The organism is Pseudomonas rustica, from assembly GCF_018336155.1.
Taxonomy (GTDB): Bacteria; Pseudomonadota; Gammaproteobacteria; order Pseudomonadales; family Pseudomonadaceae; genus Aquipseudomonas; species Aquipseudomonas rustica.
Window position 1 is genome coordinate 57672 of the sequence record NZ_JAGYHF010000006.1, and the last position, 57671, is coordinate 115342.

At 59.9% G+C, this 57671-nt stretch carries 53 protein-coding genes, 1 tRNA gene and 1 pseudogene (2 of these 55 cut by a window edge); 28 read left to right on the forward strand and 27 right to left on the reverse strand.

Annotation, left to right across the window (positions count from 1 at the left end; translation table 11 throughout):
• From KFS80_RS12765 to KFS80_RS12830, 14 genes are all read left to right on the forward strand, one after another.
• Positions 1–2735: the 3' portion of a bifunctional diguanylate cyclase/phosphodiesterase gene (locus KFS80_RS12765; RefSeq protein ID WP_053124422.1), read on the forward strand. 1012 nt of this gene lie to the left of the window's left edge; the window shows 2735 of its 3747 coding nt (coding positions 1013–3747); its start codon lies off the left edge, out of view; it ends in the stop codon at positions 2733–2735.
• A 15-nt stretch (positions 2736–2750) separates the two neighbouring features.
• Positions 2751–2827: transfer RNA gene (locus KFS80_RS12770), tRNA-Ile, on the forward strand.
• Between the two features lie 402 nt (positions 2828–3229).
• Positions 3230–3532, forward strand: coding sequence for a DUF3077 domain-containing protein (locus KFS80_RS12775; protein ID WP_212544995.1), 303 nt, complete (start codon positions 3230–3232; stop codon positions 3530–3532).
• Positions 3533–3678: 146 nt separating this feature from the next.
• Positions 3679–4119 (forward strand): hypothetical protein, encoded by a 441-nt coding sequence (locus KFS80_RS12780; protein ID WP_212545141.1) that lies wholly within the window; start codon positions 3679–3681, stop codon positions 4117–4119.
• A gap of 299 nt (positions 4120–4418) precedes the next feature.
• Complete coding sequence (locus tag KFS80_RS12785; RefSeq protein WP_150749676.1) at positions 4419–4880, forward strand: Lrp/AsnC family transcriptional regulator; 462 nt, start codon at positions 4419–4421, stop codon at positions 4878–4880.
• A gap of 222 nt (positions 4881–5102) precedes the next feature.
• The gene (locus tag KFS80_RS12790) at positions 5103–6785 is read left to right on the forward strand and encodes a flavin monoamine oxidase family protein (RefSeq protein ID WP_008085177.1); all 1683 of its coding nucleotides are present in this window, start codon (positions 5103–5105) and stop codon (positions 6783–6785) included.
• Between the two features lie 12 nt (positions 6786–6797).
• Entirely contained in the window at positions 6798–7592 is a 795-nt protein-coding gene (locus tag KFS80_RS12795) for a carbon-nitrogen hydrolase family protein (protein WP_008085176.1), read from the forward strand.
• Between the two features lie 38 nt (positions 7593–7630).
• Positions 7631–10033, forward strand: a complete 2403-nt coding sequence (pqqF, locus tag KFS80_RS12800) for a pyrroloquinoline quinone biosynthesis protein PqqF (RefSeq protein ID WP_212544996.1) — start codon at positions 7631–7633, stop codon at positions 10031–10033.
• A gap of 156 nt (positions 10034–10189) precedes the next feature.
• Entirely contained in the window at positions 10190–10264 is a 75-nt protein-coding gene (gene pqqA, locus KFS80_RS12805; protein WP_003422658.1) for a pyrroloquinoline quinone precursor peptide PqqA, read from the forward strand.
• A gap of 81 nt (positions 10265–10345) precedes the next feature.
• Entirely contained in the window at positions 10346–11257 is a 912-nt protein-coding gene (gene pqqB / locus KFS80_RS12810) for a pyrroloquinoline quinone biosynthesis protein PqqB (RefSeq protein ID WP_093429954.1), read from the forward strand.
• A gap of 138 nt (positions 11258–11395) precedes the next feature.
• Entirely contained in the window at positions 11396–12148 is a 753-nt protein-coding gene (gene pqqC / locus KFS80_RS12815; RefSeq protein WP_003228879.1) for a pyrroloquinoline-quinone synthase PqqC, read from the forward strand.
• A complete protein-coding gene (pqqD, locus tag KFS80_RS12820) occupies positions 12145–12420 on the forward strand; it encodes a pyrroloquinoline quinone biosynthesis peptide chaperone PqqD (RefSeq protein WP_212544997.1) in 276 nt (91 codons plus the stop codon). Before pqqC ends, pqqD begins: the two co-directional genes overlap by 4 nt.
• On the forward strand, positions 12392–13552 hold the full coding sequence (gene pqqE, locus KFS80_RS12825; RefSeq protein WP_212544998.1) for a pyrroloquinoline quinone biosynthesis protein PqqE: 1161 nt from the start codon (positions 12392–12394) through the stop codon (positions 13550–13552). Before pqqD ends, pqqE begins: the two co-directional genes overlap by 29 nt.
• Positions 13518–15329 (forward strand): S9 family peptidase, encoded by a 1812-nt coding sequence (locus KFS80_RS12830; protein WP_212544999.1) that lies wholly within the window; start codon positions 13518–13520, stop codon positions 15327–15329. The genes pqqE and KFS80_RS12830 overlap by 35 nt, the downstream gene beginning before the upstream one ends.
• Positions 15330–15477: 148 nt before the next feature.
• Here the strand turns inward: KFS80_RS12830 and KFS80_RS12835 are convergent, their stop codons facing one another.
• The 3 genes from KFS80_RS12835 to KFS80_RS12845 form a co-directional block, all read right to left on the reverse strand.
• Positions 15478–15636, reverse strand: a complete 159-nt coding sequence (locus tag KFS80_RS12835; protein ID WP_003228885.1) for a YqaE/Pmp3 family membrane protein — start codon at positions 15634–15636, stop codon at positions 15478–15480.
• A 65-nt stretch (positions 15637–15701) separates the two neighbouring features.
• Positions 15702–15884 carry a DNA-binding protein gene (locus KFS80_RS26955; protein ID WP_246541830.1) on the reverse strand — a complete coding sequence of 61 codons (183 nt, stop codon included), beginning with the start codon at positions 15882–15884 and terminating at the stop codon, positions 15702–15704.
• Between the two features lie 210 nt (positions 15885–16094).
• Positions 16095–17378: an aspartate aminotransferase family protein gene (locus tag KFS80_RS12845; RefSeq protein ID WP_212545000.1), complete on the reverse strand. Its 1284-nt coding sequence runs from the start codon at positions 17376–17378 to the stop codon at positions 16095–16097.
• A gap of 169 nt (positions 17379–17547) precedes the next feature.
• Here KFS80_RS12845 and KFS80_RS12850 point away from each other — a divergent pair, with 169 nt between their 5' ends.
• A complete protein-coding gene (locus KFS80_RS12850; protein ID WP_212545001.1) occupies positions 17548–18462 on the forward strand; it encodes a LysR family transcriptional regulator in 915 nt (304 codons plus the stop codon).
• A gap of 227 nt (positions 18463–18689) precedes the next feature.
• On the opposite strand, the gene KFS80_RS12855 is transcribed toward KFS80_RS12850, so the two are convergent.
• The 11 genes and pseudogenes from KFS80_RS12855 to bioB form a co-directional block, all read right to left on the reverse strand.
• On the reverse strand, positions 18690–20468 hold the full coding sequence (locus tag KFS80_RS12855; protein WP_159815433.1) for an acyl-CoA dehydrogenase C-terminal domain-containing protein: 1779 nt from the start codon (positions 20466–20468) through the stop codon (positions 18690–18692).
• Positions 20469–20666: 198 nt separating this feature from the next.
• A complete protein-coding gene (locus KFS80_RS12860; RefSeq protein WP_212545002.1) occupies positions 20667–22463 on the reverse strand; it encodes an acyl-CoA dehydrogenase C-terminal domain-containing protein in 1797 nt (598 codons plus the stop codon).
• A gap of 90 nt (positions 22464–22553) precedes the next feature.
• The gene (locus KFS80_RS12865; RefSeq protein WP_212545003.1) at positions 22554–23843 is read right to left on the reverse strand and encodes a GGDEF domain-containing protein; all 1290 of its coding nucleotides are present in this window, start codon (positions 23841–23843) and stop codon (positions 22554–22556) included.
• Positions 23844–24039: 196 nt separating this feature from the next.
• Positions 24040–26142 (reverse strand): annotated as a pseudogene (locus KFS80_RS12870) (cytochrome-c peroxidase).
• Between the two features lie 273 nt (positions 26143–26415).
• Positions 26416–28221, reverse strand: coding sequence for an acyl-CoA dehydrogenase C-terminal domain-containing protein (locus KFS80_RS12875; RefSeq protein ID WP_212545004.1), 1806 nt, complete (start codon positions 28219–28221; stop codon positions 26416–26418).
• Between the two features lie 275 nt (positions 28222–28496).
• Entirely contained in the window at positions 28497–28793 is a 297-nt protein-coding gene (locus tag KFS80_RS12880; RefSeq protein ID WP_053124459.1) for a hypothetical protein, read from the reverse strand.
• Between the two features lie 108 nt (positions 28794–28901).
• Positions 28902–29582: a dethiobiotin synthase gene (gene bioD, locus KFS80_RS12885; RefSeq protein WP_064388198.1), complete on the reverse strand. Its 681-nt coding sequence runs from the start codon at positions 29580–29582 to the stop codon at positions 28902–28904.
• On the reverse strand, positions 29579–30388 hold the full coding sequence (gene bioC / locus KFS80_RS12890) for a malonyl-ACP O-methyltransferase BioC (protein ID WP_212545005.1): 810 nt from the start codon (positions 30386–30388) through the stop codon (positions 29579–29581). The genes bioD and bioC overlap by 4 nt, the downstream gene beginning before the upstream one ends.
• Positions 30381–31112, reverse strand: a complete 732-nt coding sequence (locus KFS80_RS12895; protein ID WP_212545006.1) for an alpha/beta fold hydrolase — start codon at positions 31110–31112, stop codon at positions 30381–30383. Before KFS80_RS12895 ends, bioC begins: the two co-directional genes overlap by 8 nt.
• Positions 31105–32283: an 8-amino-7-oxononanoate synthase gene (gene bioF, locus KFS80_RS12900; RefSeq protein ID WP_212545007.1), complete on the reverse strand. Its 1179-nt coding sequence runs from the start codon at positions 32281–32283 to the stop codon at positions 31105–31107. Before bioF ends, KFS80_RS12895 begins: the two co-directional genes overlap by 8 nt.
• A gap of 130 nt (positions 32284–32413) precedes the next feature.
• Positions 32414–33469: a biotin synthase BioB gene (gene bioB, locus KFS80_RS12905; protein WP_008084274.1), complete on the reverse strand. Its 1056-nt coding sequence runs from the start codon at positions 33467–33469 to the stop codon at positions 32414–32416.
• A 91-nt stretch (positions 33470–33560) separates the two neighbouring features.
• On the opposite strand from bioB, the gene KFS80_RS12910 reads away from it, so the two are divergent.
• The 4 genes from KFS80_RS12910 (at position 33561) to KFS80_RS12925 (ending at position 38361) form a co-directional block, all read left to right on the forward strand.
• The gene (locus KFS80_RS12910; RefSeq protein WP_212545008.1) at positions 33561–34301 is read left to right on the forward strand and encodes a ComF family protein; all 741 of its coding nucleotides are present in this window, start codon (positions 33561–33563) and stop codon (positions 34299–34301) included.
• A gap of 182 nt (positions 34302–34483) precedes the next feature.
• Positions 34484–35248 carry a TOBE domain-containing protein gene (locus KFS80_RS12915; protein ID WP_159815399.1) on the forward strand — a complete coding sequence of 255 codons (765 nt, stop codon included), beginning with the start codon at positions 34484–34486 and terminating at the stop codon, positions 35246–35248.
• Between the two features lie 69 nt (positions 35249–35317).
• Positions 35318–37219 carry a PhoX family protein gene (locus KFS80_RS12920; protein ID WP_212545009.1) on the forward strand — a complete coding sequence of 634 codons (1902 nt, stop codon included), beginning with the start codon at positions 35318–35320 and terminating at the stop codon, positions 37217–37219.
• 167 nt (positions 37220–37386) lie between these two features.
• Complete coding sequence (locus tag KFS80_RS12925) at positions 37387–38361, forward strand: serine/threonine protein kinase (protein WP_053124475.1); 975 nt, start codon at positions 37387–37389, stop codon at positions 38359–38361.
• A 12-nt stretch (positions 38362–38373) separates the two neighbouring features.
• Here the strand turns inward: KFS80_RS12925 and mtgA are convergent, their stop codons facing one another.
• Complete coding sequence (gene mtgA, locus KFS80_RS12930) at positions 38374–39096, reverse strand: monofunctional biosynthetic peptidoglycan transglycosylase (protein WP_212545010.1); 723 nt, start codon at positions 39094–39096, stop codon at positions 38374–38376.
• A gap of 74 nt (positions 39097–39170) precedes the next feature.
• Here mtgA and KFS80_RS12935 point away from each other — a divergent pair, with 74 nt between their 5' ends.
• The 4 genes from KFS80_RS12935 (at position 39171) to trmB (ending at position 41413) form a co-directional block, all read left to right on the forward strand.
• The gene (locus KFS80_RS12935) at positions 39171–39551 is read left to right on the forward strand and encodes a DUF423 domain-containing protein (RefSeq protein ID WP_053124477.1); all 381 of its coding nucleotides are present in this window, start codon (positions 39171–39173) and stop codon (positions 39549–39551) included.
• Between the two features lie 71 nt (positions 39552–39622).
• Positions 39623–39823, forward strand: a complete 201-nt coding sequence (thiS, locus tag KFS80_RS12940) for a sulfur carrier protein ThiS (RefSeq protein WP_122604433.1) — start codon at positions 39623–39625, stop codon at positions 39821–39823.
• Between the two features lie 60 nt (positions 39824–39883).
• Positions 39884–40678, forward strand: a complete 795-nt coding sequence (locus KFS80_RS12945) for a thiazole synthase (protein ID WP_007913621.1) — start codon at positions 39884–39886, stop codon at positions 40676–40678.
• 9 nt (positions 40679–40687) lie between these two features.
• Positions 40688–41413 carry a tRNA (guanosine(46)-N7)-methyltransferase TrmB gene (trmB, locus tag KFS80_RS12950; RefSeq protein ID WP_212545011.1) on the forward strand — a complete coding sequence of 242 codons (726 nt, stop codon included), beginning with the start codon at positions 40688–40690 and terminating at the stop codon, positions 41411–41413.
• A 134-nt stretch (positions 41414–41547) separates the two neighbouring features.
• Here trmB and KFS80_RS12955 read toward each other — a convergent pair whose 3' ends face one another.
• From KFS80_RS12955 to KFS80_RS13000, 10 genes are all read right to left on the reverse strand, one after another.
• On the reverse strand, positions 41548–41871 hold the full coding sequence (locus tag KFS80_RS12955) for a DUF3392 domain-containing protein (protein ID WP_007913629.1): 324 nt from the start codon (positions 41869–41871) through the stop codon (positions 41548–41550).
• A 34-nt stretch (positions 41872–41905) separates the two neighbouring features.
• Complete coding sequence (hemW, locus tag KFS80_RS12960) at positions 41906–43111, reverse strand: radical SAM family heme chaperone HemW (RefSeq protein WP_246541833.1); 1206 nt, start codon at positions 43109–43111, stop codon at positions 41906–41908.
• On the reverse strand, positions 43108–43701 hold the full coding sequence (gene rdgB, locus KFS80_RS12965; RefSeq protein WP_218959280.1) for an RdgB/HAM1 family non-canonical purine NTP pyrophosphatase: 594 nt from the start codon (positions 43699–43701) through the stop codon (positions 43108–43110). The genes hemW and rdgB overlap by 4 nt, the downstream gene beginning before the upstream one ends.
• Complete coding sequence (locus tag KFS80_RS12970) at positions 43701–44135, reverse strand: DUF4426 domain-containing protein (RefSeq protein ID WP_212545012.1); 435 nt, start codon at positions 44133–44135, stop codon at positions 43701–43703. The genes rdgB and KFS80_RS12970 overlap by 1 nt, the downstream gene beginning before the upstream one ends.
• Positions 44136–44161: 26 nt before the next feature.
• Positions 44162–44782, reverse strand: coding sequence for a methionine biosynthesis protein MetW (gene metW / locus KFS80_RS12975; protein ID WP_053124483.1), 621 nt, complete (start codon positions 44780–44782; stop codon positions 44162–44164).
• Between the two features lie 7 nt (positions 44783–44789).
• The gene (metX, locus tag KFS80_RS12980; protein WP_053124485.1) at positions 44790–45929 is read right to left on the reverse strand and encodes a homoserine O-succinyltransferase MetX; all 1140 of its coding nucleotides are present in this window, start codon (positions 45927–45929) and stop codon (positions 44790–44792) included.
• A 179-nt stretch (positions 45930–46108) separates the two neighbouring features.
• The gene (locus KFS80_RS12985) at positions 46109–46396 is read right to left on the reverse strand and encodes a DUF167 domain-containing protein (protein ID WP_095121519.1); all 288 of its coding nucleotides are present in this window, start codon (positions 46394–46396) and stop codon (positions 46109–46111) included.
• Positions 46393–46983, reverse strand: a complete 591-nt coding sequence (locus KFS80_RS12990) for a YggT family protein (protein ID WP_064116268.1) — start codon at positions 46981–46983, stop codon at positions 46393–46395. The genes KFS80_RS12985 and KFS80_RS12990 overlap by 4 nt, the downstream gene beginning before the upstream one ends.
• A gap of 10 nt (positions 46984–46993) precedes the next feature.
• A complete protein-coding gene (gene proC, locus KFS80_RS12995; protein ID WP_212545013.1) occupies positions 46994–47812 on the reverse strand; it encodes a pyrroline-5-carboxylate reductase in 819 nt (272 codons plus the stop codon).
• 23 nt (positions 47813–47835) lie between these two features.
• Positions 47836–48522: a YggS family pyridoxal phosphate-dependent enzyme gene (locus KFS80_RS13000; RefSeq protein ID WP_212545014.1), complete on the reverse strand. Its 687-nt coding sequence runs from the start codon at positions 48520–48522 to the stop codon at positions 47836–47838.
• 56 nt (positions 48523–48578) lie between these two features.
• Here KFS80_RS13000 and KFS80_RS13005 point away from each other — a divergent pair, with 56 nt between their 5' ends.
• Together KFS80_RS13005 and rarD are read left to right on the forward strand one after the other, a co-directional pair.
• The gene (locus tag KFS80_RS13005) at positions 48579–49613 is read left to right on the forward strand and encodes a type IV pilus twitching motility protein PilT (protein ID WP_212545015.1); all 1035 of its coding nucleotides are present in this window, start codon (positions 48579–48581) and stop codon (positions 49611–49613) included.
• A 131-nt stretch (positions 49614–49744) separates the two neighbouring features.
• Positions 49745–50632, forward strand: a complete 888-nt coding sequence (gene rarD, locus KFS80_RS13010; RefSeq protein WP_053124495.1) for an EamA family transporter RarD — start codon at positions 49745–49747, stop codon at positions 50630–50632.
• A gap of 223 nt (positions 50633–50855) precedes the next feature.
• On the opposite strand, the gene KFS80_RS13015 is transcribed toward rarD, so the two are convergent.
• On the reverse strand, positions 50856–51374 hold the full coding sequence (locus tag KFS80_RS13015; RefSeq protein WP_212545016.1) for a glycine cleavage system transcriptional repressor: 519 nt from the start codon (positions 51372–51374) through the stop codon (positions 50856–50858).
• Positions 51375–52030: 656 nt separating this feature from the next.
• Here KFS80_RS13015 and KFS80_RS13020 point away from each other — a divergent pair.
• Complete coding sequence (locus tag KFS80_RS13020) at positions 52031–54208, forward strand: malate synthase G (RefSeq protein WP_159815406.1); 2178 nt, start codon at positions 52031–52033, stop codon at positions 54206–54208.
• A 258-nt stretch (positions 54209–54466) separates the two neighbouring features.
• Here the strand turns inward: KFS80_RS13020 and KFS80_RS13025 are convergent, their stop codons facing one another.
• The gene (locus KFS80_RS13025) at positions 54467–54913 is read right to left on the reverse strand and encodes a response regulator (protein WP_053124502.1); all 447 of its coding nucleotides are present in this window, start codon (positions 54911–54913) and stop codon (positions 54467–54469) included.
• Between the two features lie 258 nt (positions 54914–55171).
• Here KFS80_RS13025 and KFS80_RS13030 point away from each other — a divergent pair, with 258 nt between their 5' ends.
• Together KFS80_RS13030 and KFS80_RS13035 are read left to right on the forward strand one after the other, a co-directional pair.
• Positions 55172–57106 (forward strand): DUF294 nucleotidyltransferase-like domain-containing protein, encoded by a 1935-nt coding sequence (locus KFS80_RS13030; protein ID WP_338109600.1) that lies wholly within the window; start codon positions 55172–55174, stop codon positions 57104–57106.
• Positions 57103–57671, forward strand: partial view of a 3'-5' exonuclease gene (locus KFS80_RS13035; RefSeq protein ID WP_212545018.1) — the 5' portion only. 139 nt of this gene lie beyond the right edge of the window; the window shows 569 of its 708 coding nt (coding positions 1–569); it begins with the start codon at positions 57103–57105; its stop codon lies off the right edge, out of view. Before KFS80_RS13030 ends, KFS80_RS13035 begins: the two co-directional genes overlap by 4 nt.

Consider the following 57671-nt stretch of genomic DNA (forward strand, 5'->3'; position numbering starts at 1 on the left):
TGTCACCGCACGCCGAAGACTTGCTCGGTTATCCACTGTCGCATTGGCTGATTCCGGGGTTCTGGCGCAACATCATTCATCCGGCCGACCTCACTCGCGCACAGAGTTTTTGTGATCACGAAGTACTGGCCGGGCGCGATCACAGCCTCGATTACCGGGTGATCACCGCCGACGGCCGCTGCCTGTGGGTGCGCGACATCGTCAGCCTGATCGAACACGGCCATGAGCCGGTGATGCGCGGTTTGATGATCGACATCAGCGAAACCAAGCGCACCGAAGAAGCGCTGCGTTTGTCGGAGCAAAAATTCGCCTCGGTCTTCCAGCAATGCCCGGACATTCTGGTGATTGCACGGCTGTCCGACGGCTGTTTGCTGGAGGTCAACGAAGCCTTCGAGGAACAGATTGGACTCAAGGCCGAAGAAGTCATCGGCCAGACCGCCACCGACCTGAATATCTGGGGCATTCCCGGCGTCGGCCCGGGTTTGCTCCAGCGCTTGCAGGCCGGCAGCATCCGCAATCTGGAAATGCCCTTCCGCCGCAATAACGGCCAAGTGTTCACCGGCCTGATTTCCGCCGAGCCGTTCGACCTCGACACCACGCCGGCGCTGGTGGTCGTGGTGCGCGACATTACCCAGCTCAAAGAAACCCAGCAGCAACTGCAAACTTCCGAAGAGAAATTCGCCAAGGCTTTTCACGCCTCGCCGGACGGTTTGCTGCTGTCGCGGCAGAGTGATGGCCTGCTACTGGAGGTCAACGAAGGGTTCAGCCGCATCACCGGGTTCAACAGCGCGATGTCGGTGGATCGCTCGGCGCTGGATCTGGGGATCTGGGTCAATCTCAACGAGCGCAAACAAATGCTCGACCTGCTGCACCGCGACGGCTTTGTGCGTGATTTCACCTGCCATATCCGCCGTAGCGATGGTCAGATTCGTCTGTGCGAAGTGTCCAGCCGACCACTGCCGATCGGTGACGAAGATTGCATGCTGACCATCGCCCGCGACATTACTGAACGTCATCTGATGCAGGAAAAACTGCAACAGGCTGCGACCGTGTTCGAGAGCACCGCCGAAGGCGTATTGATCACCGATACCCAGCAGCACATCAGCGCAGTCAACCGCGCCTTCACGGAAATCACCGGTTACAGCGAAAGCGAAGCCCTCGGCCACACCCCACGCCTGCTCGCCTCCGGCCTGCACGACAGCGCGTTTTATGCGGCGATGTGGCACCAGTTGACCGACGAAGGTCATTGGCAAGGCGAGATTTCCAACCGACGTAAAAACGGTGAGCTGTACCCGAGCTGGCTGACCATCAGCGCCGTGCGCAACCGCGACAAATTCATCACGCACTTTGTCGCTGTGTTTGCCGACATCTCCAGTCTCAAACACGCGCAGGCGAAACTCGATTATCAGGCGCACCACGACCCGCTCACCGGCCTGCCAAACCGCACGCTGTTCGAAAGTCGTCTGCTCTCGGCGCTGACCACACAACAGGAAAACGGTGGTCAGGGCGCCGTGCTGTTCCTCGATCTTGACCGTTTCAAACACATCAACGACAGCCTCGGCCACCCGGTCGGCGACCTGCTGCTCAAGGGCATCGCCGTGCGCCTCAAAGAGCAACTGCGCGACATCGACACCGTGGCACGGTTGGGCGGTGATGAATTCATCATCCTGCTGCCCGGCCTGCAACAGGCCAGCGACGCGGACAACATCGCCACCAAACTGCTCAACTGCTTCGGCGCGCCGTTTCAGGCTGGCGAACACGAGTTTTTCATCAGCGCCAGCATCGGCACCAGCCTCTATCCGCGCGACGGCTGCGACGTCGCCACGCTGGTAAAAAACGCCGACGCGGCGATGTACCGCTCCAAAGCCAAGGGCCGCAACCGCGTCGAAAGCTACACCCGCGACCTCACCGCGCAGGCCAGCGAGCGTATCGCGCTGGAACACGAACTGCGCCGGGCCATCGAGCGCAATGAATTGCACCTCTACTACCAGCCGAAAATCAGCCTCGACGACCATCGTCTGGTCGGTGCCGAAGCGTTGATTCGCTGGCGCCACCCGACCTTTGGCGATGTGCCGCCGGAGCACTTCATTCCGTTGGCCGAAGAGAACGGCATGATTCTGCAGATCGGCGACTGGGTGCTGGAGACCGCGTGCCGGCAGATGTTCGAGTGGAATCAGGTCTACGACAGCCTCGGCCCGTTGTCGGTGAACCTCGCCGGCGCACAACTGCGCCAGCCGAACCTGCTCGGGCGCATCGAACAACTGCTCAACGAAAATGGCCTGATGCCGGATTTACTGCAACTGGAAATTACCGAGAATTTCATCATGAGTCAGGCCGAAGAGGCGCTGGCCGTGCTGCACCAACTTAAACACCTCGGCGTGCAACTGGCGATCGACGACTTCGGCACCGGCTATTCCTCGCTCAGCTACCTCAAACGCCTGCCACTGGACATCCTCAAAATCGACCAGTCCTTTGTCCGCGGACTGCCCGACGACCCCCACGACGCGGCGATTGTGCGCGCCATCATCGCACTGGGCCGCAGCATGCAATTCACCGTCATCGCCGAGGGCGTGGAAACCCAGGCACAGCAACAATTCCTCGCCGCCGAGGGCTGCGAACAGATCCAGGGCTACATCGTCAGCCTGCCGCTGCCGCCGGAAGAATTCGCCGCAACGTTTCTGCGTGTGACCGTATCGGATTTTTCGGATAGCACAGCCGAGAAACCGTCGCTATAATCCGCGGCCTACTGAGGGCCTATAGCTCAGTTGGTTAGAGCAGAGGACTCATAATCCTTTGGTCCACGGTTCAAGTCCGTGTGGGCCCACCAAATTGAAAGCCGCGCTAAATGCGCGGCTTTTTCTTGGGCGAGTGGTTGGGGGACAGTATTGGCGAGCGCAATGTTCGGAAGACCTCCCCGAAGGCTGTAGGCAAGTTCCGAAGCTGTGGTTTTGAGCGGTGTTGCGCCTGTTGGGCGTTGGTTTGACGGGATACTCTCGAGACGTCGCTGCTTATCAGCGGTCGGGCTTGGAAACCCGGTTAAATTAATGGCAACAGTGCTCGGCCTCATGACCGCAAAGATTCAGAGCTGCGATCAAAAGTTATGACGGCTGTGCGCGGGACGTCTTCGGACGTGCCGGTTTCCTAATTTTCCGGTTTCCAACCTGCGCACAGCTGTCACCCATTCGCATGGAAACGAGTGTGGTGTCCCTTGAAAATTAGGAGCCTCACCATGACTGAAACAGACTCGACCTCAGGTTTAAAAACCATCGGCCTCACCCCTTTCATCTACTGCGCCAACCAACCCCTCTTCCATGTCAGCGCCGGCGTACCAATCGGCGATGCTCTGACACAAGCCTCCGACATGCTGTTTCTAGTCAAAGCCTTCGCCGAGGAGGCTGCTTACGACAAAGCGACCGATCGCCATGCCTGGGCTGCGCATTACTTGGCTGCAATGAGTAAAGCGGTGATTGATGATGTGGTGAAGGTTCTAAGTCATCAGCCTTCTGTGGATAGAAACTACGGGCACGGTTAAACGCCTGCGCAGCCGTTCATGCGACTCCAATTTTCGGGGCGTTCAAATTTCAATCGGGAGTGCATCAACGTTTCTCCCTCTGCGTGCGTCCGGCGACAATCACCATGGAATGGAAAGATCTGATAGTTGGCGGACGCAAATACTGCATGGCGCATTTACAGCCTTTCGAACTGAGCTATGAAGTGGCTGAGCAGCAGCTAAGCGTCAAATTCGAGTTTGGATTCCATTGTTTCACTGACGACAAAGGTCATGGTCAACCCCTCCGACACAGAGGAGAAACCCGATATTTCTGTGCAGATCGTCACCATTGCAGCAGCCAGATCGCGGATTACCTTCACAAGCGTTTTTTCAAAGGCCTCGCCGTGCCTTTCTACGTAGAAAACAGTCAGCGCTATTACTGCCTTGATTTACATGACTACGCGGTCTTTTTTTCGATCAGCAAACCGCAGAACACAACGAACCTACTCAAGCTTCGAGTCATTTCCGCCTACGAGGTCGCTGAATGGGGACGAGCGAAGTTGCCGAAAGGAAAACCACATAACGTCCGCTACATACTGGAAATGCGTAATGCGGGGAAATCCGTTTGAGAGAAAGCAAAAAAGCCCCGATGCTCGCGCATCGGGGCTTTCTGTAAATCTCAATATCGGCCTTTCCTTTCACGGTTTCCCGCTTATCCCGCTCACTGGCTAGGAGTAGCTTGCGCCACCGAAATCAACACCCTCTGCTTGCAAAGTTCCGGTCTGTGCTGACGCGCCGATGATAGCGCTTGAACCACACCAGGGCAACCGCCAAAACCAGTGCCGGCGCTAGTGTTGCCCGTGTGCCCAATCTGATTGAGCATGTACCATGCGCAACTCACCGCCCCCCACACCATGGAACCGCCCCCTTGCCCGACACCCGCCCGCCCGTCCTCGATGAAATCGACCGTCAACTAATCGCCGCCCTGCAAATCAACGCCCGCGAAAGCGTTGCCATGCTTGCCCGGCAGTTGGGCATTGCGCGCACCACCGTGACTTCGCGACTGGCGCGGCTGGAAAAGGCCAAAGTGATCACCGGTTACGGCGTGCGCCTGGGTCAGCGGGTGGTCGATGGCGGCTTGCAGGCTTACGTCGGGATCAAAGTGCAACCGCGTTCCGGCAAAGAGGTGGTGCGTCGGTTGAGTGCGATGGCACAGGTGCAGCAGCTGTGTGCGGTGAGTGGCGAGTTTGATTATGTGGCGTGGTTGCGCACTGATTCGCCGGAGCAGCTCGATCAGTTGCTCGATCAGATTGGCGGCGTGGATGGGGTCGAGAAGACGACGACTTCGATTATTTTGAGTAGCAAGGTTGATCGGGGGCAGCCGGTTTGAGTGTTGGTCATGATTTTTCGGTTGATGGATAGGATCTATTCGCGGGCAAGCATTGCTCCTACAAGGGACAGTGTGTAGCGGATTATCGTCAGATTGATCAGGTTATTGGCAAAACGACGACACTTTGCGTCTTATTAACGTGTTCCACGCTCCCTAGAATGGCTGGCATCTTTTCCTATACTCAGACGCGCATCCCGCGTCGGGTCGCCAGCAAGGTCAGCCATGAACAAGAACAATCGCCATCCTGCAGACGGTAAGAAACCAGTCACCATTTTCGGCCCGGACTTTCCGTTCGCGTTTGACGACTGGATCGAACACCCGGCCGGTCTCGGCACTATTCCCGAGCACAATCACGGCGCAGAAGTGGCGATTGTCGGCGCGGGCATCGCTGGTCTGGTGGCGGCTTACGAGTTGATGAAACTCGGCCTGAAGCCTGTGGTTTACGAAGCGTCGAAGCTTGGCGGTCGTTTACGCTCGCAAGCCTTCAACGGCACTGACGGCATCGTCGCTGAACTCGGGGGCATGCGTTTTCCGGTGTCGTCCACCGCGTTCTATCACTACGTCGACAAGCTCGGCCTCGAAACCAAACCTTTCCCGAACCCGTTGACGCCGGCCTCCGGCAGCACCGTGATCGATCTCGAAGGCAAAACCCATTACGCACAGAAACTGGCGGATCTTCCTGCACTGTTTCAGGAAGTGGCTGACGCCTGGGCGGATGCACTGGAGGCCGGCTCGCAGTTCGCCGATATCCAGCAAGCCATTCGCGACCGCGATGTGCCACGCCTGAAAGAGCTGTGGAATACCTTGGTGCCGCTGTGGGACGACCGCACGTTCTATGACTTCGTCGCCACCTCGGAAGCCTTCGCCAAACTGTCGTTCCATCACCGCGAAGTGTTCGGTCAGGTCGGTTTCGGTACCGGCGGCTGGGACTCGGACTTCCCGAATTCGATGCTGGAAATCTTCCGCGTGGTGATGACCAACTGCGACGATCACCAACACTTGGTGGTCGGCGGCGTCGAGCAAGTGCCGCAAGGCATCTGGCGCCATGTGCCGGAGCGCTGCGTGCATTGGCCTGAAGGCACTAGCCTGAAATCCCTGCACCGTGGCGCGCCGCGTTCCGGCGTGAAGAAAATCGCTCATGCGCCGGATGGCCGTTTCGCGGTCACCGACAACAACGGCGATACCCGCGAATACGCCGCCGTGCTGACCACGTGCCAGAGCTGGCTGCTGACCACGCAGATCGAATGCGACGAAACCCTGTTCTCGCAAAAGATGTGGATGGCCCTCGACCGCACCCGCTACATGCAGTCGTCGAAGACTTTTGTGATGGTCGACCGGCCATTCTGGAAGGACAAGGATCCGGAAACCGGCCGCGACTTGATGAGCATGACCCTCACCGATCGCCTGACCCGTGGCACTTATCTGTTCGACAACGGCGACGACAAACCGGGCGTGATTTGCCTGTCGTACTCGTGGATGAGCGACGCACTGAAGATGCTCCCGCACCCGGTGGAAAAACGCGTAGAACTGGCGTTGAACGCACTGAAAAAGATCTACCCAAAAGTCGATATCGCCGCGCGAATCATTGGCGATCCGATCACCGTGTCGTGGGAAGCCGACCCGTACTTCCTCGGCGCCTTCAAAGGCGCCCTGCCCGGCCACTATCGCTATAACCAGCGCATGTACGCGCACTTCATGCAGGACGAAATGCCGGCCGAGCAACGCGGGATTTTCATTGCTGGCGACGACGTTTCCTGGACGCCGGCCTGGGTTGAAGGCGCGGTGCAAACCTCGCTCAACGCGGTGTGGGGGATCATGAAACATTTTGGCGGGTCGACACATAAAGCGAACCCGGGCCCCGGTGATGTGTTCAAAGACATCGGCCCTATCGCCCTGCCCGAGTAAGAGGAATCCCTGATGCGTGTAGCCCTTTACCAATGTCCACCGCTGCCACTGGAACCCGCCGCCAACCTGCAACGCCTGCATCAAGTGGCGATGGAGGCCAAGGGCGCCGACCTGCTGGTGCTGCCGGAGATGTTCATGACCGGCTATAACATTGGCGCCGAAGCGGTGAGTACCTTGGCCGAGGTCTACAACGGTGAATGGGCGCAGCAGATCGGCCGGATCGCCAAGGCTGCAGGTCTGGCGATTGTTTATGGCTATCCGGAACGCACCGCCGACGGGCAGATTTACAACGCCGTGCAGTTGATCGATTCGCACGGCGAGCGTCTGTGCAATTACCGCAAGACGCACCTGTTCGGTGATCTGGATCGCTCGATGTTCAGCCCCGGCGACGATGATTTTCCGATCGTCGAACTCAACGGCTGGAAGCTCGGTTTCCTGATCTGCTACGACCTGGAGTTTCCGGAGAACACCCGCCGCCTGGCACTCGCTGGCGCCGAGCTGATTGTGGTGCCGACGGCGAACATGATTCCGTTCGATTTCGTCGCGGATGTCACCGTGCGTTCGCGCGCCTTCGAAAACCAGTGTTACGTGGCCTACGCCAACTATTGCGGCAGCGAAGGCGAGATCCACTATTGCGGGCAAAGCAGCCTCGCTGCACCGGATGGCAGCCGCATCGCCCAAGCCGGACTCGACGAAGCGCTGATCATCGGCGAACTCGATCGGCAGTTGATGCTCGACTCCCGCGCCGCCAATCGCTACCTCAGCGACCGCCGCCCCGAGCTTTACGGCGCGCTCAACCGGCGCTAATCCGCTAGCATTGGCACTTCACTGTTCTGGAAGTGCCCATGCCTGCGCCGACCCACCCCCGCCCCCACACTGAAACCCTGGCCAACGGCTTGCGTGTGACCCTGCGTCATGTGCCCGGCCTGAAGCGCAGCGCCGCCGCGTTGCGCGTGGCTGCCGGTAGCCATGACGTGCCGCTGGAGTGGCCGGGGCTGGCGCATTTTCTCGAGCATTTGTTGTTTCTCGGCACCGAGCGTTTTCCTACGGGCGAAGGGCTGATGGCTTACGTGCAAGGTCACGGTGGCCAGGTCAATGCCAGCACGCGCGAACGCACCACTGACTTTTTCTTTGAGTTGCCGACACAAGCGTTCAGCGCAGGGCTGGAGCGTCTGTCAGACATGCTCGCCACGCCGCGTATGAATCTGGACGATCAGTTGCGGGAACGGGAAGTGTTGCAGGCGGAATTTGTCGCCTGGTCGCAGGATCCTACAGCGCAGCAGCAGTTTTCCTTGTTTGAAGGGTTACCGGCTGAGCATCCGTTGCGCGGGTTTCATGCGGGGAATCGCGACAGCCTGCAAGTCGAGCAGGCTGCGTTTCAACAAGCGCTCAAAGATTTCCATCAGCAGTTTTATCAGACGGGGCAGATGACACTGAGCTTGGTCGGGCCGCAGAGCCTCGAAGAGTTGAAAGCGCTCGCTGAGCAATTCGCGGCGGCTATACCGGTTGGGGATAAAGTTGCGCAGGCGGCAATCGTGCCGCTGACGGTGAAAAGTTATCAACAACGCAGCAATTTGCTGTTTGCGTTTGATGCCTTGCCTGAGTCATCCGTCGAGGCTTTGGTGTTTCTCTGCCATTGGCTGAACAGCGCCAAACCCGGCGGGCTGCTCGCGCATTTGCAGGAGCAAAAACTGGCAGATGGCTTGAAAGCCACGCCGGTTTATCACTTCAACGGGCAAGCGTTGTTGCAGCTGGAATTCACCGCTCGAGCGGAATCGTTAAACGCCATTCGCGAGCAGATGCTGGATTGGCTGAGTTTCTTCGCTCAGCAGGATTGGTCGCCACTGCGCAAAGAATACGCGGCCCTGCTTGAACGTCAGCAGCAAGTCAGCGGCGCGCTGCAACGGGCGCGGCTCGACAGTGAACAATTGGAAATCGGCCTGTCCGATAAAGGCGTTGAAGCCCTCACACAGATCCTCGGCGAAATCGGCACTGTGGATAACTTCAGCGGTCATTGGCATCTGCCCGCAGCCAATCCTTTCCTGCGCGCCAATGAACCGTTGGCCAATGCCGGACTGATTCGCGGCCAGACCAGCGCCCACCGTGGCTTGCGCACGTTTGCTCAGGATCGCTCGCGCGGTCGTCGTGAGCGTTCGCCGATGCAATTCAGCCAAGCGTTGCCGGACAACAATGATGAGGGCGCGATTTATCTACGCTGGCAGGTTGAGGCCGCCGCCAGCGCTGATCTGCATTCGCGCTTGCAGCGCAGTCTTCAGCAAACTCAGCAGGACGCGCGCGAGGCCGGCGTCGAGCTGACTTTCAGCGCCACTGGCAATCAATGGCTGCTGAAGCTCACCGGTTTGCAGGAGCCGATGCCCAATGTCCTCGAGCACGCGCTGAAATCTCTGACAGAGGTTGATGCCAATTCCCCACGCAGCGCGCCAGAAACGCCGTTGATGCCCATCCGCCAACTGATAAATGCCTTACCGGAGTTTTGTCTGGAGCCTGTACCAACGGCTGACGATGCAAAACACCTGTGGACAACTTCTCGGTGGGACGGCCTCGCCTTGGGCCTCAATCAGCAAACCCAATCAGCCATGGGCCTCGCTCTGAGCCGCATTCCCGGTACACCGGACAATCAATTGCCTGCTCCGTCAGCGCTCGACAGCCGACAGTTGTGGCACCAGATCGACAGCGCATCCAGCGAACACGCCGCGCTGTTGTGCTGCCCGACTGCCAGTCGCAGCATTACCGACGAAGCGGCATGGCGACTGCTCGCGCTGATTGTACAGACCTCGTTCTACCAGCGCCTGCGCGTTGAGTTAAAACTGGGTTACGCGGTATTCAGCGCCTTGCGCCAGATACACGGCCAGACTGCAATCGTGTTCGGCGTGCAATCGCCCACCGCCTCAGCGCTGGAAATACTTGGCCACGCTCAAGCATTCATCGAAGGCCTTCCTGCGTTGATCGAATCCCACGATGACACCAGTCTCAGCCAGCACCGGCAAAACCTCAGTGATCAATTCAACGACGCCAACCTGTCCGGCAAGGACGCCGCCGAATTGCTGTGGCAGGCGAAACTCGCTGGCCACTCGTCGGATTATCTTGAGCAACTGAGCGCTGCCATCAGCCAACTCGATCGCCAGACTTTGCTCACTGCTGCACAGCATTTGATCAACGCCGAGGGCGGCTACCGCTGTCTCGCCACCGATTCCGCGCCCGGCGCGCCATGGCAAGCAGCAAATTGATCGTTACCGAGGCTGCAAGGAGCTTTCTCAAAGATTCACGGGCAAACCCGGTGACATTTTGAGTAACATAGCAGCCTAACTATTTGGAACATCTTTGCGCTGCCGTGGACTATACCTATGGACAGCGCTATCCCACCCAACCCGAGGAGACACCCTATGTCCTGGACAAAACCTGCTTACACCGACCTGCGTATCGGCTTCGAAGTCACCATGTACTTCGCCAGCCGCTGAGTTCTGCTTACATAGAACTGCAGTGCAACGCCTCGGCTCGCCGGGGCGTTTTATTTTCCGCGTTGAAATGATGGAGTGTTCATGTTCGTCCAGATTCTGGGTTCGGCCGCTGGCGGCGGTTTTCCGCAGTGGAACTGCAACTGCGTCAACTGCGCAGGTTTTCGCGACGGCAGCCTGAATGCCAAGGCCCGCACCCAATCGTCCATCGCGATTTCCGATGACGGCGTGAACTGGGTGCTGTGCAACGCCTCGCCAGACATCCGCGCGCAGCTGCAAAGCTTCGCCCCGATGCAACCGGGCCGTGCGCTGCGCGACACCGGCATCAGCGCAATCATCCTGATGGACAGCCAGATCGACCACACCACCGGCCTGCTCAGCCTGCGCGAAGGCTGCCCGCATCAGGTCTGGTGCACGGACATGGTTCACGAAGACCTCAGCACCGGTTTCCCGCTGTTCAAGATGCTCACCCATTGGAACGGCGGGCTGGACTGGAACCGCATCGAACTCGACCAGAGCTTCACCGTGGCCGCATGCCCGAACCTGCGTTTCACCCCGCTGCCGTTGCGCAGCGCCGCGCCGCCGTACTCGCCGCACCGCTTCGATCCGCATCCGGGCGACAACATCGGCTTGATCGTGGAAGACCTGAACACCGGCGGCAAATTGTTCTACGCGCCGGGTCTGGGCAAGGTCGATGCGCCGTTGCTGGAGATCATGGCAAGCAGCGATTGCCTGTTGGTCGACGGCACGATGTGGGATGACGATGAAATGCAGCGCCGTGGCGTCGGCACGCGTACCGGTCGTGAGATGGGGCATCTGGCGCAGAACGGGCCTGGCGGCATGCTCGAAGTGCTGGAGCAGTTGCCTGAACAGCGCAAAGTACTTATCCACATCAACAACACCAACCCGATTCTCGACGAGGATTCGCCGGAGCGTGCTGAACTGGCTCGGCGTAATGTTGAAGTGGCGTTCGATGGCATGAGTATTGTGTTGTAGCGACCGGCCTCTTCGCGAGCAAGCCCGCTCCCACAGGGGCTTTGTGGACGCCACAGATCCAATGTGGGAGCGGGCTTGCTCGCGAAGGCGTCCGAACAGACACCCAGGATTCCAACGGTTGTTCCCCGGAGAACCGCAATGACTGACACCCCGCTGTCCCCCACCGAATTCGAAGCAGCCCTGCGCGCCAAAGGCGCCTACTACCACATCTACCACCCGTATCACGTGGCGATGTATGAAGGCCGCGCCACCCGCGAGCAGATTCAGGGCTGGGTCGCCAACCGCTTCTACTATCAGGTGAACATCCCCCTGAAAGACGCGGCGATCCTCGCCAATTGCCCCGACCGGGAAATCCGCCGCGAATGGATTCAACGTCTACTCGATCACGACGGCGCCCCCGGTGAAGACGGCGGCATCGAAGCCTGGCTGCGACTCGGTCAAGCGGTCGGTCTCGATCCGGATCAACTGCGCTCCCAGGAATTGGTATTGCCCGGCGTGCGTTTCGCCGTCGACGCCTACGTCAACTTCGCCCGTCGCGCCAGTTGGCAGGAAGCCGCCAGCAGCTCGCTGACCGAACTGTTCGCGCCGCAGATCCACCAATCGCGCCTCGACAGCTGGCCGCAGCATTACCCGTGGATCGACCCGGCCGGTTACGAATACTTCCGCACCCGCCTCGGTCAGGCACGGCGTGATGTCGAGCATGGTCTGGCGATCACGCTCGAGCACTACAAGACGCGCGAAGGCCAGGAGCGCATGCTGGAAATTCTCCAGTTCAAACTGGACATTCTTTGGAGCATGCTCGATGCCATGAGCATGGCCTACGAACTGAACCGCCCGCCGTATCACAGCGTGACCGAACAACGCGTCTGGCATAAAGGAATCACCTTATGAGTTTCGACCGCAGCAAAGTACCGAGCTGGCGTCCCGGCTACCGCTTCCAGTACGAACCGGCGCAAAAAGGTCACGTGCTGCTTTACCCCGAAGGCATGATCAAACTCAACGACAGCGCCGCGCTGATCGGCGGTTTGATCGACGGCGAACGCGACGTTGCGGCGATCATTGCCGAACTCGATGAGCAGTTCCCCGGCGTGCCTGAGCTCGGTGATGACATCGAGCAATTCATGGAGGTTGCCCGTGCACAGCACTGGATCGAACTTGCCTGATCTGCCGGCCAAGCCTGAAATCGGCCTGCCGCTGTGGCTGCTCGCCGAGCTGACCTACCGCTGCCCGCTGCAATGCCCGTACTGCTCCAATCCGCTGGATTTTGCCGAGCAGGGCAAAGAGCTGAGCACAGAACAATGGATCAAGGTCTTCCGCGAGGCGCGGGAGATGGGCGCGGCGCAACTGGGCTTTTCCGGTGGCGAGCCGCTGGTGCGCCAGGATCTCGCCGAGTTGATTCATGAAGCACGGCAGTTGGGTTTCTACACCAACCTGATTACCTCCGGCATCGGCCTGACCGAGCAAAAAATCAGCGACTTCAAGAAGGCTGGTCTCGATCACATCCAGATCAGTTTCCAGGCCAGCGACGAGCAAGTGAACAACCTGCTCGCCGGTTCGAAAAAAGCCTTCGCGCAGAAACTGGAAATGGCCCGCGCGGTGAAGGCCCACGGCTATCCGATGGTGCTGAACTTCGTCACCCATCGGCACAACATCGACAAGATCGACCGCATCATCGAGCTGTGCATCGCGCTCGAAGCGGACTTCGTCGAGCTCGCCACTTGCCAGTTCTATGGTTGGGCGCAGCTCAATCGTGTCGGCCTGTTGCCGACCAAAGAGCAACTGGTGCGTGCCGAGCGCATCACCAACGAATACCGCGCCAAGCTGGAAGCCGAAGGGCATCCGTGCAAGCTGATTTTCGTCACCCCGGATTACTACGAAGAGCGCCCGAAAGCCTGCATGAACGGTTGGGGCAGTATCTTTCTGACGGTCACGCCGGACGGCACCGCCCTGCCCTGCCACGGCGCCCGGCAGATGCCGGTGCAATTTCCCAATGTGCGCGATCACAGCATGCAACACATCTGGTACGACTCGTTCGGCTTCAACCGCTTTCGCGGTTACGACTGGATGCCCGAGCCGTGCCGCTCCTGCGACGAGAAAGAAAAAGACTTCGGCGGCTGCCGCTGCCAGGCATTCATGCTCACCGGTGATGCGAGCAATGCCGACCCTGTGTGCAGCAAATCCGAACACCACGGCGTGATCCTCAAGGCCCGCGAAGAAGCCGAGACCGCCACCCAAACCATCGAACAACTGGCCTTCCGCAATGAACGAAACTCACGCCTCATCGCCAAGGGCTGAGCCATTCAGCGCCTCGCAAGCCGTCGCTGCCGGCATGGACTTCGCCGAGTTGCAACTCGGCGCCAATGGGCTGTTCTGGAATGAATATCGTCCGGAAGATGCCGCGTGCCGGATCTGGCATTGGCGCGATGGCGTGGCGAAATGTCTGACGCCGGCTGGCTTCAGCGTACGCAGTCGCGTGTACGAATATGGCGGTGGTGCGTTTTGTCTGACGCCGGACGGGGTGGTTTTCGTCGCTGAGGCGGATCAGCAGTTGTATCGGCAGACGCTGGATGGAGCGCCTGAGGCGCTGACCTCGGGTGATTGTCGTTACGGCGATCTGCATTTTGCCGATGGCCAGGTGCTGGCGGTGGAAGAACTGCGCGATCAGCATCGGTTGGTGGCAATTGATCTGGCTGACGGCGCGCGGCGTTTATTGGTTGAGGGCGCGGATTTTTATGCTGCGCCCACTATCAGCCCGGATGGCCAGCGTTTAGCGTGGGTCGAGTGGAGCCGGCCGCATCAGCCGTGGACGTCGACGCGGTTGATGGTGGCTGAACGCTTGGCTGACGGCGCCTTTGGTTCGCCGCGCTGCGTTGCTGGCGATGAGGTTGAAGAGTCCATTCAACAGCCACGATTTGATGCTGAAGGTCGGCTGTATTGCCTGACCGATCGCGGTGGATTCTGGCAGCCGTGGGCTGAGACTTCTGACGGTTTGGCGCCACTGCCTGCCGCGCCGACCGATCATGCTCCGGCGCCTTGGCAGTTGGGCGGCTGCACCTGGTTGCCTGTAGAAGACTCGGTTTTAGCCAGTTGGAGTGAAGGTGGTTTTGGTCGCCTGACTTTGGGCGATGAAGATTACACCGGCGACTACAGCCGCTTCCGTCACCTGGCTTTGGACATGCAGTTTATTTACTGCATCGCCGCCTCGCCGATCAGCCCTGCGGCGGTCATCACCATTGATCGTGCAACGCGTGAAGTGCAAGTGCTGGCCGGTGGCGTCGCGCCTTTGCCTGCCGAACGCATCAGCCGTCCGCAAACGTTGCGTTACCCGAGTGGAATGGGTGAGGCGCACGGGTTCTTTTATCCAGCCATGAGCGGAGAGACGAAACCACCGCTGGTGGTGTTCATCCACGGCGGCCCGACATCGGCCTGCTATCCGATGCTCGACCCGCGCATCCAATACTGGACGCAACGCGGCTTCGCCGTCGCCGATCTCAACTATCGCGGCAGCAGCGGTTATGGCCGGGAATATCGTCAGGCGTTGCATCTGAGCTGGGGTGAGGTGGATGTCGAGGATGCTTGCGCGGTCGTCGCGTATCTTGCCGAACAAGGCTTGATTGACGGCGAACGGGCGTTCATTCGTGGTGGCAGCGCAGGCGGTTACACCACGTTGTGTGCGCTGGCGTTTAAGCAGGTGTTCCGCGCTGGCGCCAGCCTCTACGGCGTCAGCGACCCGGTGGCGTTGGCTCGGGCGACGCATAAGTTCGAAGGCGATTATCTGGACTGGCTCATTGGCGATCCCGAAAAAGACGCCGAACGCTACGCCGCCCGTACACCGTTGTTGCACGCAAACAACATCCGCGTGCCGGTGATTTTCTTTCAGGGTGAACTGGACGCGGTGGTTGTCCCGCAACAGACCCGCGACATGGTCACGGCACTGGAGCAGAACGGTATCCCGGTCGAAGCCCACTACTACCCCGACGAACGCCACGGCTTCCGCCGCGCCACCAATCAGGCGCATGCGCTGGAGCAGGAGTGGAAGTTCTATCGGCAGGTGATGGGATTGGCGGACTGATCACCGCGTCCCATTCAAAACCGCGTGGCCCTATTCGCGAGCAAGCCCGCTCCCACAGGTTCTTTGGTGTACACAAAATTTGTGACCGACCGAAAGCACTGTGGGAGCGGGCTTGCTCGCGAAGGCTATTTATCGAGCGCCGCAGAACTCAGCGCTTGGCGATGATATACACCGCATGCACGATCCCCGGAATATACCCGCACAACGTCAGCAGAATGTTCAACCAGAACGCCCCGCCAAACCCGACCTGCAGAAACACACCCAGTGGCGGCAACAAAATAGCGATGATGATCCGAATAAAATCCATGGGGCAGCTCCTGAATGGGGGTTGGCTCACCTGAGCCATACAAGCTAATCGACCCGCGCCGTTCGTCAGGGTTCACTAGCATTTTCCGCGTCTGCATCAGATTGACGCCGAGCTGCCTCAGAAATTGCAACGAGGCACGACTCATCAAACTCCCGCATCAATGCCTTGCTGATGGCACCGACATCAAGCAGTGCAAGGGCTGACTCGTGTATCGATTCAGAAATTTCACTTTTGAATTTTTCACCCATGAGCTGGCTCCTCAATTTCCTTGGTCGACAGGTTCTCGATTTGTCGTAGCAACGGCTGAGCTTAAAAAACATGAGCGGCTCCATCGCTCAAGCATTAATTGCCACCTGCAAAACCCGGCCACAAAAAAAACGCCCCACGCCAAAAGAATCAGGCGTGGGGCGTGCGTTATACCGCGAGACGGTTCTGGAAATTGAGTAGGAAGCTTCAGCTCAAACGGCAATCCCTTTGCGGCATTGCAGTTGTGCGGTGCGCACGCGCGCGAATGCGCGGGTGAGGCGCAGGAGCATTTCGTCGATGTTGGTTTTGCTCACGGTGAGCGCCGGGGTGAAGCGCAGGCAGTTGGCTTGCGGGGCGTTGAGCAGCAGGCCTTCGTGCAGGGCGGCGTGGACGACGGCTTCGGCGGAATCGTCCGACAGTGTCAGTCCGTAGAACAGGCCTTGGCCACGCAGTTCGCCGTGGTCGTAGCGGTGCGCCAATCGGGCCAGGCCTTCGCGCAGATGTTGGCCGTTGTCGTTGATCTGTTCGAGAAAGCTGCGGTCTTGCACGCTGTCGAGCACCACCAGACCGGCCGCTGTCATCAGTGCGTTGCCGTGATGGGTGCCGCCGAGTTCGCCTGCTTCGAAACAACAGGCCTTGCCCCGCGCCAATAGCGCCGCTAACGGCACACCGCCGCCAAGCCCTTTGCCGAGCACAACGATATCGGCGCGTACGCCGTAGGACTGTTCGGCGAGCAACGTGCCGCAGCGGCTGATGCCGGTTTGCACTTCGTCGAGGATCAGCAGAATGCCCAGTTCACGGCACAGACGCTCGACACCCTTGAGGTAATGCTCGGTGGCCGGGATAACGCCAGCATCGCTCTGAATCGGCTCCAGCATGATCGCCACGGTTTGCGCATCGACCGCCGCGTGCAGCGCCGGCAAGTCGTTGAACGGCACCAGATCAAAACCCGGCAGCAGCGGCGCGAAACGGTTGTGCAGGTTGCAACTGTCCGAGGCGGAAATCGTTGCCAGACTTCGACCATGACAACCCTGCTTCGCAACGATGATCCGCGACGCGCCGCCGCGATGCAGTTGACCCCATTTGCGCGCCAGTTTGATCGCCGCTTCACAGGCTTCGCTACCGCTGTTGAGCAGGTAAGCCTGATCGCTGGAGGTCGCGGCGCACAGGCGTTCGGCGAGGCTGAGCATGCCGCGATTGTGCAGATTAAAACCGGGATTGATCAGCGCCTGCGCCTGACTGCTGATGGCTTTCACCAGCGCCGAAGGGCTGTGGCCGAGGCTGTTGGCGCCACCGGCTTGGGAAAAATCCAGGTAAGCGCGGTCGTTACTGTCCCATAGCCACGAACCCTGACCACGGACAAACACCTGCTGTGGCCGTTCGACGCTGGGCATCAGGCGCTCGGCGCTGAGATTTTCATTAGGGTCAGATGGATTGGCCTCGAAAGCGAGGTCATCAAGACTCGGCGTCTGGCGCCGCAAACTAAACAGATTCATTGCAAAAAACCTCGTTTGAGGTGTTTTGAACTGCCTATGTAAACACTGTCGAAGCGAACGCTATTCATCGCGCTTTCTGGCCCTGTAAGCCTTGTGAATGCGGTTAGACTAGGCGCACTGACGGCTTCGGGCCATTTCGTTTTTCCAGCATTTTCGATAAGCATTACTTATGGATTTCAAACAACTGCGTTATTTCGTCGCGGTCTACGAAGAGGGCCATGTCGGCCGGGCGGCGGAGCGCCTGTCGATCTCGCAACCGGCGCTGTCACAGCAGATCCGCCAGCTCGAACAGAACCTCGACGTCACCCTGTTCGAACGCAGCAGCAAACGCCTGCTGCCCACCCTCGCCGCGCACACTTTGTATAACCACGCCTTGCCGCTACTCGACGGTTTGCAACGGGCGCGCGAGGCGTTGGGCAACTTCAAGGGCCAGGCGCTGCGAACGCTGGCGATCGGCGTGTTGCAAACGGTTCACACCAGTCTGGTGCCGCAAATGCTTGAGCGCGTGCGCAAGGCACAGCCGCATCTGGTGGTGCAGATTTATGAATTGACCGGGCTGGAGATCGAGCGACGTTTGCTCAATGGCTCGCTGGATATTGGCATCAGTTATCTACCGCCGCGCCAACCGGGTTTGCATGGCGTGATGCTTTACGAAGATGAACTGACGCTGGTGATCCCGGCGGATCATCCGTTGCGCGAATTCAAGAAAGTCTCGATGCGCCAGGCCGCCGAGCTGCCGATGTTGCTGTTGGGTGAAGAATTCCAGATCCGCCAGATCTGGCAGGCGCAATTGACCGCCCTCGGACGTCGCCCGCAGGTGCAAGCCGAGCTGAACAATATGGTGGGGATTCTCGACAGTCTGCCGCACACCAAACTGGCGACGGTGCTGCCCGGGCGGTCGCAGAAGGAATACGACGATCAGAATCTGCTGTGGAAACCGCTGAGCGAACCACGGGTGCCACTGAAAGTTGGGCTGGTCTGTCGCGATGTGCAGCGCCAGCAGGCGCCGTTGGCGCTGTTGCAGACATTGCTGGAAGAAGTGATGGAGCGCGAAGTCAGGCCGCCGCTCGATCCTTTGGTCTGAGCACTTTTCTGCAGGCAAAAGAAAACCCCGCCGAAGCGGGGCTTTGCAGACTGTTTCCCTGACATCCATTTCACTCCGCCACCCTGGCAGAATCCTACGTGTCCGTGTTGTTGCTTTGCGCTTCCTGCGCGACGTCCATGAAATGTAGATTAGCCGTGGATCCAATCCACGCATATGGGAGAACAGCAGCACGTCATGTAAGCAAATGCTTACATGACGTTACATCGTCAGAATTGCGCCGCATCCAAAAGGAACAACGACTCGCTACCGGCCTTCACCGACGCGCTCAACGAATGAATCCGCGGCAGCAGACGGGCGAAGTAGAAGCGTGCAGTGCCGAGCTTGCTCGCGTAGAAATCGTCCTGCGCTTCTTTGCCCAGCGAGGCCTTGGCCATCAGTGCCCACATGTACGCGTAGGAAACGTAGCCGAACGCTTGCAGATATTCGACCGAGGCCGCGCCGATTTCGTTCGGGTTGTTTTTCGCCCGATCCAGCACCCACGAGGTCAACTCGTCGAGGGTGTTGACGGCATCGTTCAGTGGCTTGGTGAATTCGCCCAGATCGGCGCTCGCGGTGGCAGTGAAGTGGCGGATTTCGTCAGCGAACAGCTTGTAGAACGCGCCGCCGCTGCCGACGATCTTGCGACCGACCAGATCCAGTGCCTGAATGCCGTTGGTGCCTTCGTAGATCTGGGTGATGCGCACGTCGCGCACCAATTGCTCTTGGCCCCATTCGCGGATATAGCCGTGGCCGCCGAAAATCTGCTGGCCGTGCACGGTGGTTTCCAGACCCAGATCGGTGAGGAACGCCTTGGCTACCGGCGTCAGCAGTGCAACCAGATCTTCCGCACGCTTACGGGTGGTGGCGTCTTCGCTGAACTTGGCGGTGTCGAGTTGCATCGCCACGTAGGTGGAGAACGCACGGCCGCCTTCGTTGGAGGCTTTCATGGTCAGCAACATGCGCCGCACGTCCGGGTGGACGATGATCGGGTCTGCAACTTTGTCTTTGTTCTGCGCGCCGGTTGGCGAACGGCTTTGCAGACGGTCGCGCGCATATTCAACGGCGTTCTGATACGAACGCTCGCCGGTCGCCAGGCCTTGGATGCCGACGCCCAGACGCTCGTAGTTCATCATGGTGAACATCGCGTTGAGGCCTTTGTTCGGCTCGCCGACCAGATAACCCACGGCTTCGTCGAAGTTCATCACGCAGGTCGCGGACGCCTGGATGCCCATTTTGTGTTCGATCGAACCGCAGTTCGCCGGGTTGCGCGCGCCGAGGCTGCCGTCGGCGTTGACCATGAACTTCGGCACGAGGAACAGCGAGATACCTTTCGGGCCCGCCGGTGCGTCCGGCAGTTTCGCCAGCACCAGGTGAATGATGTTTTCGGTGAGGTCGTGTTCGCCACCGGTGATAAAGATCTTGGTGCCGCTGACCTTGTAGGAACCGTCGGCCTGAGGCTCGGCTTTTGTACGAATAATCCCCAGGTCGGTGCCGGCGTGCGGTTCGGTCAGGCACATCGAACCGGCCCAGACACCGGCGTACATGTTCGGCAGGTACGCGGCTTTCAGCTCTTCGCTGGCGTGGGCGTTGATCGACAGGCAGGCGCCGGCGGTCAACATCGGGTACAGACCGAATGACAGGCTGGCGGAGTTGACCATTTCTTCGACTTGCGCCGACACGGCTTTGGGCATGCCCATGCCGCCGTATTCGGGATCACCACCAACGCCGACCCAACCGCCTTCAGCGTAAGTCTGATAAGCCTGTGGGAAACCGGCCGGGGTGGTGACGGCGCCGTCGGCCCAGTGGCAACCTTCTTCGTCAGCGGCACGGCTCAGTGGCGCGATGCTTTTGCTGGTGACCTTGCCGGCCTCTTCGAGAATGGCTTCAACGGTTTCGGCGTCGACGGTCTCGGCCAGTGCCGGCAGTTCGGCCCAGAGTTTGGCGACCTCGAACACTTCATTGAGGACGAAGCGCATATCGCGCAGCGGCGCTTTGTAGTCAGCCATGGCAAACCTCGCAAGATCTAAACAGGTTATTCGTGAAGGGTGTTTTCGTTGAGCCCGAGTGTACCTCAACAACTTTTGCGACATATAGGGTCAACCAGTGACTGATTTGTTATTTTTAGTCACCGAAAAAAGATCGCAGCCCCGCCAATCCCAAATTCCCTGTAGGAGCTGCCGAAGGCTGCGATCTTTTGCTTTTTCCTACAGAGAAAACAGTTCAGCAGGCAACTTCATCAAACAATCACTCCCCGCCTCAATCGCCGCCCGATGCGCCGCCGTACGTGGCAACAGTCGCTTAAAGTAAAACTCGCTCGTCGCCAATTTCCCGCGCAGGTAATCCGCCTCACCCTCGCCCGCCTCCAGTTGCGCCTGCGCCACCAGCGCCATGCGCAACCACAGATACCCAAGGATGATGTAACCGCTGTACATCAAATAATCCACCGACGCCGCGCCCACTTCATCCGGGTTCTTCATCGCCGCCATGCCGACCTTCATGGTCAAATCGCCCCACTGCTGATTGAGCTCGTTGAGTTGCGCAACGAAGCTGCCCAACTGCGGATGGTCAACATTGGCCGCGCAGAACTTGTGGACGATCTTGGTAAACCCACGCAGCAACTTGCCCTGACTGCCGAGCACCTTGCGCCCGAGCAGATCGAGCGCCTGAATGCCGTTGGTGCCCTCATAGATCGGCGCAATCCGGCAATCGCGCACCAATTGCTCCATGCCCCACTCGCGAATAAAACCGTGGCCGCCAAATATCTGCATGCCGAGGTTAGTCACTTCCAGCCCGCTGTCGGTCATGAATGCTTTGCAGATCGGCGTGAGGAACGCCAACAAGTCTTCAGCCTCCTGACGCGCCTCGGCATCGCTGTTCAGGTGCGCGGTATCGAGCAGTTGCGCGGTGAAATAGGTCAGCGCGCGGTTACCTTCGTTAAAGGCTTTCATGGTCAGCAACATGCGCCGCACATCGGGGTGGACGATGATCGGATCGGCCGCTTTGTCCGGGGCTTTGGCGCCGGTCAACGAGCGCATCTGCAAGCGGTCGTTGGCGTATTTGATCGCGCCCTGGAAACTCGCCTCGCCCAGACACAGACCCTGCATGCCGGTGCCGAGCCGTGCGTGGTTCATCATGGTGAACATGCAGTTGAGGCCCTTGTTCGGCTCGCCGATCAAGAAGCCCTTGGCGCCGTCGAAGTTGAGCACGCAAGTGGCCGAGGCCTTGATGCCCATTTTGTGTTCGATCGAACCGCAGGACACGCCGTTGCGCTCGCCCGCCTCACCCGCGGTATCGGCGAGGAATTTCGGCACGATAAACAACGAAATACCTTTGGTGCCGGCCGGCGCGTCCGGCAGCTTGGCCAACACCAGATGGATGATGTTGTCGCTCATGTCGTGCTCGCCGGCGGAGATGAAAATCTTACTGCCGGTGACCGCGTAACTGCCGTCAGCCTGCGGCACGGCGCGGGTTTTGATGATGCCCAGGTCAGTGCCGCAATGCGCTTCGGTCAAGCACATGGTGCCCGTCCATTGGCCGGCGGTGAGTTTGCTCAGGTAGGTTTCTTTTTGCTCGGCGGTGCCGTGAGCATGGATTGCCGACATTGCGCCGTGGGTCAGGCCCGGGTACATGCCCCACGAAGTGTTGCTGGAGCCGACCATCTCGCTGATCACCAGCCCCAGCGAACTCGGCAGGCCTTGACCGCCATACACCGGATCCGCCGCCAGACCGTGCCAGCCGCCGTCGACGTATTGTGCGAAAGCTTCCTTGAAGCCTGTAGGCGTTGTCACCACGCCATTGTCGAAATGGCAGCCCTCTTCGTCACCGCTGCGATTGAGCGGTGCCAGAACGTTCTCACAGAACTTCGCGCCCTCTTCAAGGATCGCGTTGATCATGTCCGGGCTCGCGTCATCCGCGCCGAGGACGGCGTAGTTGGCGTGGAAGTCGAAGACGTGATCGATCAGAAAGCGCATGTCGCGCAGCGGGGCTTTGTACTCAGGCATGGTGGCTTCTCCGTCAGCAGATTGCTTCAACCTACTGCCGACCACCACGCCCGACAATCATTGTGCAGACGCTGAATGCGCCGTCATCACTCAACCCGCAGCGGTGTCCATGCGCACCGCGCCACGGCGGTTCTGGCCGAATGCAACGACGCAGTTTCGCCCTGCACCTTTGGCGCTGTAGAGCGCTTCGTCGGCGGATTTCAGGACTTGCTCCGGCGTGCGTTGTTCCAGACGTTCGGCGACGCCGATGCTCACCGTCACCGACACACTCGACGCGCCGGAACCGGCACGACGCTGACGACCTTGCTGATCATCCTGCGGACGGTTTTCCTGATTGCGCAGTTGAATGTTGTAGGACGCAATCGATTCGCGGATCACTTCCAGGTGCGGCATGCACTCCTCAAGGGTTTTGCCTGCGAACACCAGGGCAAATTCCTCACCGCCATAGCGATACGCCCTACCGCCACCGCTGATTTTCGACAGCTTGCTGGCAACCAGACGCAACACTTGGTCGCCGACATCGTGGCCGTGGGTGTCGTTGAATTTCTTGAAGTGGTCGACGTCGCTCATCGCCAGCACATAGTTGCGTCCGAGGCGCTGCATGCGTTCGTTGAGCGCGCGGCGTCCCGGCAAACCAGTCAACTCGTCGCGGAAGGCCATTTGATAAGCCTCGTGCGCAACGGCAGCGGCGATCATCAACATCACCTGGCTGCACATGATGTTCAGGGTGAACGGCAGGATGAAAGTTTTCGGCAGCATCCAGAACACACCGAGCAAACCGACCAATTGCGCCGCGTGCAACGGACGCGGGTTGCGCCAGTATTGCCAGGCCAGCAGCAGGAATGCCGAGATGAACACTGGATACGAGAGCTGGATCAGGCTCATCCATGCACCGTGCAGTGCCGGCCAGCGGATCTCCGACAGCCAGATCAGTAACGCCTGGGGATAACTTTGTTCCAGGCCCAACGCCACGCTGCCGAATATCAGCAAAACAGCGAAGCGCGCGATCATGTCCTGAAACAGGTGCGTGCGCTCCTGCCACGCCGCGAACAGACCGAACAACAACGGCAGCAGCAAGCAGACCAGATGAAACACAACGGCAGCGTCGTCGCGCACCTTGCCGTTGTCGCGGTAATAGTCGGTCTGGGTGTCGAGCAGAAAGTAGGCGATGTACACCGTGAGCATCAGAAACAGTTCGCGCTGGCGGCGGTAAACCGCGCAATAAGCCCCGCCCAGCAACAGCACCAATGTCGGCAACACGTTGAACAGCGAAGTGAAGAATACGTTGAGGTCTTTGACGTACGCAGCCGCCAACCCCGCAAGTAACAACAGCAGTGAGGGTAGGAAATGACTGAAACGTACAGCGGAAGAACGCGGCAAGGGTAAAGCTCCGACCGTCTGGCAAAGTAATGGCATTGTGCCTGCAATGCATGCAGTTAAGCACACACAATGTGATCCAGATCACATGCAGTCTCTTTAACGGCAGAAGGCCTGGGATTCTGAGCGATTTACTCAGTTTTTTACCTTGATCGACGTGCTGGCCATCATTACTGATGGCCAGCCCAGAAAATCGCCCTCAAAGATCGTTGTAGAACGGCAGCAACGGGCCCTCCGCCGGGCTGCGACCTTCGGCACCGTAAGGCTTGAGATTGAGCGCAGCATCCGCTGCCTGGCGAGTCGTGACCTTCGGACTGGCCGGACGTTGGGTTACCGCATTTTCATCACCGACATGGCCCTGCGGAATGACCAGCGATGGATGATCGAACGGCGCCCGCTCCCAGGCCACGCGCGGATCGGTCAGGCCGACTTCCATGAATTTCACCAGCGCATCGATCTCATCCGGGGTCAGGTTGAGATTGGTCATGTCCGGATCGAGGTTCGAGGTGTTGTGCTGATTGGCCGACCGGTGCTCGAAACCGCTGGTGTTGTTGGCGTCCTCACCACGGCGGTCGCCACCACGGTTGTAGAACTCCATCACTTGCTTGAGCGTCGAGCGGCTGCCGTTGTGAAAGTACGGCCCGGTCAGCGCGATGTTGCGCAGGGTCGGGGTTTTGAAGGCGCCGTCGACCGAATCGCGGAAGTTGACGTTAGGTTTGAGCGTGGCGTCGCAGGGGATCGCGGCGCTTAGCGGTGCTTCAAAGGTGCAGACATCGACGTCCAGCGGATCGGCAACGCTGCCGCCCTGCAGCAACTTGTTGTACTGACGGCTGAACGACCATGGATTGCCCCACGCATCTGACCCGCCAAGCGCCAAGTCTTCGGAGGTCGGGCGCACGCCGGTGTTGTAGAAGCCGTTGTCGTAGAGCGTAGTGAGCTTGTCGGCCATGACCATGCGCTCGATGCGTTCACGCGGGTGCATCAGCAAACGGCTGGCAGCGTTGGTCAGCTCCGGGCCCCCGTGGCAGTTCACACATTTGCCCTTGTTGAGGAACAGGTTCATGCCTTCGACTTGCTGCGCGTTCATTGCGGTTGAATCGCCCTGCAGGTAGGCATCGATCGGCGCTTGATCGGAGATCAGCGTGGATTCGTACAGCTGAATCGCCAGGCCGAAGAACAGCGGGAAATTAGCCTCCATCTGCGTGTACGGCGCACCGCCCACCAGCACGTTTTGCGTGGCGTTCCACAGGCGTGGCTGGAAGGCGTTCTTGATCAGTTCGCGGTAGGTCGGACGCCGCGCGCCGGAAACTGAAGCGAGTACTGAATCGTTGGAGGAAATTCGTTGCTGCTTGAGCATTAGCTGATCAAGCATGCGCCGCCCAATGTCGGCGAAGGTGCGACCGCCGCAGGACATCTCCACCCCGCTACCGGGCGGGCCCACCGCTTGTGAGGCGGCGGAGGCGTCGTTGAGCGCGAGTCGGACTTTGCTTGCTACGGTGCTGCGCTCGGCGGTCACGTAAATCCCGGCATCGGGATCGCGATTGCCGAACGGTGAAAAACCGTTGAACACGTTATTCGCCCGACCGTCCCAGAAGTTGCGCACGTTGAACGCCGCGTTGATCACCGACGGCGCGTTACGCCCGGTGCTGCGGCGCACATTGATGCCGCCAACTTGAAAGATGCCATCGGGCTGCTGAGTGCATTTGTCGAAACGTGGCTGATTGGGTTTGACGAAGTTGGCGTCGAATACACCTTGGGAGCCGACCACATCGTCAGTCGAATAAACGATCGGCGAGTTGCGATCCAGTGGATTGCTTAGCACGTGAGTCGGAAAGTCGGTTTTCTTCAGCGTGTAGTTCGGCCCGCCCTTGCCGCCGGACAAGGTCGCGTAGGACGCTACGTCACCGGGGATGTCGGAGGCCACAAAGGGCTTGTTGAAAATCGAGGCGACGTTGGCATTGGTATGCGCCTGGCCGGGGTTGACCTGGTTGGTGATGCGGTGATCGACGCCGGCGTGGTAGTGGCAGGACGCGCACGCGGTGGCGCCATCGCTGCCGACCTCCATGTCCCAGAACAGCGCTTTACCGAGCAGAATCGCGGCGGAGCGGTTGAGCACGTAGTCGGTCATCAAGTCGACCTTGCGCCCGCCTTCTGTCCCCGACGGATCGGGCGGCAGCATGCCGCGCAGCGATTGCAGGCGCGGCACTTACGGTACCGGAGGATCCACTTCGGCGGGCGTTGCGGCCATTGCGCCGGAAGCTGCGAGTGCGAGGGGTAGCCAGACAAGTCGACTGATGTTCATGTGCTTCACCCTGACGGTTGTTGTCATGAAGTCGCCGGGCGAGAGGTGTCGTGGAACAGCAGAGGATTTCTCGTGAGCGCCGGTCAATCAGCGCAGTGCAATTAATTGGCCATCCTTCCGTGAAACATTTTGAATCAATAAACGCTGGGGCCGCGCGATTTCAGCTCACCGTTTCCGCTGGGGAAACGTCCCCAGAGTTGGGGACAAATCCAGCGCAAAAAAAAACCGCTGCACCCGAAGGTACAGCGGTTTTTCAAGAGACTGCGTTAAGGCTTAGTAGCCCAGCGCGAAGTCTTCTTCTTTCATGTCCATCAGGTTGTTGGCGCCCGACAGCATGGTGGCCACGTGGGTACGGGTACGCGGCAGGATGCGCTGGAAGTAGAAGCGCGCGGTTTGCAGCTTGGCGGTGTAGAACGCTGCGTCGCCAGTGCCCTCTGCCAGCTTCGCAGCTGCCAGACGTGCCATGTCGGCCCAGAAGTAAGCCAGGCAGGCATAACCGGAGTACATCAGGTAGTCCACGGAGGCCGCACCTACTTCTTCGCGATCTTTCATGGCAGCCATGCCGACCTTCATGGTCAGCTCGCCCCATTCCTTGTTGATTGCCGCCAGCGGTGCAACGAATTCTGCAACGGCTTCGTTGCCTTCGTTGGTCTGGCAGAACTTGTGGACGATCTTGGTGAAGCCTTTCAAAGCCTCGCCTTGAGTCATCAGCACTTTACGGCCGAGCAGGTCGAGAGCCTGGATACCGGTGGTGCCTTCGTACAGCATCGAAATGCGGCTGTCGCGAACGTTCTGCTCCATGCCCCACTCGGCGATGAAACCGTGGCCGCCGTAGATCTGTACGCCGTGGTTAGCGGATTCGAAACCGACTTCGGTCATGAACGCCTTGGCGATCGGGGTCATGAAGGCCAGCAGTGCGTCGGCTTTCTTCTTCTCTTCTTCATCGACGCCGTATTTGACGATGTCGACCTGTTTGGCGGTGAAGTACACCATCGCACGGTTGCCTTCGGCGAACGCCTTCATGGTCAACAGCATGCGGCGTACGTCTGGGTGAACGATGATCGGGTCGGCAGCTTTTTCCGGCGCTTTCGGGCCAGTCAGCGAGCGCATTTGCAGACGATCGCGAGCGTATTTCAGGCCGCCCTGGAAACCGATTTCGGCGTGGGCCAGACCTTGCAGCGCGGTACCCAGACGTGCGGTGTTCATAAAGGTGAACATGCAGTTCAGGCCTTTGTTCGCCGGGCCGATCAGGTAACCGGTGGCGCCGTCGAAGTTCATCACGCAAGTGGCGTTGCCGTGGATGCCCATCTTGTGTTCCAGCGAACCGCAGGTCACTGCGTTGCGCTCACCGACGGTGCCATCAGCGTTCGGCATGAACTTTGGAACGATGAACAGCGAGATGCCTTTGGTGCCAGCCGGTGCGTCCGGCAGGCGGGCCAGCACGATGTGGACGATGTTGTCGGCCATGTCGTGTTCACCGGCCGAGATGAAGATCTTGGTGCCGGAAACCTTGTAGGAACCGTCGGCCTGAGGTTCGGCCTTGGTGCGCAGCATGCCCAGGTCGGTGCCGCAGTGCGGTTCGGTCAGGCACATGGTGCCGGTCCATTCGCCGGAAACCAGTTTGGTCAGATAGGCTTCTTGCTGCTCTGGCGTGCCGTGCTCGGAGATGGTGTTCATCGCGCCGTGCGACAGGCCTGGGTACATGCCCCACGACCAGTTGGCTTCGCCCACCATTTCGCTCACGGCCAGACCCAGCGACTCCGGCAGGCCTTGGCCGCCGTGCTCAACGTCGTGAGCGAGGCTTGGCCAGCCGCCTTCAACGAATTGCTTGTAAGCCTCTTTGAAGCCAGTCGGGGTTTTCACGCCGGACTCGCTCCAGGTGCAACCTTCGAGGTCGCCCACGCGGTTCAGCGGTGCCAGTACCTGCTCACAAAACTTGGCGCCTTCTTCGAGAATGGCGTCAACCATGTCCGGAGTCGCGTCTGCGCAAGCCGGAAGGCTCTGATAGTGCGCTTCGTAGCCGAGCAGCTCGTCACGAACGAAGCGAATATCACGCAAGGGGGCCTTGTAGTCAGGCATAGCGATAAACCTCTGCTGATGTAACCGGGAATGAACGACCGTGTTGATTTGTTGTGACGGTCAAACAGTTGTTTGAAACATACGTTTACGCCGAAATCTTGTCAAGCGTCGATCTTTTGCCGTTCGTCATCGCAGCTTTCAAACGCCGGACACAGCAAACCGCCATGGACTCGAACGAGCCACGAGCGCTGAAAAAAGATTAGTTGAGGGAGAAGGACTTACAACGAAAAACGCCGCGACAAGGCGCGGCGTTCAGCAGGCAGATGAAGAAGCAATCAGGCAAACGTATCGATGATCGTACCCAACACTTCGTCGGATGCCTTGACGACCTTCGCGCCCAGATCCACTTGGAATTTGCCCTGCGCCATCTGCACCATGTCGCTGCCCGGATCCATTTGCTGGCTGCGATCAACGCCACGCAGACGATCAACCTGAGCTTCCGAGGACTGGCTGGTGACCGAACGTTCGATGGTGGTGTTGGCGATCTGGCTGGCAGCCTGATCCACACGGTTCTGCCCGCTCTGAATCGAGCTTAGCCCCGCATAAAAAGCTGTGTTACCGGAGATTTCCATAACGGTTCTCATCCTTGGGAAGGATCAATAGCCGTCATTGAAGCAGACGCGCCAGAAAAACACCCGTCAAAAACACTAATGGCACAGTGCCTGCTCATAGTGAAAAACTTAGTCGAGCAAATCCAGTTGCAGATGATCGGCCACCGCCTCTGCGCTCAACGCCTTGAGTTTCGGCACCCGGCCCAAACACGGCGCCGGGATCCGCTCAGCCAATGTCGCCAGATTCTCCTCCAGCCGCGACGTCTTCGGATCGATGATATTCGCCACCCACCCCGCCAGTTGCAGACCATCCCGGGCAATCGCCTCAGCCGTCAGTAGCGCATGACTGATGCAGCCCAAGCGCACGCCGACCACCAGAATCACCGGCAGCTTCAGCGCAATGGCGAGATCCGACAAATTATCCTGATCGGCCAACGGCACGCGCCAGCCACCTGCACCTTCGATCAGAGTGAAATCAGCATTCATCGCCAGAATCTCGCGCATCGGCGCCAGCAGCGATTGCACGGTCAACGCCACACCCGCTTCACGCGCCGCCAGATGCGGAGCGATCGCCGGCTCGAACGCCACCGGATTGACCTGTTGATAAGTCAGCGGCACGGAACACTCGGCCAACAGCGCCAGCGCATCCGAGTTGCGCAACCCCTTGGGCGTGACTTCGCAGCCAGAAGCCACCGGTTTGCCCGCCGCCGTGCTCAGCCCGGCCGAGCGCGCCGCGTGCAGCAACCCGGCGGCCACCGTGGTCTTGCCGACATCGGTATCGGTTCCGGTGATGAAATAGGCTGCGCTCATACGGGTTTCTCCAACACGGCGTAGACCACCTGATAAGTCGCCGGCAATCCCGACGCCTCACGGAACTGCTCATAAGCGTCGACCAGCCCAAGAATCCGCGCGCGCCCGGTCAAACCGCCCGGTCGCCCCGGATTCAGATTGTGTGCACCCAACGCCTTCAATTCATGGATCAGGCTGCGCACATCCGGGTAATGCAGCACATGCGCCTGATTTTGCAGACTCAGCGTGCGCAAGCCACTCGCTGCAGACAATTGTTCATAACGGGCAAACTCGCGGAAGCGGTTGACGTGCACCATCCCGTCGACCTGCCGCCAGCTGTCGCGCAACTCAAACAACGTCCCTACACAAAGACTAGCAAACGCAAAAATTCCGCCCGGTTTCAGCACGCGAAAGGCTTCGCTGAGCACCGCCTCGAAATCCGCACACCACTGCACCGCGAGGCTGGAGAAGATCAGATCACAGGTCGAATCCTGCAACGGCAACCGCTCCGCATCACCCGCGATGAAATGCTCGGCACCGCCCAATGGCCGCGCGTGATCGAGCATGCCCTCGGCAATGTCCAGCGCCAGCCCGTGACCCTCGGCAAACCGCGAAGCCAGCGCGCGGGTGAAATAACCGGTGCCGCAACCCAGATCCAGCCAGCGCGCCGGGACAAAATCCGTTGGCAAACGCTGAATCAACTGTGTACCGACATCACGTTGCAACTCGGCGACACTGTCGTAACTGGCCGCTGCACGAGAAAAAGAGGCTGCGACCTGACGCTTGTCAGGCAAGCCGCCAGGCAGCACAAGAGACAAATCAGTCATCACCGCACTCATGTAAAAAAGCCTGGATCGCGCCCGCCAGTCCGTGGGGGTCTTCCAGAAGAAACGCATGACTGGCCTGTTCGATCAGACCAATTTCAATATCCGGCAACAAAGTGAACAATTCTCCCGCTGCTTCCGCCGGCACCAGCGCGTCCTGCCCGCCAAACAGATGCAACTGCGGGCCGCGAAACGCCTGCAGCGCATCGCGGGTGTCGATCTGTGCGAGCAATTCCAGCCCGGCCATCAATGCTGACGGCGCGGTATTCGGCGCGCCGCCGAGCAGCAATCGCGACAAGCCGCGCGGGTCTTGCGCGCCCTGAGCACACAGCAGCGAAAACCGTTTAAGAGTGGTGCGCGAGTCGGCCTGGCAACCGGCGAGAAACGCGTCGAAGGTCTCGCCCGCCATCGCACTCGGCCACTGCTCATGGGCAACAAAACAAGGATTGCTCGCTAATGTCAGTAACCCGCAGCAATGCTCACCACGCCGCGCCGCCAACTCGGATGCGAGCATGCCGCCCAGCGACCAGCCGCCGAGCCATACATCTTGAGGAATGCTTTCATCGAGTTCGTCGAGCCAGTCTTGCAGGTCACTGGAATCCAGTTCCGGCAGCGGCTCGATATCAACTTTCAGATGTTCATCGAGGCCTTGCAACGCCGCGGCCAGAGGCTCCATCGGCGACACACCGAGGCCCCAGCCGGGCAGCAGAATCAGGCGATCACGCATGGCTTGGCTCCAGCGAGAGTTGGGCAAAGCAATCGGCCAGTCCTTCTAACAATAGCTGCACCTGCGCCTCGCTGTGCGCAGCGGTCAGGGTCACGCGCAAACGCGCACTGCCGGCAGGCACGGTGGGCGGACGAATCGCAGTAACCATCAGCCCGCGCTCGCGCAACATCTGCGACAAGCGCAGCGCACGCCCGGCGTCGCCAATCATGATCGGCTGGATCGGCGTGAAGCTGTCCATCAACTCCAGGCCGATCTGCTCGGCGCCACGGCGGAACTGGCGGATCAGCGTCTGCAAATGCTCGCGGCGCCAGTGTTCAGTGCGCAGCAGTTCCAGACTTTTCAGCGTTGCACACGCCAGCGCCGGTGGCTGGCTGGTGGTGTAGATATATGGGCGAGCGAACTGGATCAGGCTTTCGATCAGTTCTTCACTGCCGGCGACGAAAGCGCCAGCCGTGCCGAAGGCTTTGCCGAGGGTGCCGACCAACACCGGCACATCCTCCTGGCTCAAACCGAAGTGTTCGACGATGCCGCCGCCATTCGCGCCGAGCGGCCCGAAGCCGTGCGCGTCATCGACCATCAGCCACGCGCCTTTGGCCTTGGTTTCGCGGGCGAGAGCCGGCAAATCGGCCAAATCGCCGTCCATGCTGAACACACCGTCGGTGACCACCAGCGTATTGCCGGTGGCTTTCTCCAGGCGCTTGGCCAGACTCTCGGCGTCATTGTGCAGATAGCGATTGAAACGCGCGCCGGACAACAACCCGGCATCCAGCAACGAGGCGTGATTGAGGCGGTCTTCCAGCACCGTATCGCCCTGCCCGACCAGCGCCGTGACCGCGCCGAGATTGGCCATGTAACCGGTGGTGAACAGCAGCGCACGCGGGCGACCGGTGAGGTCGGCCAAGGCTTCTTCGAGGGCGTGGTGCGGGCCGCTGTGGCCGATCACCAAATGCGAGGCACCGCCACCAACGCCCCAGCGTTCAGCGCCAGCGCGCCAGGCTTCGATGACTTGCGGGTGGTTGGCCAGACCGAGGTAATCGTTGTTGCAGAAGGCCAGCAACGGTTGGCCATCGACCACCACTTCCGGCCCCTGCGGGGATTCAAGCAGCGGGCGCTGGCGATAGAGATTTTCGGCACGACGGGCAGCAAGGCGTGCGGCGAGATCGAAAGACATGCAGGCCTCACATCTGAAAAATGACTGTGTAGGAGCTGCCGCAGGCTGCGATCTTTTGATGTTGTTTTTTAAAAGACAAGATCAAAAGATCGCAGCCTTCGGCAGCTCCTACATGGAATCCGTGGGGCGATCAGACGGCGGCGTTGTAGAACTGCTCGCTGCTCTTCTGCTCCACCAGCGCCTGCTCGATCGCGGCCTGGTGAACCTCGTCGGCATGCTCTTCACGCGCTTCCGGCTGGATGCCCAGACGTGCAAACAATTGCATGTCCTTGTCCGCCTGCGGGTTGGCGGTGGTCAGCAGTTTGTCGCCGTAGAAAATCGAGTTGGCACCGGCGAAGAACGCGAGGGCCTGCATCTGCTCATTCATCGCTTCGCGGCCAGCGGACAGGCGCACGTGGGATTGCGGCATGAGGATGCGCGCCACCGCGAGCATGCGGATAAAGTCGAACGGGTCGATGTCTTCGGCGTTTTCCAGCGGCGTGCCGGCGACTTTCACCAGCATGTTGATCGGCACCGATTCCGGATGCTCTGGCAGGTTGGCCAGTTGAATCAGCAGATTGGCGCGATCGTCCAGCGACTCGCCCATGCCGAGAATCCCGCCCGAGCAGATCTTCATCCCCGACTCACGCACGTAGGCCAGCGTTTGCAGGCGCTCGCTGTAAGTGCGGGTGGTGATGATGCTGCCGTAGAACTCAGGCGACGTGTCGAGGTTGTGGTTGTAGTAATCGAGGCCGGCCTTGGCCAGCGCTTCGGTCTGATCCTGATCGAGACGGCCGAGGGTCATGCAGGTTTCTAGGCCCATGGCTTTCACGCCTTCAACCATTTTCAGCACGTACGGCATGTCTTTCGCCGACGGATGTTTCCACGCCGCGCCCATGCAGAACCGCGTTGAGCCGATGGCCTTGGCGCGCGCCGCCTCTTCGAGAACTTTCTGCACTTCCATCAGCTTTTCTTTTTCAAGACCGGTGTTGTAGTGACCGGACTGCGGGCAGTACTTGCAGTCTTCCGGGCAGGCGCCGGTCTTGATCGACAACAGGGTCGAGACCTGCACGCGGTTGGCGTTGAAATGCGCGCGGTGCACCGTTTGCGCCTGGAACAGCAAGTCGTTGAAGGGCTGTACGAAGAGTGCTCTGACTTCGGCCAGAGACCAGTCGTGACGCAGGGTGGCGGTGGTGCTCGCGCTCATGGGTAATTCCTTGGTTATGCTTGGTTCGCGACTGAGGAAACGGAATACCCACAGGCGCTACACGGATGTTCGGCATATTTAAGGAAGAGTCATGCGCTGTCAACCACGATACAAAGGCTCGGTTTACATCTGTTTAAAAAACGCACAGACATGTTTGTTGTGCGATGAGGCCGCAGAAGCAGAAATGCCAATTTGCGTCGCTTGCGAAACTGAGCTGCCGTGGCTCGGAGACCACTGCGTCACCTGTGCATTGCCGCTGGCCGCAGCGGGCCTGACCTGCGGCGAGTGCCTGCTAGAGCCGCCGGCGTTCGAACAGGTCGTGGTGCCGTGGCTGTATGGCTTCCCGGTCGACAGTTTGATTACGCGTTTTAAACACAACGCGAAATGGCCGTTTGGCCACTTGCTCGCCGACGTTCTCGGGCAATACCTGCAACATCGCTTCGAAGAGGACTTGCCGAGGCCGGATGTGTTGTTGCCGGTGCCGCTGGCGAAACAGCGCTTGCGTCAACGGGGCTTCAATCAGGCGGCGATGCTGGCGCGATGGTTGAGCGCATCGCTGGATTTGCCCTGTGAGGAACGGATGCTGCACAGGGTGCAAAACACCAGCGCCCAGCAGGATCTGGACGCCAAAGCGCGCAAACGTAATTTGCGTGAAGCGTTCAGTCTGGATCCTGACGCCAATGTCCAAGGCCGACATCTGGCGTTGGTCGATGATGTGCTGACCACCGGCGCCACGGCCCAAGCGTTAGCCCGATTATTAATGAATGCCGGCGCTGCAAGAGTTGACGTCTACTGCCTCGCCCGCACGCCAAAACCCGGTCACCAAACCTGACCCACCCCCCGTAGGAGCAAGGCTTGCCCGCGAAGGCGTCAGCACAGGCGACACATTTATTGCATCTGACAGACCGCCTTCGCGAGCAAGCTCTGCTCCTACAAGAGCGGTGCTGGGCTTGACTCTCGCGTGGCAAGCAGCCAACTTCACTCCCCACCGCCACGGCTAAAAAGCACCCCTTCATGTCCATGCCTTCCCTGCTCTCCCAGCACATCGTCCGTCGTCCGCAGCGTATCGCCCTGCTGCAACACATCGCCGAACAAGGCTCGATCACCCGCGCCGCAAAAAGCGCCGGTCTGAGCTACAAAGCCGCGTGGGACGCCATTGATGAGCTGAACAATCTGGCGCAGAAACCGTTGGTCGAACGTGCCGTTGGTGGCAAGGGCGGCGGTGGCGCCAAGCTGTCCAGCGAAGGCGAACGCGTGCTGCGCCTGTATCAAAAGCTGCAAGCCTTGCAGGCGCAGGTGCTGGAAGCGGCGGAAGACGCCAGCGATCTCGATCTGCTCGGCCGATTGATGCTGCGAACCAGCGCGCGCAATCAGTTGCACGGCAAAGTCATCGCCATCGAAGCGCAGGGCCGCAATGACCTGATCCGTCTTGAACTGGCCGAAGGCCTGTGCCTCGACGCACAGATCACCCACGACAGCACCGTGCACCTTGAACTGCAAAACGGCACCGAAGTGGTCGCGCTGATCAAGGCCGGCTGGCTGGAATTGCTCACCGCTGAACAATCTGCAACGCCGGGACACAATCTCCTCACCGGCACCATCGAAGCGATCCTTGACGCCGAAGACGGCCCGAGTGAAGTGCGAATCTCACTGCCCAACGGCCACACACTCTGCGCGCTGGCTGAGCCGATGGATCTGCGCACCCGTGGGCTGACCGTCGAACAACCGGTGCAGGTGCAGTTCTCGCCGTCGAATGTGTTGATCGGCACGCCGCTCTAAATCGAGCCTGCAACAAAAACGTCATAGACCCTGATTAAGGTGGCTGCCAAACCAAGCAGGGAGCCTGACGTGAGCCTATTAGAAGAAAACCAATCCACTGACCTGGAAAAAATGGTCGGCCTCAGCCGTCGCGGCTTCATCAGCGCCGGCGCGTTGTGCGGCGCGGCGATGTTCCTTGGCGGTAACCTGCTGAGCCGCAGCGTGCTGGCCGCCAGCGTCAGCGCCGGCAATAGCAGCCTGCTCGGTTTCGACAGCATTCCCGCCGCGACCAGCGACGTCATCAGCCTGCCCAAAGGCTACAAGTCTTCGGTGCTGATCAGTTGGGGCCAGCCGCTGAGCAAGAACGGCCCGGCCTTTGACCCGAGTGGCAACGGCAGCGCCGCCGCACAGGAAGTGCAGTTCGGCGACAACAACGACGGCATGAGCCTGTTCGCCTTCCCCGACGACAAAAACCGCGCGCTGATGGCGATCAACAACGAATACACCAACTATCGCTACCTCTACCCGCACGGCGGCATGCCGCAGTCGGCCGAAGAAGTGCGCAAGGCACTGGCCTGTGAAGGCGTGTCGGTGATTGAAGTGCAGCGCAAGAGTGGTCAATGGCAGTTCGTTCAGGGCTCGCGCTACAACCGCCGCATTCACGGCAACTCGCCGTTGCGCATTGGCGGCCCGGCGGCTGGTCACGAGTTGCTGAAAACCAGCGCCGACCCGAGCGGCAAAAAAGTCCTCGGCACCTTCCAGAATTGCGCCAACGGCAAAACGCCGTGGGGCACTTACCTGACCTGCGAAGAGAACTTCACCGACTGCTTCGGCAGCAGCAACGCCGAGCTGAAATTCGACGCCGCGCAAAAACGCTACGGCGTGGTCGCCACCAGCAAAGAGATCAACTGGCACCCGCACGATCCGCGCTTCGACATGGCGAAGAATCCCAACGAGCTCAACCGTCACGGCTGGGTGGTCGAGATCGATCCGTTCGATCCGCAATCGACACCGGTCAAACGCACCGCGCTGGGCCGCTTCAAACATGAAAACGCGGCACTGGCGGAAACCGCTGACGGCCACGCCGTGGTGTACATGGGCGACGACGAGCGCGGCGAGTTCATCTACAAATTCGTCAGCCGCGACAAGATCAACCACCGCAACGCCAAGGCCAATCGCGACATTCTCGATCACGGCACTTTGTACGTAGCCAAGTTCGACGCCGGCGACAGTAACCCCGACCACCCGAAAGGCCAGGGCCAGTGGATCGAACTGAGCCACGGCAAAAACGGCATCGACGCCAGCAGCGGTTTTGCCGATCAGGCCGAAGTGCTGATTCACGCGCGCCTCGCCGCCAGTGTCGTCGGTGCCACGCGCATGGATCGCCCGGAGTGGATCGTCGTCAGCCCCAAGGACGGCCAGGTTTATTGCACCCTGACCAACAACGCCAAACGTGGCGAAGACGGGCAACCGGTGGGCGGGCCGAACCCGCGTGAGAAGAATGTCTACGGGCAGATTCTGCGCTGGCGCACCGACCGTGATGATCACGGCTCGAACACCTTCGCCTGGGATCTGTTTGTGGTCGCCGGCAATCCGGGTGTGCACGCCGGGACGCCGAAGGGCGGTTCGTCGAACATCACTCCGCAGAACATGTTCAACAGCCCCGATGGTTTGGGTTTTGACGATGCCGGGCGCTTGTGGATTCTGACTGACGGCGACTCGAGCAACGCCGGGGATTTTGCCGGAATGGGCAATAACCAGATGTTGTGCGCCGATCCTGTGACCGGTGAGATTCGCCGGTTTATGGTCGGGCCGATTGGTTGTGAGGTGACGGGGATCAGCTTCTCGCCGGATCAGAAGACGCTGTTTGTCGGGATTCAGCATCCGGGGGAGAACGGTGGGTCGACGTTCCCGGAGCATTTGCCGAATGGCAAACCGCGGTCGTCGGTGATGGCGATTTCCCGTGAGGATGGCGGGATCGTCGGCGCCTGAGCCAATGCCTTCGCGGGCAAGCCTTGCTCCTACGGGTCTTGCGCCTGATCTGTAGGAGCAAGGCTTGCCCGCGATAGCGTCAGCCCAGACACCAACCCCCTAAGGGCCTGCCATCTGCGCTACCATGCTGGGCCGGACGCGGCAGCCTGCTGCGCGCAGGAGTCAGCATGGCCCACCCGTTTGAAACCCTCACACCCGATCTCGTGCTCGATGCCGTTGAAAGCATCGGCTTCCTCAGTGATGCGCGCATTCTGGCGCTCAACAGCTACGAGAACCGCGTCTATCAGGTCGGCATCGAAGACTCCGAACCGCTGATCGCCAAGTTCTACCGCCCGCAACGCTGGACCAACGAAGCCATCCTCGAAGAACACAAATTCACCTTCGAGCTGGCCGACGTCGACATCCCGGTGGTTGCACCCATGATCCACAACGGCGAAACCCTGCACGAACACGCCGGTTTCCGCTTCACCCTGTTTCCGCGTCGTGGCGGCCGGGCGCCGGAGCCGGGCAATCTTGATCAGCTGTATCGCCTCGGCCAGTTGCTCGGGCGCATTCACGCGGTCGGCGCGACCAAACCGTTCGAACACCGCGAAGCGCTGGGCGTACAGAACTTCGGCCACGCCTCGCTGAACACCTTGCTCGAAGGCAATTTCATTCCGAAAAGTTTGCTGCCGGCTTATGAGTCGGTGGCCCGCGATCTGCTCAAGCGTGTCGAGGATGTCTACGCCGCGACGCCGCACCAGAACATCCGCATGCACGGCGATTGCCACCCCGGCAACATGATGTGCCGCGACGAGATGTTCCACATCGTCGACCTCGACGACTGCCGCATGGGCCCGGCGGTGCAGGACATCTGGATGATGCTCGCCGGCGACCGTCAGGAATGCCTCGGGCAGTTATCGGAATTGATGGATGGCTACAACGAATTTCACGATTTCGACCCGCGCGAACTGGCGCTGATCGAACCGCTGCGCGCCTTGCGTCTGATGCACTACAGCGCGTGGCTGGCACGACGCTGGGATGACCCGGCGTTCCCGCACAGTTTCCCGTGGTTCGGCACCGAGCGTTATTGGGGCGATCAGGTGTTGGCGTTGCGCGAACAACTGTCAGCGCTTAATGAAGAGCCGCTGAAGTTGTTCTGACACAGGAAAAAATCAGCGCGCCCACGGTGCCTTGCGCGAATCGTTGAGACCCAGCAGATAGCTGTCGCCACCCAACTGGCTCATCTGCTGGCGAATCCAGCCGGCGCGGCGCGACACGTAAGCGGTCGGATGGCTGGCGCTCCACACGCGCGGATTCGGTAGCACCGCCGCCAGATAACTCGCCTGCTGGCGGGACAGCGACTTGGCGCTCACGCCGAAATGATGACGGGCGGCAGCTTCGGCGCCGAACACACCGTCATCCCACTCGACGCTGTTCAGGTACACCTCAAGAATCCGCTGCTTGGGCCAGAACACCTCGATCAACGCGGTGAACCAGGCTTCGAGGCCTTTGCGCAGATAACTGCGCCCGGCCCACAGAAACAGGTTTTTCGACACTTGCTGGCTCAAGGTGCTGGCGCCACGAATCGAGCCGCCGAGTTCGTTGTGCGCCAGTGCGGCCTGAATTGCGCTGAAATCAAAACCCCAGTGCTCGGGGAATTTCTGATCCTCGCCGGCCATGACCGCGACTTTGAGATCGTCGGAGATCTCGTCCCACGGCTTCCACGTGCGTTGCAGATCAATCGGCTCGCCGTCGACCCACGACTCGACCTTGCGCTCGACCATCAGCGCCGTGCCCGGCGGCGGTACGAAACGAAAGATCAGCACCAGCACAATGCTGCCGCCCGCGAACCAGAGCAGGGCCTTCGTAAGACGACGGAAAATTGTACGCAGCATAGAGATGGCTTGGCCGAACCCGTGGAGCGGGCCATTATACAGACCCTGCCGATCGAGTCTGACTGGAGTTCTTCATGTTGCGTGGCTTTCTGCTGCTGGCCGCTTTCTTTGGTTTTACCGGTGTCGCGCTGGGCGCATTCGCCGCCCACGGCCTGAAAAACCGTCTGACGCCGGAATATCTGGCGATTTTCCACACCGGCGTTACCTATCAACTGGTGCACACCCTGGCGTTGTTCGGCGTCGCGCTGCTGGCCACGCAGATTCAGGGCCGACTGGTCGCCTGGGCCGGCGTGTCCTTCACTGTCGGCATTCTGCTGTTCTCCGGCAGCCTGTACGTGCTGACCACCACCGGCATCAGCAAGCTCGGCATCATCACCCCGTTCGGCGGCCTCGCCTTCCTGATCGGCTGGCTGTGCCTGGGCCTCGCCGCCTGGCGCTTGCAACTGACCGCTTGACGCTTGGTGCTGACCTTTAGGTCATGATCGGGCTAGAATGCCAGCCCCTAAAAATGATGGCGGCATTGCGCATGCGCATTCAGTTGAACGGCGAATCCCTTGAACTGCCCGACGGTGAAACCGTTGCGGCCCTGATCACCCGTCTGGAACTGACCGGACGCCGGGTGGCAGTTGAACTCAATCTGGATATCGTCCCGCGCAGCCAGCATGCCGACACCACGCTCAACGACGGTGACAACGTCGAAGTCGTGCACGCCATCGGCGGCGGCTAAGCGGGCGGCCCGTAAGGGCACAGAATTCTGCAAGACCCTCACTCCTAAAGAGGATTCCCCATGAGCATCGTTCGTAGCGACAAGCCTTTTGTGCTGGCCGGTCGTACTTACCAGTCGCGTTTGCTGGTTGGTACCGGCAAGTACCGTGACATGGAAGAAACCCGTCAGGCTATCGAAGCCTCGGGTGCCGAGATCGTCACCTTCGCCGTGCGCCGCACCAACCTCGGTCAGATCGAAGGCGAGCCGAACCTGCTCGACGTGTTGTCGCCGGAGCGCTACACCTTCCTGCCGAACACCGCCGGTTGCTACGACGCCATCGAAGCCGTGCGCACCTGCCGCCTGGCCCGTGAGTTGCTCGACGGTCACAACCTGGTGAAGCTGGAAGTCCTGGCTGACCAGAAGACCCTGTTCCCTAACGTCATCGAAACCCTCAAGGCTGCCGAAACGCTGGTCAAGGAAGGTTTCGACGTGATGGTGTACACCAGCGATGACCCGATCATCGCCCGTCAACTGGCAGAAATCGGCTGCATCGCGGTGATGCCGCTGGCCGGTCTGATCGGTTCCGGTCTGGGCATCTGCAACCCGTACAACCTGCAGATCATCCTCGAAGAAGCCAAGATCCCTGTGTTGGTCGATGCCGGTGTCGGCACTGCGTCCGACGCAACCATCGCCATGGAACTGGGTTGTGATGCGGTGCTGATGAACTCGGCCATCGCCCACGCCCAGCAGCCGGTGATGATGGCTGAAGCCATGAAACACGCCATCGTTGCAGGCCGTCTGGCCTACCTCGCTGGCCGTATGCCGAAAAAACTCTATGCCAGCGCCTCTTCGCCGCTGGATGGTCTGATCAAGTAAGAGCCATTGATGACTGAATCGAACGACACGCCTATCCAGACGGAAGAAGGCGACGAGCGCCAACACCGCCGCATCAAGAGCTTCGTGATGCGCGCCGGGCGCATGACCGAAGGCCAGCAAAAAGGTCTGGATCAAGGCACCCCGCTGTTCGTGCTGCCGCTGGCCGACGCGCCGGTGGATTACGATCAAGTGTTCGGCCGTTCGGCACCGCGCTCGCTGGAGATCGGTTTCGGCATGGGCCACTCGCTGCTGGAAATGGCTGCGGCGGCGCCGGATCAGGATTTCATTGGCGTTGAGGTTCACCGTCCGGGTGTCGGCGCGCTGCTCAATGGCGTGCTGACCCAAGGCCTGACCAACCTGCGGGTCTACGATTGCGATGCGATCGAAGTGCTCAATCGCTGCATCGCCGACAACAGCCTCGATCGCCTGATGCTGTTCTTCCCGGATCCGTGGCACAAGAGCCGCCACCACAAGCGTCGTATCGTTCAGGCCTCGTTCGCTGAACTGGTGCGCAGCAAGTTGAAGGTCGGCGGCATTCTGCACATGGCCACCGACTGGGAACCGTACGCTGAATACATGCTGGAAGTGATGAACGTCGCCCCGGGCTACCGTAACCTCGCCGAAGACGGCAAGTGCGTACCCCGCCCTGCCGAACGCCCGATCACCAAGTTCGAACGCCGCGGCGAACGTCTTGGCCACGGCGTGTGGGACCTGAAGTTCGAAAAACTGTCCTAAGCATCACGCGATGATCGTTCCCACGCTCTGCGTGGGAATGCTGCCCGGGACGCTCTGCGTCCCACAGCGGACGCAGAGCGTCCATTGAGGCATTCCCACGCGGAGCATGGGAACGATCAAAAGCGGCCGAAAGATCAGCGGCGGTCGGCGACTACGCCGATGAGGACGAGGACTACCAACAGCACTGGCGCCAAGCTGTAGTTGTTGAACTGGCTCAAGCCTTTGATCACCCACGGTGTCGCGTAGATCAGCGCCGCGCCGCTGCCGATCACGCACAGCAGCGCCATCAGCGGTACGCGCAAAGCGCCGGCGATGCTGCCCAGACGTTGCTCGACCCAGCCTTTGAAGTCGGCGCCGAAAAGCACCAGCAGGCAACCCACCAGCGCCAGGGCGATTTCCGAGAGGTTGCTGCGGCTCCAGCGGGAGACGGTGGCGAGCAGGTCGAGTATCAAATCCATGGTTTTTCCTTAGGGCTGCCGTTGGGCGTTGGGCTCAGCTCAGAAATTTCTGCAGCAAATCGTTGAGGAACAATTGTCCGCGCTCGGTGGCCGCCAGACGTGACGGTTCGACCTGCAACAGACCACTTTGTTCTGCATCTGCCCGGGCCTCGGCGAGACTGTCGAGCGACAGCCCGGTGCGCTGCGGATAGAGCCGCGATTCCACGCCATCAGTCAGGCGCAACGCGTTCATCAAAAAGTCGAAGGGCAGCTCATCATTGCTCAGCGATTTCTCGCCAGCCTGAAAGTTTTTCGCCGGGTTCAGATAATCCTTCGGCAAACGCGTCTTCCACGTCCGCACGATGCGCCCGTCCGGATGAGTCAACTTGCCATGCGCACCCGCGCCAATACCGATGAAGTCGCCAAAACTCCAGTAATTAAGGTTATGCCGCGCCGGTCGCCCGGCCTGTGCATAAGCCGACACTTCGTACTGCGCGTAACCGTGCTCGGCCAACAGCGCTTGCCCGGCTTCTTGAATGTCCCACAGCGTGTCGTCTTCCGGCAGCACTGGCGGCTGATTCCAGAACACCGTGTTCGGCTCCAGCGTCAGTTGATACCAGGAAATGTGTGTCGGATTCAGTTCGATGGCCTGGCGCAGATCGCTCAAGGCATCGTCCAGCGACTGATCGGGCAAACCGTGCATCAAGTCGAGGTTGAAGTTATCGAACCCGGCCTGCCGCGCCATACCCGCCGCGCGCACCGCTTCGTCACCGTTGTGAATGCGGCCCAGCGCCTTGAGCTTTTCCTGCTGAAAGCTCTGGATACCGATCGACAGACGATTGATCCCCAACTTGCGGTAGGCGACAAACTTCTCTTGCTCGAACGTGCCCGGATTGGCTTCCAAGGTAATTTCGATGTCGTCGGCAAACGGAATGCGCTGCTCGACGCCTTCAAGCAAACGCCCAAGCGCCTCGGCACTGAACAGGCTCGGCGTACCGCCACCGAAGAAAATCGATGTCAGCTCACGGCCATAAACCGCGTGCAGATCCTGATCAAGATCGGCCAGCAAGGCGTCGACGTATTCCTGCTCCGGCAACACCGGGCTGGCGGTGTGCGAGTTGAAATCGCAATACGGGCATTTGCGCACACACCACGGGATGTGGATGTACAGCGACAAGGGCGGCAGCGTTGGCAGCGGCGCCCGAGGCGAAGAAGCGGCGCCGCCGATGATCAGCGACGACGCAGAAGAGTCACGGGTCATTTCAAGCCCAGACGCTGGCGCAGCAGATCCATTGCACGGGCGCGGTGGCTGATCTGGTTCTTGTCGGCCGGGCTCAGTTCGGCACTGGACACGTCGCGTTCCGGCACCCAGAACAGCGGGTCATAACCGAAACCGTGTTCGCCGCTGGCAGCGGTCAGAATCCGTCCGTGCCACAGGCCTTCGCAGAGGATCGGCAACGGATCATCGGCATGACGCACCAGCGCCAGCACGCACACGAACTGCGCACCACGCTCGGCTTCCGGCACGTCCTTCAAGGCGTCGAGCAGTTTGGCGTTGTTCGCCGCATCGCCCTTCCCGTCGGCATAACGCGCCGAATAGATGCCCGGCGCACCGCCAAGGAAATCCACTGCCAGACCGGAATCGTCGGCCAGCGCCGGCAGCCCGGAAATGCGTGCGGCGTTGCGCGCCTTGAGGATCGCGTTCTCGACGAACGACAGGCCGGTTTCTTCCGGCTCGACCTTGCTCCACTCGCCAATCGAGCGCAGTTGCACCGATTCGCCGAGCATGGCCTGAAGTTCTTTGAGTTTGCCGGCGTTATGGCTGGCCAGTACGAGCTGCTTGATGTTCATTATTCGCCGGGAAAAAGTTCTTGGTTGAAATTGATGGTGTTGATCTTGTCGCCATTCTGCACCTTGATTTCAAAGGTGCGGGTTTCCTGTTGTTCCACCGGGTATTGGGCGATGTAGTACACCGCGCCCTGTTCGGTGACCTGACGGAAATTCAGCGGCACGCTCTTGCTGGTCAGGTCTTTGACTGTGCCGGTGACGCTGGCGATCAGCGGTTTGCCGTCCTTGATCACCGAGACATTGATCACGCCCTGAGTCTTGCTGCGGATCAGCTCCGCGGCTTTGGCGATGTCCGGTTGCAGGTACGTCGAGTTGAAAGTGTTGTAGTGCACCGTCACGTCGCCAAAGGTTTCCTGACGCTCGCCTTTGATGACGTCGGCCGCCATAGCGCTGGCGCTCAGGCAGGCAGTCAATAACAACAACGCTAAACGACCCATGATCGTGCTCCTCGAAATGGCGTGGCTCAGACCGCGACCTTGTGGTCGGCAAGCACCGGGCTGCTGACGCGGTAGATACCAATCTCACCTAATAGATTAGGCCATAGCTTACTGGCCCACCCGTGACGGTGCTGTTGATCCACGGCAAGCCGATCAATGACCTTCGCGTCACGTTCGCGGCAAAGTGCCTCAAAGTCTTCGAAGGTGCAGAAGTGGATGTTCGGCGTGTTGTACCAGGTGTACGGCAGAAATTCCGAAACCGGCATGCGTCCCTTGCTCGCCAGATACCAGCGGCAGCGCCAGTGGCCGAAGTTCGGGAAGGTGATGATGCACTGACGACCGACCCGCAGCATTTCGTCGAGGATCTTGTCCGGGTAGTGTACGGCTTGCAGGGCCTGGGTCATGACGACGATGTCAAAACTGTTGCTGGCGAAGTTGCCCAACCCCTTGTCCAGATCCTGCTCGATGACGTTGACGCCTTTGGCCACGCATTGGGCGATGTTGTCGGCGTCGTTTTCCAGGCCATAACCGGTGACGTTCTTGTTGTCGCGCAGCCAGGTCAGCAGTTCGCCGTCACCGCAACCGAGGTCGAGGACGCGGCTGCCGGCGGGGATCCATTCCTGGATGATTTCCAGATCAGCTCTCATGGCTTTCTCACAACGTAATGCGGTTCATGTAATTGCCGAACGCCTGCAAGTAGCGCGGGATCGGAATCAGGAAGGCGTCGTGGCCCTGCGGCGCGTCGATTTCCAGATAGCTGACGTCTTTGCGCGCCGCCATCAACGCATCCACCAGCTCACGCGAACGCGCCGGGGAGAAACGCCAGTCGGTGGTGAACGACATCACGCAAAACTTGGCCGTGGCGTTTTCGAAGGTTTTCGCCAGATCATCGTCGAAGTTCGCCGCCGGATCGAAGTAATCCAGCGCCTTGGTCATCAACAGATAAGTGTTGGCGTCGAAGCGTCCGGAGAACTCTTCGCCCTGATAACGCAGGTAGCTTTCGACCTGAAACTCGACACTGTGGAAGTCGTAGTTAAGCTTCTCGCTCTTCAGGCCACGGCCGAATTTCTCGCCCATCGAATCGTCGGACAGGTACGTGATGTGCCCGACCATGCGCGCCAGCATCAAGCCGCGCTTGGGGATCACGCCCGCTTCCTGGAACGAACCACCGTGGAATTCCGGGTCCGTGAGGATCGCCTGACGCGCGACTTCGTTGAAGGCGATGTTCTGCGCCGACAGCTTCGGTGCCGAGGCGATGGCCAGGCAATGACGCACGCGATCCGGATAAGTGATCGTCCATTGCAGCGCCTGCATGCCGCCGAGGCTGCCGCCGATCACCGCCGCCCACTGGCCGATGCCGAGCAGGTCAGCGAGACGCGCCTGGCTGTGCACCCAATCTTCCACGGTGAGCACCGGGAAGTCGGCACCGAACGGTTTGCCGGTCTCCGGGTTGATGCTGCTCGGGCCGGTGGAGCCGTTGCAGCCGCCGAGGTTGTTCAGGCTGACCACGAAGAATTTATTGGTGTCGATCGGTTTGCCGGGGCCGATGCAGCTGTCCCACCAACCGGGTTTACGGTCGTCGACGCTGTGATAGCCAGCGGCGTGGTGGTGGCCGGACAAGGCGTGGCAAATCAGTACGGCGTTGCTCGCTTGCGCGTTCAGCGTGCCGTAGGTTTCGTAGATCAGGTCATAGGCGGCCAGCGACCGGCCGCAGGCCAAGGCCAGCGGTTCGCTGAAGTGCGCGGTTTGCGGCGTCACCAGACCAACAGAATCGGGGGGAAAGGCAGTTGGCATCGACCCTGCTCTCGTTGAAATGAGGCGTAAGTCTAAAGACCGGGGGGGTTAGCGGCAAGCAACTACCTGCGCTCGTTCCCACGCTCTGCGTGGGAATGCCTCATTGGACGCTCCGCGTCCGCTTCGGCGGGGGACGCGGAGCGTCCCGGGATGCATTCCCACGCGGAGCGTGGGAACGATCAGCGCACCAGGTCAGGCAAATCCGGCAACTTCTTCGGCGAGCAAATCTTCACTCGCTTCTGCCGGTTCAACTCGCCACTGAGCAAACTCACCTGACTCTTCGAAACCCCAAACGCCTTGGCCAGAAAGCCCATCAGATAAGCATTGGCCTTGCCCTCGACCGGCGGCGCGGTCAGGCGAATCTTCAAACGATCACCGTGCAGCCCGGCGAAATCATCGCTGCGGGCTGCCGGTTGCAGGTGACACTCGAGGATCAAGTCGTCACCGTCCCATCGAAACCAGCTCACATCAGCAGACGGAGGATTTCCGGCATCATCGTCATCGCCGCCAGATTGTTGATCACCAGCATGTCGATCAGCTTCAGCGCGAGGAAGGCGAAGATCGGCGACAGATCCAGACCGCCAAGGTTTGGCAGGATTTTGCGGAACGGCGCCAATGCCGGTTCGCAGATCTGATTAACCAGCTCAGCACCCGGATTGTGGCTGCCCGGCGCGACCCACGAGAGAATCACGCTGATGATCAGGGCGAAGAAGAAAATCTTCAGGAACAGCGCGGTCACGCCGATGATCGACCAGATAAACAGTTGCAGCGGATTACCGGTGGTGCCGTACGTCAGCAGCAGGGTCAGCGCCATCAGCGCCAGTTGCACCAGAATCGCCAATACCAGCGAGGACATGTCCAGACCGAACACGCTCGGAATGATCCGGCGCAGCGGTTTGAGCAGAGGCTGGGTCGCTTTGACGATGAACTGGCACAGCGGGTTGTAGAAATTCGCCCGCACCAGTTGCAGCACGAAACGCAGCAGCACGATCAGCAGGTACAGACTGCCGAGGGTTTGCAGCACGTAAACCGCTGCAGTGTTCAATCCAATCATGTAAGGCTCCTTATTTGCCCAGTTGTTCGGCCATTTCGGCCGAGCGGTGCGCGGCGGCGCCGAGTGCGGTTTCGACCAGGGCTTCGAAGCCATTGGCCTGGAAAGACTTGATGGCAGCTTCTGTGGTGCCATTTGGCGACGTCACACGACGACGCAGTTCGGCGGCGTCGACATCGCTTGCGACGGCCATGTGCGCGGCGCCCAAAGCGGTTTGCAGCGTCAGTTGTTCAGCAACTTGCTTCGGCAGACCGAGTTTGACGCCGGCAGCGGTCATCGCTTCGATCAGCAGGAAGAAGTACGCCGGGCCGGAGCCGGACACTGCCGTCACCGCATCCAGTTGCTGTTCTTCGTTCAGCCACAGCGCGATGCCGACGGCGGACAGCAGCTCTTCAGCCTGCTGACGCTGCTCGGCAGTCACTTCGCTGGTCGCATACAAACCGCTGACGCCCTGACGCAGCAGCGCCGGGGTGTTCGGCATGCAGCGCACGATCGGCTGCTCGCCCAACCAAGCGGTCATGCTGGCGCAGGTGATGCCGGCGGCAATCGACACCACCAGTTGATTCGGTTTCAGGCTCGGGCGAATCGCTTCGCACACGGTTTTCATGGCTTGCGGCTTGACCGCCAGCACGATCACGTCGACGCCGTCGATGGCTTGAGCGTTGTCGGCAAACGTTTCGATGCCGTGCTCAGCGCTGACCTTGGCGCGGGTTTCTTCGCCCGGATCGCTGGCACGGATGTGTGCAGCTTCCAGACCTTTGGCGCGCAGGCCGCCGATCAAACTGGCCGCCATGTTGCCCGCACCGATAAACGCAATACGTGTGTTGCTCATGTGTGGTCCTTATCTGGAAACGTTCAAGATTGGGAATAGTCGCGGGCGCCAAACAGGGCCGTACCGATACGCACCCAAGTGGCGCCTTGGGCGATGGCCGACTCAAGGTCGTGGCTCATGCCCATGGAAAGTGTGTCGAGCGGCAGATCAAGGCTCGCCTGCAGTTTCTGCACGGCGGCGAAGGCCGCGTCTTGCTCGGCGCGGTCGTCGGTCGGCTCGGGAATCGCCATCAAACCGCGCAGTTTCAGGCGCGGCAATGCGCTGATGGCCGCGGCCAATGCCGGCAGATCGTCAGGCGTGCAGCCGGATTTACTCGCCTCACCGCTGACGTTGACCTGAATGCAGATGTTCAGCGGCGGCAACTCGGCCGGGCGCTGTTCGGACAGACGTTGAGCGATTTTCAGGCGATCCACGGAGTGCACCCAGTCGAAATGCTCGGCAATCGCGCGAGTCTTGTTCGATTGAATGGGGCCGATGAAGTGCCAGATCAAGGGCAGGTCGGCCAGTTCGAGCTGTTTGCTCAAGGCTTCCTGCAGGTAGTTCTCACCAAAGTCGCGCAGGCCGGCGGCATACGCTTCGCGCAGGGCCTCGGCGGGTTTGGTCTTGCTCACGGCGAGCAACTGGACGCTGTTTTCAGGACGGTGTGCGGCTTGGGTCGCGGTCTGGATGCGCGAACCAACGTGGGAAATGTTGTCTGCTATCGTGGACATCAAGAGGCGCCAGCGGTCTGAAGGTTCGCGGCATTCTACTGGAATTGAGGAACGCTATGGATATCACTGAACTGCTGGCCTTCAGCGCCAAACAAGGCGCGTCCGACCTGCACCTGTCGGCCGGTCTGCCGCCGATGATCCGCGTCGACGGCGATGTGCGGCGGATCAATCTGCCGCCGCTGGATCACAAGCAAGTGCACGAGTTGATCTACGACATCATGAACGACACCCAGCGGGTCGACTTCGAGAAACATCTGGAAACCGACTTTTCCTTCGAAGTCCCCGGCGTGGCGCGCTTTCGGGTCAACGCGTTTAACCAGAACCGTGGCGCTGGCGCGGTGTTTCGTACCATCCCATCGAAAGTGCTGAGCATGGACGACCTCGCCATGGGCGATGTTTTCCGCAAGATCACCGATGCCCCGCGCGGGCTGGTGCTGGTCACCGGGCCGACCGGCTCGGGCAAGTCGACCACGCTGGCGGCGATGATCGATTACCTCAACAACCATCGCCATCACCACATCCTGACCATCGAAGACCCGATCGAATTCGTTCACGAATCGCGCAAATGTTTGATCAATCAGCGCGAAGTCCACCGCGATACGCGCAGTTTCGCCACGGCATTACGCTCAGCGTTAAGGGAAGACCCGGACGTGATTCTGGTCGGTGAGATGCGCGACCTGGAAACCATTCGCCTGGCGCTCACCGCTGCTGAAACCGGGCATCTGGTGTTCGGCACCCTGCACACCACGTCGGCAGCGAAAACCATCGACCGGGTGGTGGACGTGTTCCCCGGTGACGAGAAATCGATGGTGCGCTCGATGCTCTCTGAGTCCTTGCTGGCGGTGGTCTCACAGACGTTGATCAAGAAGATCGGCGGCGGCCGGGTCGCGGCGCACGAGATCATGCTCGGTACGTCGGCGATCCGTAATCTGATCCGCGAAGACAAAGTCGCACAGATGTATTCGGCGATTCAGACCGGTGGCTCGCTGGGCATGCAGACCCTCGACATGTGCCTGAAAGATCTGGTGAGCAAAGGCTTGATCAGCCGCGAGCATGCGCGGGAGAAAGCGCGGACGCCGGATAATATCTGATCGCTTTTATTCAGCCTCCCCGGTGGAGGCTCAATCCTTCGTTCACACATTCCTGACCAATCAGCTACGGCATTCGCTGGCAAACCTCCTTACAATCCCTCCTTTGTTAGCTGCCTAAGCAAGGATTCTGCATGCAAGCTGCCAACCCGCGTCGCGGGTACATTCTGGGCCTCACGGCCTACATCATTTGGGGCCTGTTCCCGATCTATTTCAAAGCCATCGCCGAAGTACCGGCAGTCGAGATCATCATCCATCGGGTGCTGTGGTCGGCACTGTTCGGCGCGTTGCTGCTGATGGTGTGGAAACACCCGGGCTGGCTGCGCGAGTTGCTCGACAACCCCAAGCGTCTGGCGATTCTGGCGTTGAGCGGCACGCTGATCGCGGCCAACTGGCTGACGTATGTGTGGTCGGTGAACAACGGACGCATGCTGGAAGCCAGCCTCGGTTATTACATCAACCCGCTGGTCAACGTGCTGCTGGGGATGATGATTCTCGGCGAACGTCTGCGGCGGATGCAGTGGATTGCGGTTGGGCTGGCCGCGGTGGGTGTGGCGCAGCAGGTCTGGCAGGTCGGCAGTCTGCCGTGGGTGTCGCTGGTGCTGGCGCTGACCTTCGGTTTTTATGGGCTGATCCGCAAACAGGCGCCAGTCAAGGCGTTGCCGGGTCTGGTGGTGGAAACCTGGATGCTGGTGCCGATTGCCATCGCCTGGCTGCTGTTCAACCAGACCGCGACCAGCGCGCAACCTGAGTTCTGGACAACCTCGCAAGCCTGGTGGCTGGTCGCCGCTGGCCCGGTGACGCTGGTGCCGCTGGTGTGTTTCAACGCAGCCGCGCGGCATTTGCCCTACACCACGCTGGGCTTTCTGCAATACCTCGCGCCGACGCTGGTGCTGCTGCAAGCGGTGCTGCTGTTTGGCGAGCACTTGTCGTCCAGCACGCTGGTCGCGTTCATGTTTATTTGGGCCGGTCTGGCGGTGTACAGCGTCGATGCGTGGATAAGTTTGCGCCGGCGCAGCTGATCAAAAAACACACAAACCTCCACAGGCCACGGTTCTCGTGGCCTGCAACGTTCCGTCCCAAGGTTATCCACAGCGTGATCCCCGCCGTTTGTGTGCAAGTCACTGAATGCTGGCGGTTTTTTGATCAACTCCAGCAAAGCCACGGCGGGCGTGGCGTTGCGCGCAGTCTCTACAGGTTATCCACAGGCAGGTGCACGTTAAAACTGGATAACCTGATTGGCGTTTAAAGGTCTGTGCGTAACACCAGTTCGACCATCAAGTCATCGGCCAGGGTTTCCAGGCGTGACTGCAACACGTCGAGCGACAAGGTTAACGGCACGGCGAGAATCGCTTCGGCGTGGAACAGCGGCTCGCTGCTCATCGGCGCCGGACGTACTTCGGTCACCAGCCGTTCGAGGTTCACGCCCTGCTCGCTCAGCAAACGGGTGATGTCGCGCACGATCCCCGGGCGGTCGTTGCCCACCAGTTCCATGGCGATCGGTTTCCAGGTGCAGGATTGTTCGATACCGCTTTCGGCGATCAACACGCGAATACCGTCAGTCGACAATGCTTGTAGGGCATCGACCAATTCGTCGTAAGCCTCTGCCGGCACGCCCACCCGCAAAATCCCGGCAAACTGCCCGGCCATCCGCGACATGCGACTTTCCAGCCAGTTACCGCCGTGCTCGGCAATGCATTGGGCAATGCGCTCCACCTGCCCGGGCTTGTCCGGGGCGAAAACGGTGAGTACGAGATGATCCATGGCGCCGCCCTCTTGTCATGACTGTTGTTATAGAAGGGGAAGTATAGGCAAGGGCGTTGATTCAGCCTGACCCGGTGTTGGTATGTGGAAATCACCTGCAGATGATGACCTGTGGCGAGGGGATTTATCCCCGTCCGGCTGCGCAGCAGTCGTAAATCCTGCCAACTCGGTTTACCTGCCAAGAACGCAGGGGGCGGCTTCGCCACCCAACGGGGATAAATCCCCTCGCCACAATTGACCCCACCACCAAGCCCTATGTGACAGATGCCATAGCAGCCAAATAGTATTTATGTGTACAACTTTTGATATTTAGCTGGAACAATCCAATGGTTTTTTGAGAACATCCCGTTCCGCGATGTGACCGCAATGCGACATGAGGTCGCAGAACGACGTAATTAGTCTGATTTTCACAAGCGCAACTCATCATGTAGTATGCCGCAGCGCGCACTACATAACGCTGAACCGATGTCTGCCCGAAGCCTGTTCGCAACCCTGAAAGCCCCGTCAGCAAGGCCCCAAGCCGTTGATTGGTCCCAGCCCAGCCGCCAGCAATGGCATGTACTGGTCGGCAGGTTTGTGGTTTAAATGGCCCAGAGGCTTCATTGTCAAAATTGAAGAGCTGAAAAGCGAAATAGCTGAGCAGAGTGAGGCAAGCAATGACTGAACACGTTCAAGTCGGTGGCCTGCAGGTCGCCAAAGTCCTGTTCGACTTCGTGAACAACGAAGCCATTCCCGGTACCGGCCTCACCGCCGAAAAATTCTGGGAAGGTGCCGACAAGGTCATTCATGACCTGGCGCCGAAGAACAAAGCCCTACTCGCCAAACGCGATGACTTCCAGGCTCGTATTGACGCCTGGCATCAGGAACGCAACGGTCAGGCGCACGACGCCGTGGCCTACAAAGCCTTCCTGCAAGAAATCGGTTATCTGCTGCCAGAAGCGGCTGATTTCCAGGCAACGACGCAAAACGTCGATGATGAAATCGCCCGTACCGCCGGCCCGCAACTCGTTGTGCCGGTGATGAACGCTCGCTTCGCTCTCAATGCTTCGAACGCCCGCTGGGGTTCGCTGTATGACGCCCTCTACGGCACCGACGCGATCAGCGAAGAAGGTGGCGCGGAAAAAGGCAAAGGCTACAACAAGGTGCGTGGCGACAAAGTCATCGCCTTCGCCCGCGCGTTTCTCGACGAAGCCGCGCCATTGGCTGCTGGCTCCCACGTTGATTCGACCGGCTACAAAATCGCCGACGGCAAACTGGTGGTCACCCTCAAGGGCGGCAGCAACAGTGGCCTGCGCGACGATGCACAACTGATCGGTTTCCAGGGCGACGCCAACGCGCCAATCGCGATCCTGCTGAAACACAACGGTCTGCATTTCGAAATCCAGGTCGACGCTACTACCCCGGTTGGCCAGACCGACCCGGCCGGCGTCAAAGACATCCTGATGGAAGCGGCGCTGACCACCATCATGGACTGCGAAGACTCCGTGGCCGCCGTCGATGCTGACGACAAAGTGGTGATCTACCGCAACTGGCTCGGCCTGATGAAGGGCGACCTGTCGGAATCCGTGTCCAAGGGCGGCCAGACCTTCACCCGCACCATGAACCCGGATCGCACCTACGCCGCGCCAAATGGCGGTGAAGTGACGCTGCACGGTCGTTCGCTGTTGTTCGTGCGTAACGTTGGTCACCTGATGACCATCGACGCGATCCTCGACAAAGACGGTAACGAAGTGCCGGAAGGCATCCTCGACGGTCTCGTAACTTGCCTCGCGGCGATGCACAACCTCAACGGCAACACCTCGCGTCGCAACACCCGCACCGGTTCTGTCTACATCGTTAAACCGAAGATGCACGGCCCGGAAGAAGCGGCGTTCACCAACGAGCTGTTCGGTCGCATCGAAGACGTGCTGGGCCTGAAGCGCAACACCCTGAAAGTCGGGATCATGGACGAGGAGCGCCGCACCACGGTCAACCTCAAGGCCTGTATCCAGGCGGCCAGCGAGCGCGTGGTATTCATCAACACCGGTTTCCTCGACCGCACCGGCGACGAAATCCACACCTCCATGGAAGCCGGCCCGGTTGTACGCAAGGCCGACATGAAGGCTGAGAAGTGGATCGGCGCTTACGAAAACTGGAACGTCGATATCGGTCTGAGCACCGGCCTGCAAGGTCGTGCGCAAATCGGTAAAGGCATGTGGGCGATGCCCGACCTGATGGCCGCGATGCTTGAGCAGAAAATCGCGCACCCACTGGCTGGCGCCAACACCGCTTGGGTTCCATCGCCGACTGCCGCTGCACTGCACGCGCTGCACTACCACAAGGTTGACGTGTTCGCCCGTCAGGCCGAACTGGCCAAACGTGCTCGCGCGTCGGTCGACGACATCCTGACCATCCCGCTGGCGGTCAACCCGAACTGGACGCCAGAGCAGATCAAGAACGAACTGGACAACAATTCCCAGGGCATTCTCGGTTACGTGGTGCGCTGGATCGACCAGGGTGTGGGTTGCTCGAAAGTGCCGGACATCAATGACGTCGGCCTGATGGAAGACCGTGCCACGCTGCGTATCTCCAGCCAGCACATTGCCAACTGGCTGCGCCACGGCGTGGTCACCGAAGCGCAAGTGATGGAAAGCCTCAAGCGCATGGCGCCAGTGGTTGACCGTCAAAACGCCAACGACCCGCTGTACCGTCCGCTGGCCCCGAACTTCGACAGCAACATCGCCTTCCAGGCGGCGGTCGAACTGGTGGTCGAAGGCACCAAGCAGCCGAACGGTTACACCGAGCCGGTTCTGCACCGTCGTCGTCGCGAGTTCAAGGCGGCTAACGGCCTGTAAATTTGCGTAGAAGTGAAAAAGCCCTGATCTTTGGATCAGGGCTTTTTTGTTTGGACGGCGGATTGGATTTTTGTGCTGGGCTTGAGATCCATCCCCCTCACCCCAGCCCTCTCCCCCAAGGGGTAGAGGGGGAAAGGGAGCCGATCTTCATGGTTTTCAGAATCGGAGTTCGACCGAAGAATTTCACGTCGGCGTATCTCGAACATCCGCCTCGGTCAGTCCCCTCTCCCTCCGGGAGAGGGCTAGGGTGAGGGGCTTCTAAGGCTCAATCCCCAACTCGCGCTTCACCAGCGCCAGCAACTGCGTCGTATCAATCGGCTTGAGCAGAAAATCCACCACGCTCAAATGCATCGCCGCAATCGCGTCCTTCACATCGGCATCGCCCGAGACAATGATGATCGGCATCGCCGCCCGCACCGACTCGCGCACCTGCCGAATCAAGTCCAGCCCATCGACATTGCCCATGCGCAGATCGGTAATCACCAGGCCAATCGAAGGCTTTTCAGCGAGCATCTTCAACGCCGTCTCACCACTCGCCGCGGTCATGCAGCGAATGCCGTCCAACGCGAGAATCTCCGACAACAGCTCCCGGGCGTCTTTGTCGTCATCGACGATCAGCACACGCTGCGGCGGCAGGTCGGGTTCGAGCATCACTGCGCTGAGCGCTTCTCGCTCGGCGTCGCTCAAAATATCGTGGTCGGACATGGCGTTCTCTAAGTATTCAAATCAATCCCTTGGCAAGTGGTCAGACAGCGCTGGGCAGAGCTTCAATGTGCACTTCGTCGGATTTTTTTCCAAGGGGGTAACCGAGGGAATTTCCGACTGTTTGCGTAGGGCATCTCCGAAACTTCGCCAATGGTGGCAAAACCTAGACTTACGTCCAATGGGCACCCTGTCCGTAGGGGTCGACCATGGCCATAACGATCCGACAACAACAATTCGAAAAAGACTGCGGTAATGGTTATGAGTAAAGCGGACGCCTTCACCCAGGCAGGGAAAACCGCGGTATTGCAGAACATTCAGGGCACCCTGCAATTCCTCCAGCGCTTCCCGCCCTTCAATCAGATGGAACACGCTCACCTTGCTTATCTGGTGGAGCAATGTCAGCTGCGGTTTTACGCTCAGGGCGAGAGCATCATCAAACCCACTGACGGCCCGGTTGAACACTTCCATATCGTCAAGCAGGGCCGGGTGGTCGGCGAACGCCAGCACATCACCAAACCCGGCACCGAGACCACGTTTGAAATCACCATCGGCGAGTGTTTTCCGCTGGCCGCCCTGCTCGGCGAACGCGCGACGCGCACCGAGCATCTGGCCGGCGAAGATACCTTCTGCCTGCAACTGAACAAACTGGCGTTCATCAAACTGTTCGCCCTCTCCAACGCCTTCCGTGATTTCGCCTTGCGCGGGGTCAGCAGCCTGCTCGATCAGGTCAATCAGCAAGTGCAGCAAAAAGCCGTGGAAACCCTCGGCACGCAGTACTCGCTGAACACCCGCCTCGGCGAACTGGCAATGCGTCACCCGGTGACGTGCAGCCCGGACACGCCGCTGCGCGAAGCGGTGAAGCTGATGCACGAGCAACAGGTCGGCAGCATCGTCGCCGTAGACGAAAACAAGGCACCGTTGGGGATTTTCACCCTGCGCGATTTGCGCCATGTGGTGGCCGAAGGCGTCGGTGATTTCAGCGAAGCCATCGAACGCCACATGACCCGCGCGCCCTTCTATCTTTCACCGGATCACAGCGCGTTCGATGCGGCGATTGCCATGACCGAACGGCACATCGCCCACGTTTGTCTGGTCAAGGATCAGCGCTTGTGCGGCGTGGTTTCCGAGCGCGATCTGTTTTCTCTGCAACGGGTCGATCTGGTGCATCTGGCGCGGACGATTCGCAGCGCGCAACGGGTCGAACAACTGGTGACCCTGCGCGGCGAAATCGGCCAACTGGTCGAACGCATGCTCGCCCACGGCGCCTCATCGACGCAGATCACCCACATCATCACCCTGCTCAACGACCACACCGTGTGCCGGGTGATCGAGCTGACCCTCGCCGAAAAAGGCGACCCCGGCGTGCCGTTCAGTTGGCTGTGTTTCGGCAGCGAAGGCCGCCGCGAGCAAACGCTGCACACCGATCAGGACAACGGCATTTTGTTTGATGCCCGCGATGCGGCGCATGCCGCAGAGATTCGCGGCAAGCTGCTGCCGATTGCCCAGCAGATCAACCAGAGCCTGGCGCAGTGCGGCTTCACCCTGTGCAAAGGCAACATCATGGCCGGCAACCCCGAACTGTGTTTGTCGCGAGCGGAATGGGCGCGGCGCTTTGCGGCGTTTATTCGCGAGGCGACGCCGGAGAACCTGTTGGGGTCGAGTATTTATTTCGATCTGCGCGTGGTCTGGGGCGATGAAACAAGCTGCGAGCAACTGCGCCGAGGCATTCTTGATCAGGTCGGCGACAATCGTTTGTTCCAGCGCATGATGGCCGAGAACGCCCTGCGCAATCGTCCGCCGGTGGGGCGCTTCCGTGAGTTTGTACTGGCGCGCAAGAACGGCGAGAAAGCCACGCTGGATCTCAAGGTTCAAGGCCTGACGCCGTTCGTGGATGGCGCACGCTTGCTGGCGTTGGCCAACGGTATCGACGCCAACAACACCCTCGAACGCTTCCGTCAGTTGGTCGATAAAGAAGTCATCGAACGGCTGGACGGCGCGGCGTATGAAGAGGCGTATCACTTCATTCAGCAAACACGCATGCAACAGCATCAGTTGCAGACCCGCGAGAATTTGCCGTACTCCAACCGCGTCGATCCCGACAGCCTCAATCATCTCGACCGGCGCATCCTCCGCGAATCCCTGCGTCAGGCGCAGCGCCTGCAAAGCAGCCTGACGTTGCGGTATCAGCTATGAGTCTGTTTTCGTGGCTGCGCCCGGCGAGTCCGGTGGTGCCGGCGGATTTTCAGCGGCGACTGGCGAAGCTGCCGGCTATCACTGAACTGCGCGAATGCACCCTGCGCGAACAACGCTGGGTGGTGCTGGATCTGGAAACCACCGGGCTCAATCTGAACAAGGATCGCGTGTTGTCGATTGGTGCGGTGGTGATCGAGGACGGCGCGATCGACTTCAGTCAGCAGTTTGAACGCACCTTGCAATGCCGGGAGTTGAAGCTCAGCCCCAGTGTGTTGATTCATGGACTGGGGCCGAATGCGATTGCTGCCGGTAGTGAGCCGGCTGAGGCGTTGCTGGAATTGCTGGAGTTTATTGGCGACAGCCCGGTGCTGGCGTTTCATGCGCCGTTTGATCAGCACATGCTCGGGCGTGCGGTGAAGGAGCATCTGGGGCACAAGTTGCAGCAGGTGTTTCTGGATGTCGCCGATATTGCGCCGCTGGTGTGTCCGCAAGCGCAGATCCGCGAGGCGGGGCTGGATGAGTGGATCGAGTGGTTTCGGCTGGAGGTGTTTGAACGGCATAACGC

Bases quoted from the DNA above. Each gene is read 5' to 3' on its own strand.
- bioC (WP_212545005.1), bottom strand. From the start codon at position 30,388: ATGACTGATTTGTCTCTTGTGCTGCCTGGCGGCTTGCCTGACAAGCGT.
- KFS80_RS12895 (WP_212545006.1), bottom strand. From the start codon at position 31,112: ATGCGTGATCGCCTGATTCTGCTGCCCGGCTGGGGCCTCGGTGTGTCG.
- KFS80_RS13020 (WP_159815406.1), top strand. From the start codon at position 52,031: ATGACTGAACACGTTCAAGTCGGTGGCCTGCAGGTCGCCAAAGTCCTG.
- metX (WP_053124485.1), bottom strand. From the start codon at position 45,929: ATGCCAACTGCCTTTCCCCCCGATTCTGTTGGTCTGGTGACGCCGCAA.
- KFS80_RS12875 (WP_212545004.1), bottom strand. From the start codon at position 28,221: ATGCCTGACTACAAGGCCCCCTTGCGTGATATTCGCTTCGTTCGTGAC.
- pqqF (WP_212544996.1), top strand. From the start codon at position 7,631: ATGCCTGCGCCGACCCACCCCCGCCCCCACACTGAAACCCTGGCCAAC.
- KFS80_RS12915 (WP_159815399.1), top strand. From the start codon at position 34,484: ATGTCCATGCCTTCCCTGCTCTCCCAGCACATCGTCCGTCGTCCGCAG.
- KFS80_RS12790 (WP_008085177.1), top strand. From the start codon at position 5,103: ATGAACAAGAACAATCGCCATCCTGCAGACGGTAAGAAACCAGTCACC.
- KFS80_RS12955 (WP_007913629.1), bottom strand. From the start codon at position 41,871: ATGGATTTGATACTCGACCTGCTCGCCACCGTCTCCCGCTGGAGCCGC.
- mtgA (WP_212545010.1), bottom strand. From the start codon at position 39,096: ATGCTGCGTACAATTTTCCGTCGTCTTACGAAGGCCCTGCTCTGGTTC.
- metW (WP_053124483.1), bottom strand. From the start codon at position 44,782: ATGAGAGCTGATCTGGAAATCATCCAGGAATGGATCCCCGCCGGCAGC.
- KFS80_RS12970 (WP_212545012.1), bottom strand. From the start codon at position 44,135: ATGGGTCGTTTAGCGTTGTTGTTATTGACTGCCTGCCTGAGCGCCAGC.
- KFS80_RS12795 (WP_008085176.1), top strand. From the start codon at position 6,798: ATGCGTGTAGCCCTTTACCAATGTCCACCGCTGCCACTGGAACCCGCC.
- bioF (WP_212545007.1), bottom strand. From the start codon at position 32,283: ATGTCTTTCGATCTCGCCGCACGCCTTGCTGCCCGTCGTGCCGAAAAT.
- KFS80_RS13005 (WP_212545015.1), top strand. From the start codon at position 48,579: ATGGATATCACTGAACTGCTGGCCTTCAGCGCCAAACAAGGCGCGTCC.
- KFS80_RS13000 (WP_212545014.1), bottom strand. From the start codon at position 48,522: ATGTCCACGATAGCAGACAACATTTCCCACGTTGGTTCGCGCATCCAG.
- thiS (WP_122604433.1), top strand. From the start codon at position 39,623: ATGCGCATTCAGTTGAACGGCGAATCCCTTGAACTGCCCGACGGTGAA.
- KFS80_RS12860 (WP_212545002.1), bottom strand. From the start codon at position 22,463: ATGCCTGAGTACAAAGCCCCGCTGCGCGACATGCGCTTTCTGATCGAT.
- KFS80_RS12835 (WP_003228885.1), bottom strand. From the start codon at position 15,636: ATGGATTTTATTCGGATCATCATCGCTATTTTGTTGCCGCCACTGGGT.
- KFS80_RS13015 (WP_212545016.1), bottom strand. From the start codon at position 51,374: ATGGATCATCTCGTACTCACCGTTTTCGCCCCGGACAAGCCCGGGCAG.
- trmB (WP_212545011.1), top strand. From the start codon at position 40,688: ATGACTGAATCGAACGACACGCCTATCCAGACGGAAGAAGGCGACGAG.
- KFS80_RS12830 (WP_212544999.1), top strand. From the start codon at position 13,518: ATGAACGAAACTCACGCCTCATCGCCAAGGGCTGAGCCATTCAGCGCC.
- rdgB (WP_218959280.1), bottom strand. From the start codon at position 43,701: ATGAACATCAAGCAGCTCGTACTGGCCAGCCATAACGCCGGCAAACTC.
- KFS80_RS12910 (WP_212545008.1), top strand. From the start codon at position 33,561: ATGCGCTGTCAACCACGATACAAAGGCTCGGTTTACATCTGTTTAAAA.
- hemW (WP_246541833.1), bottom strand. From the start codon at position 43,111: ATGACCCGTGACTCTTCTGCGTCGTCGCTGATCATCGGCGGCGCCGCT.
- KFS80_RS26955 (WP_246541830.1), bottom strand. From the start codon at position 15,884: ATGGGTGAAAAATTCAAAAGTGAAATTTCTGAATCGATACACGAGTCA.
- KFS80_RS13025 (WP_053124502.1), bottom strand. From the start codon at position 54,913: ATGTCCGACCACGATATTTTGAGCGACGCCGAGCGAGAAGCGCTCAGC.
- KFS80_RS12775 (WP_212544995.1), top strand. From the start codon at position 3,230: ATGACTGAAACAGACTCGACCTCAGGTTTAAAAACCATCGGCCTCACC.
- pqqC (WP_003228879.1), top strand. From the start codon at position 11,396: ATGACTGACACCCCGCTGTCCCCCACCGAATTCGAAGCAGCCCTGCGC.
- KFS80_RS12990 (WP_064116268.1), bottom strand. From the start codon at position 46,983: ATGATTGGATTGAACACTGCAGCGGTTTACGTGCTGCAAACCCTCGGC.
- KFS80_RS12780 (WP_212545141.1), top strand. From the start codon at position 3,679: ATGGCGCATTTACAGCCTTTCGAACTGAGCTATGAAGTGGCTGAGCAG.
- proC (WP_212545013.1), bottom strand. From the start codon at position 47,812: ATGAGCAACACACGTATTGCGTTTATCGGTGCGGGCAACATGGCGGCC.
- KFS80_RS13030 (WP_338109600.1), top strand. From the start codon at position 55,172: ATGAGTAAAGCGGACGCCTTCACCCAGGCAGGGAAAACCGCGGTATTG.
- KFS80_RS12855 (WP_159815433.1), bottom strand. From the start codon at position 20,468: ATGGCTGACTACAAAGCGCCGCTGCGCGATATGCGCTTCGTCCTCAAT.
- pqqD (WP_212544997.1), top strand. From the start codon at position 12,145: ATGAGTTTCGACCGCAGCAAAGTACCGAGCTGGCGTCCCGGCTACCGC.
- KFS80_RS12845 (WP_212545000.1), bottom strand. From the start codon at position 17,378: ATGAATCTGTTTAGTTTGCGGCGCCAGACGCCGAGTCTTGATGACCTC.
- pqqB (WP_093429954.1), top strand. From the start codon at position 10,346: ATGTTCGTCCAGATTCTGGGTTCGGCCGCTGGCGGCGGTTTTCCGCAG.
- bioB (WP_008084274.1), bottom strand. From the start codon at position 33,469: ATGAGCGCGAGCACCACCGCCACCCTGCGTCACGACTGGTCTCTGGCC.
- KFS80_RS12945 (WP_007913621.1), top strand. From the start codon at position 39,884: ATGAGCATCGTTCGTAGCGACAAGCCTTTTGTGCTGGCCGGTCGTACT.
- KFS80_RS12935 (WP_053124477.1), top strand. From the start codon at position 39,171: ATGTTGCGTGGCTTTCTGCTGCTGGCCGCTTTCTTTGGTTTTACCGGT.
- bioD (WP_064388198.1), bottom strand. From the start codon at position 29,582: ATGAGCGCAGCCTATTTCATCACCGGAACCGATACCGATGTCGGCAAG.
- KFS80_RS12925 (WP_053124475.1), top strand. From the start codon at position 37,387: ATGGCCCACCCGTTTGAAACCCTCACACCCGATCTCGTGCTCGATGCC.
- KFS80_RS12850 (WP_212545001.1), top strand. From the start codon at position 17,548: ATGGATTTCAAACAACTGCGTTATTTCGTCGCGGTCTACGAAGAGGGC.
- rarD (WP_053124495.1), top strand. From the start codon at position 49,745: ATGCAAGCTGCCAACCCGCGTCGCGGGTACATTCTGGGCCTCACGGCC.
- KFS80_RS12880 (WP_053124459.1), bottom strand. From the start codon at position 28,793: ATGGAAATCTCCGGTAACACAGCTTTTTATGCGGGGCTAAGCTCGATT.